The sequence below is a fragment of the Shewanella sp. NKUCC06_TVS genome (assembly GCF_019345515.1).
GTDB classification, from domain to species: domain Bacteria; phylum Pseudomonadota; class Gammaproteobacteria; order Enterobacterales; family Shewanellaceae; genus Shewanella; species Shewanella oncorhynchi.
Genome location: NZ_JAHKQX010000022.1, coordinates 1 through 57,671 on the forward strand (window position 1 = coordinate 1; position 57,671 = coordinate 57,671).

Consider the following 57,671-nt stretch of genomic DNA (forward strand, 5'->3'; position numbering starts at 1 on the left):
GCCAACCCGAAGGTTAAGCAGTTTCGATTAACTCAACACCTGTGAGTGTCCACACAGATTTCTTGTTTTATCTTGTTAAAGAGCAACTCAATATTCGTAAGAGAACTTGAGCACCACACTGAGCGCCGAACGCTTCCAGTTGGCTAGGGCTGCGTATTCTACGCATTTCCCGTTTCGCGTCAAGGAGTTTTTACAACTTCTTGCTACGATTGAATTAAGTGCTTAAAAGCGACTCAATTCAACTTAACTCGTCAGCTGGCTTTCGCTGTCTGCCGTGTCAGTGGATGCGCATTATAGGGAGATTGAGAAAGTCCGCAACCCCTATTTTTAAGATAATTGTCATTTTCTCACTGTTCGTTGGATATTTGACCTGACCCGCTAGTTTTTAACCTTTATAATGCTAAAAACCACTCAATTAGGGACTTTTCTATGTCAGGGCCACTCAGAACTTACCAAGGTATTCATCCTCAATTAGGCAATAACGTATATGTAGATGAAGCTTCGGTGCTTGTTGGCGATATTGTGTTAGATACTGATGCCAGTATTTGGCCTATGGTGGCAGCGCGTGGTGATGTTAACCATATTCGTATTGGTAAGCGCTCGAACGTACAAGACGGTAGCATATTGCATGTAACGCGTAAGTCAGCTGCTCGTCCCGATGGTCATCCACTGATTATTGGTGATGATGTGACTATTGGTCACAAGGCTATGCTTCACGGTTGCAAAGTCGGTAACCGAGTATTAGTAGGCATGGGTGCAATTATTCTCGACGGTGCGATTTTAGAAGATGATGTGATCTTAGGTGCGGGCTCTTTAGTGCCACCGGGCAAGGTATTACAGAGTGGCTATTTATATGTAGGCAGCCCAGTTAAGCAGGCTCGCCCATTAACGCCTGCCGAAATTGCCTTTTTGCCAGAATCTGCCGACAACTATGTCAGACTGAAAAACGAATACTTAGTTGAGTTACAAAACATCTAATCACTTATAGCTAATCTCTTATAGTTAGTCGCTTAGTGTCACTATAGCTATATAAGAAAGGCGGTAGAGACTCATTGAGTCTCTACCGCCTTTTGCTATTCGCTGATTCAGAAAACTATCTGAGTTCGATAAGTTTAGCCTAAGTGTACTGCCCCAAACTCATCAAACTCTTCGGCTTCAATTAAGTCTTCCGCCATTTCTTCGGCATCAAATCTCACCGCATCAAACAATGCCAGCATAGCAGCGGCTTCATTGGCACTCGGCTGTTCGAAATCATTCAGCTCGGCTAACTTATTCACACTGATATAGCACTTAATGTTCATCCCCTGTGACTGCGCGATAAAGCAGACTCGCTTGTGGGCGTCGTCCCAATATTGCAGTTCGGGAAAAAGAATACTTTGATTCATGCTTCCTACTTAGGTTCGGCCATTAGTTTATCCCTCAAAAGATTTAATACCACTTGAGTATCGGGCTCGATACCTCGCCATAGGGTAAAACTCTTAGCCGCTTGTCCGACTAACATGCCGAGCCCATCAATAACCTTAGCTGCACCTTGAGATAGCGCCCATTGGTTAAAAGCGGTGACCGAGGCGCCATACATCATGTCATAACAAACAGTTTGGGTGGTGATAATATGCGCAGGCAAAATTGGCAACTCGCCCGCAAGACTCGCCGAGGTTGAATTGATGATGACATCGAACTCGCCCACAAGCTCATTCATTTCTACGGCGGTGACTCTATTTGCGAAAGCACCGTTATCCACCGAAGTAAAGATATCGACCAGAAGCTGTGCCTTAGTGTGAGTGCGATTACTGATGATCAGCTGCGCAATTCCCGCATTTAATAACGGCAGAATACAACCGCGCGCCGCACCACCAGCACCAATAAGTAACACGCGCTTATCTTGCAGGCTGCCTAAGTTAGCGATGAGATCGGCCACCAGCCCTAAACCATCGGTGTTATCACCGCGAATAGTGCCATCGGCCAATAAACTTAAGGTGTTTACCGCGCCAGCAAGCTTGGCCTCTGGGCTGAGACTGTCACACAGCGCAAAAGCTTGCTCCTTAAAAGGCACTGTCACATTCGCGCCCTTGCCGCCCGCATTGAAAAACGCCGTCAGAGAGGCTTCAAAACCATCGACCGGAGCAAGAATGGCTTCATAGGTTAATAACTCTTGGGTGGGCGCGGCAAATTGTCCATGGATGAACGGCGATTTACTGTGGCTAATTGGATTGCCAAACACTGCGTATCTGTCTGTCATAGCGATATTAAATTTTAGGTTCAATGGCTTTGCAGTCTACCGCGCTTTTGAGCCTAGGCAAGACGAATTATGTTCAACTAAATTTCACGTTGGGTTTCACGCTATAATGCGCCATCGGCTCAATACTCTCTATTTTAGTGAACGACTATTCCAATGAACTGGCTTAAAAAGATTTTTAGCAAACACACTCCACCGCAGGATGATCGCGATCCGAGCCAATCTAACGCCTATGACTTAATCGGCGGCGAAAAGGTGATCCGCGCTATCACTAAATGTTTTTATCAGAAGATGGCAAGTTCGGCAGAAACGACAACACTGCTTGCCATTCATAGGGCGCCCATTGCGGAGTCTGAGCAGAAGCTATTCGAATTTTTAAGTGGCTGGCTCGGCGGACCACAGCTCTACCAGCAAAAATATGGTCATCCCGCATTGCGAGCACGACACATGCATGTCGATATTGATGAGGCGATGCGCGATCAATGGCTGTTTTGTATGAAGTTTGCGATTGAAGAGAACATTAAAAAGCCAGAGCATCGAGCCGCCATTTTTGAGGCGATTTCAACTCTGGCCGATCATATGCGTAATCAATAAAGTGGATGCTCTATCCACTTTATAAGATTACTGGCTAAACCCAGTCGCGGGGTTTGAGGTAATTATCGTACAAATCTGCCTCTGGGCTTCCCGCCTCTGGTGTATAAGCATATTGCCAACGCACTAATGGCGGCATCGACATTAAGATAGACTCGGTACGTCCACCTGTCTGTAGGCCAAACAAAGTGCCTCTGTCGTAGACTAAGTTGAACTCAACATAACGACCACGACGATAGAGTTGGAACTCGCGCTCACGCTCACCAAATTTAGTCTCTTTACGACGCTCGACAATCGGCGCATAGGCCGTTAAGAAGCCATTACCTACAGCTTGCATAAAGCTAAAGCTTTGCTCGAATCCTTCTTGATTCAAGTCATCGAAAAACAATCCACCCACGCCGCGGGTTTCATTACGATGCGGTAGGAAGAAATACTCATCGCACCATTTTTTATACTTGGGATAAACCTCATCCCCGAAAGGCGCGCAAATATCCTTAGAAGTCTGGTGCCACTCGCGCACATCTTCCTCGAACGGATAATAAGGCGTTAAATCAAAGCCACCGCCAAACCACCACACGGGATCGGCGCCCTCTTTTTGCGCGATAAAGAAACGCACATTGGCATGAGTCGTTGGGATATAAGGATTATTAGGATGAATAACTAAAGAAACGCCCATAGCTTCAAAACTACGACCCGCTAACTCAGGGCGATGCGCCGTAGCCGACGCAGGCATAGCAGCGCCAGTCACATGGGAAAAGTTAACCCCTGCTTGCTCGAACACAGCACCTTGGGTTAATACTCGGCTAGTACCACCACCACCTTCAGCGCGAGTCCATGAATCGGCGGCGAACGTGGCTTGGCCATCCAGCGCCTGTAAACCAGCACAAATTCGGTTTTGTAGATCGATTAAAAACGCTTTTACCACTGCAACATCAGGCACACTCATCTTGTTATCCTTATTATTAGTTTGCTCATTGTCCATTTCGTAAAATCTTACCGCTTCGCGCATCGATAATGGTCGAGGGCTGACGTTGCTCACCGAGTTCACCTAATACGAGTGCATCAATTTTACCTGTAAAATCTGCGAGAATTTCATCGGCAGTTAATGCTGGATCTTCACCCGCAAGGTTAGCGCTAGTCGACACTAAAGGTTTATTGAGCGCGCGGCACAGGGCTTGCACTCCAGCATGGGCAGATACTCGCACTGCGATAGAGTCAAATTCACCACAGAGGTATTTTGAAACCTGCGCTTTGATTGGCATTACAAAGGTAAAAGGCCCCGGCCACTTGGAAAATGCAAACTCGAGCTGCTCAGCCGTTAATTGCGATTCATCAACATAAGCTAAAAGCTGCTGAAAATCACTGGCGACTAAGATCAGTCCTTTTTGCCATGGGCGCTGTTTTACCGCCAATAACTTTTGGATAGCGGTGTCATTATCTGGGTCGCAACCTAGGCCATAAACCGCCTCGGTTGGATAAGCGATAACACCACCGTTAAGCACAATATCTTTTATGTCAGATGGGTGCAGCTGCAACATCTTAGGATCACCTTTTGAGTATTGTCGATTTCAACAATCAAATTATTGGATAAATTCGAATACTGACCGCCCCATCAGCGGTCAGCCGAGGATTATACGCAAGCCACTTTCATCGGCCAAATATTAAGATGCAGGTCACACAATAAACTAAAGTGGTCTTTTGTATTTACAGCTTTTTTGCGGGCATTCTAAACGCATCCCAGCCGCACCTTTACGCTCGACTAAGATCCCAAAACCACAACTCGGGCAAGCTTCAGCAACCGGAGGATAATTCACAATAAACTTACACTTAGGGTAAGCACTGCAGGCATAAAAACTCTTTCCGAAGCGACTCGTTCTGTGCTCAAGCTTACCCGCTTTGCATTCAGGGCAAGGAATGTCAGGCTTATCACTCGCTTGATCCTGTTTTTCAATATGCGTGCAGCTAGGATATTGAGTACACCCAATAAAGATCCCAAAGCGCCCTGACTTTACTGCCAGTTCGTGACCGCATTCAGGGCATACAGAACCTTCAATCACTTGAGTTTCAATAGATTCGTGCTGCACTAAGGGTCGAGTGTAATTACAGCTAGGGTAATTATTACAGCCAATAAAACCGCCGTGCTTACTGTGTTTAACCGATAACTCGCTGCCACATTCGGGACAAAGTTCGTATTCTTTTTCCAGTGCGTGTTCGTGGGCACTAAATAATTGTTCATCAATCTTAGACATAATCATTCACCACCTGTCGTAGCGCATTAGGATATCAAGCGCAGTGCCATCAAGGAATTTATGGCATCAAAAAAGGAGGTCTTAGCCTCCTTTCTCTCATAATTCATCTTTCACAACAATTAAGAATGCAGTCGGCCTTCGGGCTGTTCGAAGATTAAATCTTCCATTTGCTCATAAGCGGACTCATGGCCAGGAGCATTAAACAGCACCATTAAGATAACCCATTTGAGATCTTCTAAAATCAGGGTTGGTTCATCCAACTCCATAACTCTATCGATCACCATTTCACGGGTTTCGACATTCAGCACTTTAACTTGCTCTAAAAACAGCAAGAAACCGCGGGATTCCACATCCAGCTTGTCCATTTCGTCCTTTGTATAGATACGAAACGAATGCTGATCGTGATTACAAAGATAAGGTTTATCCCCTTCTTGTAATTCAGCTAAGCGCTCTAACCAAGTTAACGCTTTTAAAATCTCGGATTGATGAAATCCGGCACGAGTGAGTTCCTTGGTTAACTCGTCTTCATCAACTAGTAGTTCAACTTCACTGTGAACATAGTTTTCAAATAGATACATGAGGATATCAAACATGGCTAGCTCCTCTTTACTCTGACGTAACCACCGGGTACTGCTATTACCCAACCTTGCAACTCAAGTTCAAGCATTTGTTCTAACACCAGATCTATCGTTTTTCCACTATGTTCAACGACTGCATCAATTGATGTAGTTTCATAACCTACACTAGCTAACAGAGACGAAAATGGCAAATTACAAATCTCGCCTTGCTGTATATGGTGGCATAACTTCAATTCTTCAAGGTGGAAAGCGGTTAAACTTGCCAACTCTTCCACTATATCGGCAGCAGTTTCCACAAGCTTTGCTCCATCACGTAATAAATCATGACAGCCTTGATGGTAACCACCTAAGATTGAGCCCGGAACGGCAAACACCTCACGCCCTTGTTCCATCGCCAACCTAGCAGTGATTAAAGAGCCGCTTTTGCGACAGGCTTCAACCACAAGTGTCCCTAAAGATAGACCGCTAATAATGCGATTTCGTTTCGGAAAATTACCCGCAAAGGGACCAGTATCGGGCCAAAACTCGCTAAGTATACAGCCTTGCCGCTGAATATCATGATAAAGCTGTCGATGTTTTCGTGGATAAATGATCTCTATGCCCGTTCCTAGTACGGCAATAGTGCGCCCTTGATGGTCAACACAGGCTTTATGGGCCGCCCCATCAATCCCCATCGCCATGCCACTACAGATACCAAATCCCATTGAGGACATCTCAGCAGCCAGCTGATAAGCGACCTGCAATCCGCCAGGAGAAGCATTACGACTGCCAACAATAGCAAGATAAGGAAGGGCTAACACCTCTAAGCAACCTTTAACGAACAGGACGGCGGGCGGATCTGAGAGTTGTTTTAATAATGGGGGATAAAGCGGATCAGAGAAACAAAGCAGATGATGATCGGCGGCTTGCTGTTGCCATTCGAGGGCGACATCCACTTTTTGATAATCAATAACAAGGCTATGGAGCAGATGATCTGATAAAGGTAGCGCTTGTCTCTCATGCTCTAACCTTTGTCTGAGGTCGTCCACTTCCATGTGCGTTAATAATTGTTGGATCCGAGCGGGTCCTAGCCCAGATACAGCACAAACAACTAACCAATCGACCAAATTTTCAGAGATTATAGACCTCTTAAGGCTAAAGATTCTGGGGCGATTAACTTATCGTCGACACGAACAGGCCGCTCGGTGGAGACAATCAAACCTAAGCTCGCCTTATCAAACACTTTAAACACTAACAACTTACCATGATAAACATCCGGCATCTTAACTGCACGATCCGAAGAGACTGACGCCATTAGGTTATCATAGGCAGTACGTTCAATTGCAGGAACCGGCATACCATCATTGTTGATAACAATAACCTCACCATCACGGTAAATAGAAAATACCACCCCAGGCTCGACGCCATCCTGAGTACCTTTATCTAAGTACACGACATTCAACTTACCCGCTTCACGCAAATTTGATTCTGTCGCTAACACTAAAGCCGGTATCTTTAATTCCGCAGGTTTAGGAGTAAAGTAAGCTGACATCAAGGAATCACTTTCCATCGGCAATACTCTGAAGCCCGCTTTGGTTTCGCGAAAGCTCGTTAGCAACTTAATTTTTGAAACCTTACCAGACTCAATCACTTGCCCAGTAGACGACAAAATGGCTTCTTGTCCTAACGCTTCGCCTGACTCTTTATTGAAAAACTCGCGACCGCGTTCGTAAATACCATATTTTTGGTTTATTGGCAGTTCAGCATCAATATAAATCACATCACCCACAATATGGTGACGCGATGGACTTTCACCTGCCAGCACCATAGGTTGCTCAGTAAGCCAGTGAGTCTCGACGACCCGATTCTGCACTAAATATTGTTCAATCAAGGCTAAATCAACGGCTGGAATAGCATTACTCTTAGCAATGACACGTCCCTCGGGACTCTTTCTTACATGGGGTTTAACACTATCAACAGTAGCACCATTACGCACAAGGCGGGGCTGACCATCAATAAATACCAGAGTGAGTTGATCGCCAGGGTAAATAAGGTGGGGATTAGCAATTTGTGGGTTTACATCCCAAAGACTTGGCCATTTCCATGGGTCATTCAGAAACGCGGCGGAGATATCCCAAAGAGTATCGCCCTTTTTCACTACATATGACTCAGGATGCCCCGCCTTAAGCGTCAGGGTATCTGCGGCAACAAACGTGCAATTGAATGTCATTAACGCGAGTAAAATTAACCGTTTCATGGGTATTTCCATGTTGTTTAACTCTTAGTTTGAGCTTTTACTGTTATTGGTAGGCACTAAAGATTAAAATTAACTCATTAGCATCAGTCAGTATAACTAACTGGCAGAGATTTGACAGACTTGTTAAGAGTTTATGTATGACACTATTAAAAGTATTACAATTCCCTGACGAAAGATTACGAACACAAGCCACACCCATCACAGAGTTTAATGCCGAGCTGCAGACTCAAATTGATGATATGTTCGAAACCATGTACCAAGAAAAAGGTATCGGTCTGGCCGCGACCCAAGTTGATTACCATAAACAACTTATTGTCATGGACTTACAGGATGAAGTCGAACGACCAAAAGTGTTTATCAACCCTGAAATTATCGCCAGCAGCGGTGACTTCTGCAATGAAGAAGGTTGCCTGTCGGTTCCGGGGATTTACGCCAAAGTCGATCGCGCCGAATTTGTCACGGTAAAAGCCTTAGACAGGCACGGTAACGAATTTATAGTTGAAGCCGATGAGTTATTTGCCATTTGTATTCAACACGAAATGGATCACCTCAAAGGCAAATTGTTTGTCGATTATTTGTCGCCGCTAAAACGTCAGCGGATCAAACAAAAACTTGAAAAAGCGGCCCGATTGGACGCCAAAGAAGCATAGGATCAGATTTGAAACCACTCAACATCATCTTTGCCGGAACACCGGATTTTGCCGCTCGCCACTTACAAGCACTTTTAAACTCACACCACAATGTGATTGGCGTTTACACTCAGCCCGATAGACCTGCTGGCCGCGGCAAGAAACTGACCGCCAGCCCAGTAAAAGAACTCGCTATCACCAATAGTATTCCAGTGTTTCAACCCGGCTCATTACGTAAAGAACCCGCGCAACAAGAACTTGCCGCACTCAACGCCGATATCATGGTGGTCGTAGCCTACGGTCTGATCTTGCCAAAAGTCGTGTTAGATACACCGCGTTTAGGTTGTATTAACGTTCATGGTTCTATTTTGCCACGCTGGCGCGGTGCCGCACCGATCCAACGCGCACTTTGGGCCGGCGACAAAGAAACTGGCGTAACCGTTATGCAGATGGATGTGGGTTTAGATACAGGTGACATGCTGCTTAAAACCTATCTGCCGATCGAAGATAACGACACGTCAGCCAGCCTTTACGAGAAACTGGCAGAACAAGGTCCCGTTGCCCTATTGCAAGCACTCGAAGGTTTGGCAAATGGCACCTTAGCCGCTGAAAAACAAGATGAAGCCTTAGCGAACTACGCAGAAAAACTCAGCAAAGAAGAAGCTAGACTCGACTGGAATAAATCCGCTAAACAGTTATGGCAAGAAGTCCGTGCCTTTAATCCTTGGCCTGTGAGTTACTTTGAGCACCAAGGTAACACTATAAAAGTGTGGCAAACTCAAGTCAGCGAAACCACCAGCACAGCCGCTCCAGGTACTATTATCAGCGCCAGCAAAAAAGGCATAGACGTTGCCACCGCTGATGGTGTGTTAACCCTGCTGAGTATGCAGCTTCCGGGGAAAAAGCCACTCAATGTTGCCGATATTCTCAATGCTCGAGGTGAATGGTTTAGCCCGAATACTCGCCTCGCAAACGAGGCACAATAATCATGAACTTGCGCGCGCTAGCTGCGAAAGCCATCTTCGAAGTATTAGAAAAAGGCGTGTCACTGTCAGTGGCATTGCCTGATCAACAAAAGCATCTTGCCAGCGGCAAAGATAAAGCCCTACTTGCCGAGATCTGCTATGGAGTGATGCGCACTCTGCCGCAAATAGAAAAACGCATCAGTGAATGCCTAGAGAAACCACTTAAAGGCAAACAAAGGATTATCCACCAGCTCCTGATCGTAGGTTGCTATCAACTGTACTTCACTCGTATTCCAAGCCACGCCGCAATTTCAGAAACTGCCGAAGCCTGTCGCCAATTAAAATTTGAAGGCATGGTCAAAGTGGTTAATGGTGTACTGCGCAATATTCAGCGCCAGCTATCGCCGCTAAGTACTGGATCAGATACCTTAAGCTATAACACACCCGCTTGGTTAATTAAGCGCTTAAAAGAAGCCTATCCCGAGCAGTGGCAAGACATCATTCAACAAAGCCATGAACGCCCGCCCATGTGGCTGCGTAACAATCGCTTATCCCAGAGCCGTGCCGAATACCTCGCAGCCCTAGCCGAAATCGACATTGAAGCGAGCGAAGGCAGCAGTGCCGATGCCATTCTCCTAGCGCATCCAAAGGATGTCGCCATTCTGCCACGCTTTCATGAAGGTGCTGCATCAGTGCAAGATGGCGCGGCACAATGGGCGGCGACATTACTTGCCCCGCAAGCGAATGAATTAATACTCGATGCCTGCGCGGCACCCGGTGGCAAAAGTTGTCACTTACTCGAACTTGAGCCGAGTATCAAATTAGTCGCTGTTGATTTTGATGCTAAACGCCTTGAACGTGTGCAACAGAACCTTGACCGCTTATCATTAAAAGCGGAGCTTATCCATGGTGATGCGGCCAACATAGACTCATGGTGGCAAGGCGGACAATTTGATCGTATCTTACTGGACGCGCCTTGCTCAGCCACAGGAGTGATCCGCCGCCATCCCGATATTAAATGGTTGCGAAAAAACCATGACATCGAAGAGTTGGCTGAACTACAACAGCAAATTCTCGATCATTGCTGGAAGTGGCTAAAACCCGGTGGCACGCTTCTTTATGCCACTTGTTCGATTTTACCGCAGGAAAATCGCGACCAGATCAGTGCGTTTTTAGATAGAACGGTAGATGCTAAGCTAGACACACTTGCCCAGCAAAATTCGCCACAGGATATAGGTTGGCAAATCACGCCAGGACAAGACAATATGGATGGGTTTTATTATGCCCGTTTATTGAAAGCGACTGATTAGGAAGTAAGCAAGGCCATGAAAATTATCATATTAGGTGCGGGTCAAGTCGGGGGAACCTTGGCCGAAAATTTGGTGGGTGAGAACAATGACATCACCATTGTCGATTATGACAAATCCAGATTACGCGCCCTGCAAGATAAATATGACCTTCGCGTCGTAGCGGGCCATGCCGCTCACCCTGATGTGCTCAGAGAAGCGGGCGCAGAAGATGCCGACATGCTTATCGCCGTAACCAATAGTGATGAATGCAATATGGCTGCCTGCCAGATTGCCTATACCCTTTTTGGTACGCCGACTAAAATTGCCCGTATCCGCTCAGAACCGTATTTGGCGATGCGCGATAAACTCTTTATCGACAGTGAAACCAAAAATAGCGACGGTCGCCCCCGCGGCGGCTTCGTAATCGATGAATTAATCGCCCCTGAACAGTTAGTGACCGCTTACATCCAGCGACTCGTAGAATATCCAGGCGCATTACAAGTGCTTGAATTTGCCGAAGGCCGCTTGAGCCTAGTGGCTGTTCGAGCCTATTACGGCGGCCCACTGGTGGGAAATGCATTAGCGGCACTTCGCGAGCATATGCCCAATATTGATACCCGGGTCGCGGCGATCTTCCGCCAAGGCCGCGCTATTATGCCTCGCGGAACGACCATTATCGAAGCCGATGATGAAGTCTTCTTCGTTGCAGACAGTCGCCACATTCGCGCTGTCATGAGCGAAATGCAAAAGCTCGATAACTCCTACCGCAACATTATGATCGCCGGTGGCGGTAACATAGGCCTAGGTTTAGCAAAACGCCTTGAGCGCACCCACTCGGTCAAACTAATTGAGCATAAATTAGAACGTGCAGAAGCATTATCGGAGCAGTTGGAAAATACCACAGTGTTCTGCGGTGATGCCTCAGATCAAGAATTACTGCTCGAAGAACACATAGACCAAACCGACGTATTTATTGCGGTCACCAATGACGACGAAGCCAATATTATGTCCGCCCTGCTAGCAAAACGTATGGGCGCGAAAAAGGTCATGGTGCTTATTCAACGCGAAGCCTATGTGGATATAGTGCAAGAAGCCAACATCGATATTGCAATCTCACCACAACAAGCGACGATTTCAGCACTATTAACTCATATTCGTCAGGGTGATATCTGTAACGTTTACTCTCTACGTCGTGGGGCGGCCGAGGCAATTGAAGCCATCGCCCACGGAGATGCCAGCACTTCTAAAGTCGTTGGCAAAGCCATTGGTGATATTAAGTTGCCACCGGGGACAACGATTGGTGCCATTGTCCGCAATGATGAAGTGCTAATGGCCCACGACAAAACCGTGATAGAGCAAGGGGATCACGTGATCTTGTTCTTAGTGAATAAAAAGTTTGTCGGCGAAGTCGAGAAGCTTTTCCAACCAAGTGCTTTCTTCTTCTAAGAACCTTAGTAAGCCAACTTATGCTGAACTTTAGACCGCTATTGTTTATTTTAGGGCTTTTTTTGTCCATGCTGACAGCTTTCATGCTGATCCCACTGCTCCTCGCCGCATACAAAGGTGAGGAAACGGTGGGCTCTTTTATGGTGTCGGCATTAGTCACAGGCATTAGCTCAAGCCTGTGTTTACACAATGGCCAGAGCAAAAGCATTAACCTCAATATCCGCGATATGTTCCTGCTAACCAGCCTAACGTGGTTGATCGTAAGCCTATTCGCGGCCATGCCATTTACCCTTTATCACGGTATTGGTTATACCGACGCCTTCTTTGAAACCATGTCCGGCATCACGACCACAGGTTCTACTGTACTCTCAGGGTTGGATACTATGGATCACAGTATCTTAATCTGGCGCTCTTTATTGCAATGGCTAGGTGGGATTGGTTTTATCGTAATGGCGGTGGCGATTCTGCCCTTCTTAAACGTTGGCGGGATGCGGCTATTCCGCACTGAATCATCCGATTGGAGCGATAAAGCAGTGCCTCGCACCCAAAGCATGGCTAAGTATTTATTCTTTATATATATTTTACTAACGAGTATCTGCTGTGTTGCCTATCATCTGGCGGGAATGACTTGGTTTCAGGCCATCAATCATGCAATGACCACCCTCTCGACTGGTGGCTACTCGACCTCAGATAGCTCAATGGCGGCGTTCTCCAACTCTGCACACTGGGTTGGGATTTTCTTTATGGCAGCAGGTGGCTTGCCACTACTCATGTTTGTACAAACCATACAGCAAAGGGATCTACGGATTTGGAACGATGCTCAGGTCAAAGGCTTCTTATTTTTCCTCACATTTGTCTCTTGTTCTATTGGCTTCTGGCTGTGGCAAACCCGCGACATTGAGCTTCTAGATGCACTGCGTTTATCCAGCTTTAACGTGGTATCGGTAGTCACCACTACAGGTTATGGCTTAACGGACTACGGTGCTTGGGGCGCCTTTGCCAATATCGCCTTCCTGTTTTTAATGTTTGTCGGTAGTTGCTCTGGTTCAACTTCGGGCGGGATTAAGATCTTCCGTTTTCAAATTGCTGGGGCCATTATGCGCGAGCAATTGAAACAGCAATGTCATCCAAACGGTATCTTTAGGGAACGTTACAACAACCGCATCATCAGTGATGATATCGTGCGCTCTCTGATCACTTTCGTACTGCTGTTTGTGATGGTGATTGTAGGCTTGTCAGTGATTTTAGTGCTCACGGGTCTCGATCCTATGACCAGTTTCACGGGCGCGATTACGGCAGTCACTAACGTTGGCCCTGGTTTAGGCCCGATTATTGGACCTGTAGGTAACTTCTCAACGCTACCCGATGTCGCTAAATGGGCGTTGTCACTCGGCATGCTCCTCGGTCGTTTAGAAATCTTAACCGTGGCGGTGTTGTTCCACCCGAGTTTCTGGAAGTACTAATTCAGTAGAGCTTAAATACTAAAAAGGCGCTTAACTTGTTAAGCGCCTTTTTATTAAGCCTGACCCGTCCTAAATAGCGGTAACGTCGACTAATTCCAATAGATGATCAGCATAAACTTTCACATCTGCCCAGTCGGTATAATCGATAACTGACTTAGGATCAGTTGGACCCTTAGTCATCTTCATAATCAACTGAATCGCCAATCTGTCATACCAAGGCCATGAAGGATAATCCACTTTGCCCGCAATAATTTTAAGATCAGCAGGCGTCCATGGCGATAACGCAATGAACTTTTGCAGATATTTATTATTTGCAGGGATACGTTTTTCAGGATTTCTCGCCACAACATTGACGCAGAAAAAACTGTTTGGCAATGCGCCCAGAGCCTGTGCATGCTGCTCAATAAATTGAAAAACGCTCTTATCATAGGTGCCATAGAGCACGCAGGCACCTAAGGCAACGACATCATAATCTGGCCAATTAATACAAGTCGCTGCAGCACTGTTGATATCGATGAGGTCAACCTTAGCGTCACGAAATCTTAATTGCTCGGCAATTGCACTGGCAATCTTGGCCGTATGGCCACCACGGGTAAAATAAAGTACGAGGACGCGTGTCATAGGCAATTCCCGATCCACTGAGTAATACCACCATTGTGGCAAGGTTACGTTAAATAAACCTCTGATAGGATCACAAATCAGTCGTATCTCATATTCTGAGATGCAAAAATTGAGATCTGCATTGCCGAGCAGTATGATTGCGTAAACACATGTGTTCAATTAGAATTATCTAATCAAAAGCGATAAAGTGAGTGACCTTATGCAAAATGATATAGATGTAGATGCAATGGTAACTAATGCGGAAAGTGCGGCTAAATGGCTCAAGGCCATAGCGAACCCTTATCGCCTAATGATTTTATGTCTATTACTAGACAAAGAGTTGAGCGTAACCGAGCTCAACGCCACAGTGCCATTAAGCCAGTCGGCCCTATCCCAGCATTTAGCCGTATTACGCGCAGAAGATCTCGTGGATACCCGTAAGAGCTCGCAGATTGTTTACTATAAACTCAAGAACGAGCAAGTCACCCAAGTGATTTCGATTCTGCATAGCCGCTACTGCGCAGCCTAACACTGCAAAATTAGCCTAAATTTAAGCCCTAACCTCTTGCAAGTGATTAGGGCTTAATGGTTTTTAATGTTGGCTAAAACGGTTACCGAAGGCATCGACTTTTGCCCAATCGGTAAACTCAAAAGTGCCAGTGATATCCGTTGGCCCTTTAGTCAACCACATGATAAAACGTATCATGGTCCGGTCGAAGAAACCGTATTTAGGGTAATCAATCTTGCCCGCAAACACTTCTAACAGCTGGGGTTGCCACAGTGAAAGCTTGAGAAACTTTTGCATATAAGGATTGGTTTCAGGCGTATTTTTTAAGGGTTTGCGCGCCACTACGTTAACGGTAAAAAAACCATTAATCTTAGTATCTAGCACTGCATGGTGGCGGTTCACATACTGATAAAGCTCTGGTCTATGTTTACCATAGCGAATACTGGCACCAATCAGCACTTTATCAAAATCCACTAAGCTCAACGCTTCCGCCTGCTCTAATGTGGCGAGCGAAACCTGCTCTCCCGCCTGTTCAGCAATCGTCTTCATTTTTTGGCAAATTGCCAATGTTTGGCCATCTATCGTCGAATAGATTATTAACGTCTGCATGATTAATTCTTCCAAAAAGTTGGCGTAAACAAAATCAGTAAGGTAAATACTTCGAGGCGACCAAACAGCATAGCCACGACCAATACCCACTTGGCTCCATCACCAATACTGGCATAATTGCTCGCTACCTCACCTAAACCTGGGCCTAAGTTGTTTAAGCATGCCGCCGTGGCACTAAAAGCCGTAATATCATCTAATCCCATCGCCATGAGTGCAAGCATACAAATCACAAACACCAGCGCATAGGCAGAAAAGAATCCCCAAACAGCATCAACCACGCGGTCGGGTAAGGCTTTAGAGCCAATCCTAATCGAAAACATTGCCTTAGGGTGAACGAGTCGTTTCAATTCACGGGAACCCTGTAACAGCAGTAAAATTACTCGAATGACCTTAATCCCACCCGCAGTTGAGCCACCACAGCCACCGATAAAACTCGAAAACATTAATAGTATGGGTAAAAATAATGGCCACAGATGGAAGCTATCAGTGCCAAATCCAGCCGTAGTGGCAACTGAAACTGCCTGAAATAAAGCATGATCTAAGGTTTCTTCTGGCGAATCATAAATACCAGAACGATAAAGCGTGAAGAAGCAAATCGCTGTGAGAATAAGTTGAATCGCCACCAGCATCTTAAATTCAGCATCTTTAAAATAGACTCTAACGTTAATCCCACGTCGTGAGAATGCCGCAAAATGCACGCTAAAGTTAACCGCAGAAACAATTAAAAAGAACACACAAATAAGATTAATAGTAGGACTATCGAAATAGCCCATACTGGCATCGTGGGTCGAAAAACCTCCGATGGCTATGGTCGAAAATGAATGACAAATGGCGTCAAAAATACTCATGCCCGCCCACCAATAAGCCGTCGCGCAGGAAATCGTTAGCAGTAAATAGATATACCACAGTGCTTTAGCGGTTTCGGCTATCCGCGGGGTCATCTTACTGTCTTTCACTGGCCCCGGAATTTCTGCGCGATAAAGCTGCATTCCTCCCACACCGAGCACAGGTAAAATAGCCACAGCGAGCACAATAATCCCCATGCCGCCAAGCCATTGCAGCATATGGCGGTAAAACAAAATGGCCTTAGGTAAAAAATCGAGCCCGACAATGACAGTGGCTCCGGTGGTGGTTAACGCAGAAAAAGATTCAAAGAAGCTGTCTGTCCAGCTTAAGTCTGGCTGACTCGAAAAGATAAACGGCAAGGCACCAATAGAACCCAGTACAGTCCAGAACAGCACGACAATCAGGAAGCCCTCTCGCGTACGCAATTCTTCTTTGCAGTGGCGGTTCGGATACCAGAGCCAAAAACCAATAAATAGGCTAACAAAAAATGCCTGCATAAACGCCGTGCCGCCGCCATCGTTATACCAAACAGCGATCAGTGCTGGTGGCAGCATAGTGATTGAAAATAAACCAATCAGCAGGCCTATGATTCTAATTATGGTTTTATATTGCATTACGCGAGTTCAATTATTCCATTGGCTGTAAAGGTATTTTCAGCATTTGGGCTATTTTGGCATAATTTACGCAGGCATCACAGCTCAAACTCGGGCCTCAAACTTCCTTGACTCAGTGTCGCCAGCGACTCACAAAGCCATGCCTGTTGCTCTCGCCCTATCTCAAACACAATATCGACCGCTGCGGCAAATTGCTTATCAATGATCACGGCATCCACTTGCTGTAATAGATGCTCGACATCGCGCAGCTGCGCATAATCACAATGCAACTTGGCGGGATACCGTAACTGTTTGAGTTGCTTCGGTAATTGAATCAAGCCTTGCCTTAAGCCCGACGTATAAGCCCGAACGAGTCCACCTACGCCTAGCTTAGTACCGCCATAGTAACGCACGACAACAGCGCCAACTTCGCCAATATGTGCCCCTTGCAATACAGCTAACATAGGGCGGCCTGCACTGCCAGCGGGCTCACCGTCATCACTCGAACCAATCAAGACGCTATCATCCGGTGCGCCAGCAACAAAAGCTGAGCAATAGTGGCTTGCGCCGGGATAGTCACGCTTTATGTCAGTAAGTACTAACTTTAATTTATCGACACTATCGCAATGAAAGAGAAAAGAGATAAAGCGACTATGCTTTATCTCTTCTTCAATGACGATTTCATCACAGGGAACGTTATAACTTTCGAGCACGAATTCGCCCTAATCTATTTTCAAACATCAATCGGCTAAGCCGAGCTCACGGGTCATATTCTCGTTTCTATCTTGATGCACTATGACGTTATCTTCGATACGAATACCGCCAAAAGGCCTTAACTCATCAACGGTTTGCCAGTTGATCTGCAGGCCACGACTATCTTGTTTAAGCTCATTAAGCAAAGTATCTATGATGTATAACCCAGGTTCCATAGTCAGTACTTGGTTTGGCGCTAAAATGCGGGTGCAGCGCAAGAATGGGTGGGCCTCGGGCGCCGCGATATGGGTACCGCGCTCATCGTGGGAGAAGCCACCCACATCATGCACTTGTAAACCTAACATGTGGCCTAAACCATGGGGGAAGAAAGCACTGGTAATGCCTTGATCAACCAAACCTTGGGCATCCCCCGTGGCTAAATCAAAATCCAATAGCATTTGCGCGACTTTAGCGTGAGTAGCTAAGTGTAAATCAGGATAACGCACGCCGGGGCGCATCATGTCGATAAGCTCAAGCTGCGCCTTATTCATCGCAGCGATCAACTCATCGAAACGATTCTTCTCGAATGCATAGGTTCTAGTGATATCAGACGCATAGCCAAAGTAACTCGCGCCCGCATCGATAAGAAAAGACAAACGTTTCGCGGGGCTTTGATGCTCAAGCGCGGTGTAATGCAAAATCGCCGCATTTTGATTAAGAGCGATAATATTGCCGTAGGGCACTTCATTTTCGCTCTGGCCCACGGCAGATAAATAATGCTGTTGGATCTCGAACTCACTCGCACCGTTATAAAACGCATTTTTAGCCGCCAAATGTCCCTGCACCGCAATTTGGTTGGCGCGGCGCATACACTCCAATTCATATTCAGTTTTAGTGGTTCTGTGGTAATGCAAATAGCTCATCACAGCATCGGGATTGCGACTGGTAAAACCCAGCACTTCGGCTACATCTAAATGCTCACCCAAATAAGCCCAATTAACTGTGTCTTTAGGTAACAGCTCAGCGACCTTATCGGCCTTAGTTAACAGCTTAATATCAAAATGCTCGGTCCAGAACATATCCGGCACATCGGATACTTTGTGCCAAAAATCCACAGGACGATAAAAAATCAGCTGCGGCTTATCGCGACCATTGACGACTAACCAGCAATTCGGATTATCCAACACTGGCAACCATGCCTTGAAGTGCGGGTTTGCTTTAAAGGGATAATTGATATCATCCAAAAACATCCGATGCGGCTGACCCGAATGGATCACTAAACCAGACAAGGCTTCTCGAGACAAAATCTCTGCGACTCGGCGGTTTAACTCGGCAATATGGGCACAATAGTGATGAGCCAACTGATCCATTTGTCATCTCCTGCAATGAATAAAAGTTAATATTATGAGCCAAATTTGCCCACATAATCTTAATCTGATCATGAACAACAGATTCAATCAAAACGTTAAACTGTCACTCAATCTAAAATACATGGCTGCTCAATAAAGAACATTAAAGCGATAACATCATGATTATTTTTAATAATTCTATTCAACCCTAGCATTGCTACAGCGTTTAAACGTCTAAGGAAAACAGCCACAAAGACCTATTTATCCACAAAGTGATTTAACGCATTCTAGGTGTTCTACACTCTGTGCAGTGTATCACAAAGGTGAAAAATCACTCTAGCCGACAAGAAATTAAACAGTCGTTTAAATTGGGTGTTGTAATTTATCGAATTTCGAAGCACACTGGCACACAACTGGTCAAATGATGGCCGAAGCTGCTGTGAGATAGAGAGTCGTACTAGCACCAACACATAATGGTGGGTATCACTTTTAAGCCAAAAGGAAGCAAGCAATGATCTACCAAAGTCCTACAATTCAAGTTGAGTTACTCGAGGATAATATTGCCAAGCTGTGCTTTAACGCACCCGGTTCGGTGAACAAATTCGACAGAGAAACCCTCGCTTCGCTCGATGCCGCATTAGACAGCATCAAGCAAAATTCCAATATCAAAGCGTTAGTGCTGACCTCAAGTAAAGATACCTTTATTGTGGGTGCCGACATTACCGAATTTTTAGGCCTATTCGCACAAGATGACGCCGTACTGCTCTCTTGGGTTGAACAAGCCAACGCTGTCTTCAACAAACTCGAAGACTTACCTTTCCCAACAGCATCTGCAATCAAAGGCTTTGCCTTAGGTGGCGGCTGTGAAACCATTCTGGCAACGGATTTTCGTATCGCAGATACCACAGCCAAAATCGGTTTACCTGAAACTAAACTCGGCATCATCCCAGGCTTTGGCGGCACAGTTCGTCTGCCACGTGTGATTGGTGCAGATAACGCACTTGAATGGATCACCACAGGTAACGACCAACGCGCTGAAGATGCACTGAAAGTCGGTGCTGTGGATGCTGTGGTTGCGCCAGAAGCATTAGAAGCGGCTGCGATTCAAATGCTCAAAGATGCTGTTGCTGAAAAGTTGGATTGGCAAGCGCGTCGTAACCGCAAGCTGTCTGCACTAACACTGCCAAAACTTGAAGCTATGATGTCATTCACCACAGCTAAAGGCATGGTGTTTGCTGTTGCGGGTAAACACTACCCTGCACCAATGGCCGCAGTAAGCGTGATTGAGCAAGCATCGACTAAAGGCCGCACCGAAGCACTCCAAATCGAGCATCAAGCCTTTATCAAACTGGCTAAAACTGACGTTGCTAAAGCGCTTATCGGTATCTTCCTTAATGATCAATTCGTTAAAGGCAAAGCGAAAAAAGCGGGTAAATTAGCCAAAGAAGTGAAAAACGCTGCCGTATTAGGTGCTGGTATTATGGGCGGTGGCATAGCCTACCAAAGTGCCAGCAAAGGCACACCGATTGTCATGAAAGACATTGCCCAGCCAGCATTAGATTTAGGTCTCAATGAAGCCGCCAAACTGCTGTCTGCCCAAGTTGCTCGTGGTCGTTCAACGCCAGAAAAAATGGCCAAAGTGCTGAACAACATCACGCCTTCATTAGATTATGCTGCGCTCAAACACAGTGATGTCGTCGTTGAAGCCGTTGTTGAACATCCAAAAATTAAAGCACAGGTTTTAGCCGAAGTTGAAGGCTATGTGAGTGAAGATGCAATTATCGCGTCAAACACCTCAACGATTTCAATCAACTTGCTCGCTAAGAGCATGAAGAAACCTGAGCGTTTCTGCGGTATGCATTTCTTCAACCCAGTGCACAAAATGCCGTTGGTCGAAGTTATCCGTGGTGAGCACAGCTCTGAAGAAACCATCGCCTCTGTTGTGGCTTACGCCAGCAAAATGGGCAAAACCCCAATCGTGGTAAACGATTGCCCAGGCTTCTTCGTTAACCGCGTACTCTTCCCTTACTTTGCAGGCTTTAACGGCTTACTTGCCGAAGGTGGCGACTTTGCTGCAATCGACAAGGTAATGGAAAAACAATTCGGTTGGCCAATGGGCCCTGCTTACCTGCTCGACGTAGTGGGTTTAGACACAGGTCATCACGCCCAAGCCGTTATGGCTGAAGGTTTCCCTGATCGCATGGGTAAATCAGGCACTGATGCGATTGATGTGATGTTTGAGAACAAACGTCTTGGCCAGAAAAATGGCAAAGGTTTCTATGTCTATTCAGTCGATAGCCGTGGTAAACCGAAGAAAGATGTCGATCCAACGAGCTACGGCCTATTGAAAGCTGCCTTTGGCGAGTTAAAAGCCTTTGAAGCCGATGACATTATTGCCCGTACTATGATCCCTATGATCATCGAAACCGTGCGCTGTTTAGAAGAAGGTATTGTCGCATCACCAGCCGAAGCGGATATGGGCCTAGTTTATGGCTTAGGTTTCCCGCCATTCAGAGGCGGCGTGTTCCGTTATTTGGATACCATGGGTGTCGCAAACTTTGTGGCCTTAGCAGACAAATATGCTCACTTGGGCGGTCTGTATCAAGTCACTGATGCGATGCGTACATTAGCAGCCAATAACGGTAGCTACTACCAAGCCTAATTAGCGGGAAAGGAATTTAATCATGAAACAAGCTGTTATCGTAGACTGCATCCGTACTCCGATGGGCCGCTCAAAGGCTGGCGTATTTCGTAATGTACGTGCAGAAACTCTGTCTGCCGAATTGATGAAAGGTCTGTTGCTGCGTAATCCGCAACTCGACCCAAACCTAATTGAAGACGTGATTTGGGGTTGTGTGCAACAAACCCTAGAGCAAGGCTTCAACATTGCCCGTAATGCTTCACTATTAGCCGGCATTCCAAAGACCGCTGGCGCTGTGACGGTTAACCGCCTATGTGGTTCGTCAATGGATGCTATCCATCAAGCTGCGCGGGCGATTATGACTGGCATGGGCGACACCTTTATTATTGGTGGCGTAGAACACATGGGCCACGTGCCGATGAGCCATGGTGTCGACTTCCACCCTGGTCTTGCTAACAACGTGGCAAAAGCCTCTGGCATGATGGGGTTAACTGCTGAAATGCTGGGTAAACTGCACGGTATTACCCGTGAACAGCAAGATGCTTTTGCAGTACGTTCTCATCAACGTGCTTATGCTGCGACGATTGAAGGCCGTTTTGCCAAGGAAATCTATGGCATTGAAGGTCACGATGCTAACGGTGCCTTAATTAAAGTACTGCAAGACGAAGTGATCCGCCCTGAAACCACAATGGAATCTCTAGCAGCACTGCGTCCGGTATTTGATCCAGTTAACGGTACTGTCACTGCGGGTACTTCTTCTGCACTGTCTGATGGCGCTTCAGCCATGTTAATCATGGAAGAATCTAAAGCGCGCGCACTTGGCTTACCAATTCGTGCACGTATTCGCTCTATGGCGGTTGCTGGTTGTGATGCTGCTATCATGGGTTACGGCCCAGTGCCAGCCACGCAAAAAGCGCTGGCTCGTGCCGGTATCACAGTTGCCGATTTAGATGTGATTGAACTGAACGAAGCGTTTGCAGCTCAGTCTTTACCTTGTGTAAAAGATTTAGGCTTAGCGGATGTGGTTGACGACAAAATCAACCTCAACGGCGGTGCGATTGCATTAGGTCACCCACTGGGTTGTTCAGGTGCGCGTATCTCTACGACGCTGATCAACTTGATGGAAGACAAAGACGCGACCTTAGGTTTAGCGACCATGTGTATTGGTTTAGGCCAAGGTATCGCCACTGTGTTCGAACGTGTTTAATTCGTTAATCGAATAATTATCAAAGCCGGAACTTGTTCCGGTTTTTTTTATGCCAAATATTCTGCCATCGTAAATATTAATATTTCTCATTTCTTCTGCTGTTCATTTGAAAATCAGTCCGTTATCGACTTAACTACAAGGGCATTACTGGCTATTGTGGACGACAACAGGCAAGCAATCATCAGCCAAATCTAGGCAGTGTAGTGCAAGGATGCAATTCGTTGTTTTACCAGAGGAATGCCTGATGCTACAAACGGAACAGACCCTTTTCGAACAAATGCGGATCACTGAGCTGGAGATCGAGTCTCGTAAAGCGCTCTTCTCTTTTACTGGGGGAGATGTAAAGGCCCTGCAATCCTTTAAGCCTATCATCGAAGAAAACATCGATAAAATCGTCGATGACTTTTACGGCTTACAAACCAGTGTGTCAGAAATTGCGCTCTTGATTGGAGACTCAGACACCCTTGCCCGCCTGCGTACCGCACAGAGAAGATATGTGCTTGATTTATTTAATGGTGTTTATGATCTTGAGTACGTAAACAATCGCCTACGGATTGGTTTAGTCCATAAACGCATTGGTGTTGAGCCCAAACTTTACCTGTCTGCGGTACACACACTCAAGGAGTTGATCTATGCAGTGATCAACGGCTCAGTACAAGATGTACGTCAAGCCGAACGTATTCGAGCCGCAATTGATAAACTCGTGCTGTTTGATGTCACACTAGTATTCGATACTTATATTCGCAGCTTAGTCTCCGAGATTGAGAACGCTAAAGATAAGGCTGAGAAATATGCCCAAAGCATGGAAAGCAAAGTCAAAGAGCGGACCCAGCAGTTAGAAGAACTCTCGCAAACCGATCCCTTAACAGGTTTGCTCAATGTAAGGCACTTGCAAGAAACCGCAACTCGCATACTCAGAGCAGCCCAAAGACGCGCCGAGCCCGTATGTGTCATCTACTTAGATGTAGATGATTTTAAATTATTTAATGACACTCAAGGCCATAGATCAGGTGATGAAGTACTTTGTGCTGTCGCAAAAGCAATTAAAGAAACCACTCGTGCGGAAGATCATTGTTTTCGATATGGTGGAGATGAGTTCTGTATCATCATGCCTAACTGTCGTGAGGAACAAGCTCGAGAGAATTTCATCACTCGGTTTAATCAAAAAATAAAACTCAGTCTAAACAATATTTCCTTAAGCTTTGGCATTACAGATACTGGCCCCTATGAATATGAAGAAGCCAATAGCTTAATTCATAAAGCCGATCAAAAAATGTATAGCTACAAACGGGCGTCCAAATTGCAGCAACAAACTATGGCTGCAGCAAATGATTTAGCACCAGAGAATAGTACAGCTGTTATCCATCCAATCTCTCAATCTCAAAGCGCTGCTGATAAAGCCGTTGAGTAATGTTAATTACCATAAGCCATAAGTTTGTTCCACGTGGAACATTTTATCTCTAGCTTTGGTAACGACAAAAAGCACACCAATCAAACCACATCACAAATTGAAACCACCAACTTGGTTTATCATGGGGGCTAGAGTAACATTAGCTAATTCTGCTTAACCGTTCAGTAGAGGTAATATGAACGACGCTTTCTCAACCGCACAGCATAGGCTCGATGCACTAGGCTTACGTTGCCCAGAACCTGTAATGATGGTGCGTAAAACGGTAAGACAAATGGCTGCCGGCGAGACACTGCTGATCATTGCCGATGACCCTGCAACGACACGCGATATTCCAAGCTTCTGTGAGTTTATGGATCACACCCTTATCGCCAGCGAAACGGCTCAGACGCCATACCAATATTTGATCAAAAAAGGACTTTAAGTCGTATCGTTTTAGCGACTTAATCATTAAAAAAGGATGTGAGGAACTATGCCAAAACTGCTGGCAATTGCCTATAAAACTGTAAAGCGCGGCCCAATGAATGAGGTTCTCTGTGCCAATGTCACCCAATTAAATGGTGTAGAGAAAGATGTATTTGGTCGCCCAGGCAAACGCCAAGTTACTGTGCTTTCCAAACTACAATGGCAACAAGCCTGTCGTGCTATCGAGGCAGAATTACCTTGGACGACTCGCAGAGCAAATCTGCTCGTTGATGGTCTGGTATTTAGCAGTGCAGATGTTGGTAAACATTTACAGATTGGTGAGTTACTACTTGAAATTACAGGTGAGACCGATCCCTGTAAAAAAATGGAAATTGCACATGTCGGTTTAGAAGCCGCACTCACCCCAGATTGGCGAGGAGGTGTAACATGCAGGGTATTAAATGATGCCATGATCCACCTAGGTGATGAAATAGCAATTTTCTTTCCTCGCTAATCCAATCACCTATCTCAGCTAGTTATCCATATTCCTCTATAAATAGAACCAAATAACTTGGTTCTATTTCTGTTGTCCCAATCCTAATATAAATATCAGCTTTCTAGCTCGAACATCAATTGAAACAGTATTTACGTTTTCCTTCCTATCTATTTATGCGATAACTACACCAAGTATTAACAAAATTTTATCTTGTATTAATACCGCTCATGTAGGTAGCCCATAAGAACGATAACAGGAAGTGACATGTTGAACTCTAAACTTACCCCGCTTTATATTGCCCTCACTCTTGGGATGAATACCCTCGCAGTTAACGCCACAGAAACGAAAGAATCGACTTGGAATGTTAACGCTCCAGCGAATGCTCCCTTAGTGCAAGTCAAAGTTGATGTTAATGAAGGCACTTGGATGAACTTAAGTGTCAGCCCAGATGGTAAGCATATCGTCTTCGACTTACTCGGTGACATCTACCAAATTCCAGTAACAGGCGGTGAAGCTAAGCCATTAGTCCAAGGCATAGCTTGGCAGATGCAGCCCGTCTATAGCCCTGATGGCAAGCACATTGCTTTTACGTCCGATGGTGATGGTGGTGATAACATTTGGATTATGGATGCTGATGGTAAAAACCCAAGAACAGTTACCCAAGAAACCTTCAGGCTGCTAAACAGTCCAGCTTGGAGCCCAGACTCCCAGTATCTGGTTGCCCGTAAGCACTTTACCGCCAGTCGTAGTTTGGGTGCGGGCGAAGTGTGGCTATACCACGTTGCGGGTGGTGAAGGCGTTAAATTGACCGAGCGTCCTAATGATGAGAAAGATTTAGGTGAACCCGCGTATTCACCCGATGGTCACTATATCTACTTTAGCCAAGATGACACGCCGGGTAAAACCTTCCATTACTCAAAGGATTCGGTCAACGGTATCTACAAAATAAAACGCTACGATACTCAAACTGGCGAGATTGAAGTATTAATCGAAGGCACGGGTGGTGCAATTCGGCCAACGCCGAGCCCAGACGGCACTAAGCTCGCCTATATTAAGCGCGATGATTTTCAGTCATCACTCTACCTACTCGACCTTAAGTCGGGAGAGACGACTAAACTGTTTGGCGAACTTGACCGTGATATGCAAGAGACTTGGGCCATTCATGGCGTCTATCCAACAATGGCATGGACACAAGATAACAAGGATATTTTCTTCTGGGCTAAGGGAAAAATTAATCGTCTGAATGTTGCCAATAAAACACTCACAGATATCCCCTTTAGTGTAAAAACTGAGTTAGCCATACAACCCTCGGTGCGCTTTAAGCAAGATATCGATAAAGACGTTTTCGATGTAAAAATGCTACGTATGGCGCAAGTCTCACCGGATGGTAGCAAGGTCGCCTTCGAAGCACTGGGGAAAATTTGGTTAAAATCCTTACCCGATGGCAGAATGTCGCGCTTAACTGATCTAGACAAAAATATTGCAGAACTTTATCCCCAATGGTCGCGCGATGGTAAAAATATTGTTTTCACCACTTGGAATGACCAAGACCAAGGCACAGTACAAGTGATTAGCGCCAAAGGTGGCAAACCTAAGCAGCTAACATCTGAGCCAGGAAAGTATGTCGAACCCACCTTTTCACCCAATGGTGAACTCGTAGTGTATCGTAAAACTCAAGGCGGTAACCTCACACCAAGAACTTGGTCGCAGGAGCTCGGGCTATATAAAGTCGATATTAAAGGTAAACAAAATAGCAAGATCAGTACCGATGGCTATCAAGCTCAATTCGGTGCCAATGCCGATCGCGTCTTTTTTATGAATAGCAGCGAAGATGAAACGCCGCAATTATCATCGATCAACTTAGACGGCTTCGATAAGCGGGTTCATTACAGCAGCAAACATGCAACTGAATTTAGGGTTTCACCCGATGGTGAGCAACTCGCCTTTGCTGAACGCTTTAAAGTTTGGGTAACACCTTTTGCTAAACACGGCGAGACAGTTGAGATTGGCCCCAATGCCAACAATCTACCTGTAAGCCAATTGAGTACCCGTGCGGGCGAAAGTATCAGTTGGAACAGTAAAAGCGACCAACTATATTGGACTCTTGGCCCCGAGCTGTACCAAGCCAAAGTTGATACTCAATATCTCAATAAAGATGAAAAGGCACAACCCAGCATTATCGATTTAGGCTTTACCGAAAAGGCCGATGTTCCACGTGGAACAATCGCCTTCGTCGGTGGCAAAGTGATTACGATGGAAAATGACCAAGTGATTGATAATGGTGTGGTCATAGTCAAAGACAATCATATTGTCGCCGTAGGCGATGCCGATGTTGCGATTCCTAAGGATGCGCAGATCATCGACATCAAAGGCAAATCCATCATGCCAGGACTATTCGATGCCCACGCCCATGGACCGCAAGCAGATGATGAAATTGTGCCACAACAGAACTGGGCGCTGTATTCAGGCTTATCCTTGGGTGTCACCACTATTCACGATCCATCGAATGACACTACAGAAATCTTTGCCGCATCTGAGCAACAAAAAGCAGGCAATATTGTTGGCCCACGAATATTCTCCACCGGCACCATACTCTATGGCGCAAATGCACCGGGTTACACATCGCACATAGACTCACTGGATGATGCCAAGTTTCATCTTGAACGTCTGAAAAAAGTCGGGGCGTTTAGCGTAAAAAGCTACAACCAGCCGCGCCGAAATCAGAGGCAGCAAGTTATCGCTGCCGCACGTGAACTTGAAATGATGGTTGTCCCTGAAGGTGGTAGCTTGCTGCAACATAATTTAAGCATGGTCGCCGATGGACATACTACGATTGAGCACTCACTCCCCGTTGGTTCAATCTATAACGATATCAAACAGTTTTGGAGCCAGACTAAAGTTGGTTACACGCCAACCTTAGTGGTTGCCTATGGTGGTATTTCTGGTGAAAACTACTGGTATGATAAAACCGATGTGTGGGCACATCCACGCCTATCCATGTATGTGCCAGCCGATATTTTACAAGCAAGATCAATGCGACGCCCCCATGCACCAGAGAGCCACTACAATCATTTCAATGTTGCTAAGGTTGCTAACGAGCTCAATAAGTTAGGGGTTCACCCAAATATTGGCGCCCACGGTCAACGTGAAGGTTTAGCGGCACATTGGGAAATGTGGATGTTTGCCCAAGGCGGCATGAGCAATATGGAAGTGTTGAAAACGGCCACCATTAATCCAGCGACGACCTTTGGCATGGAGCAGCAACTCGGTTCTATCAAAGAAGGTAAGCTCGCAGACTTGATCGTTATTGATGGTGATCCATTAGCCGACATTCGCGTCACCGACAAAGTCACTCATACTATGGTTAATGGTAAGTTGTTCGATGCCGAAAAGATGAATCAACTTAATGGCAGCAAACAACAACGTAAGCCGTTTATCTTTGAAAAAATCTAATCTCAGCAAATAGAAATAACCAAAGGCATGTTCCACGTGGAACATGCTTTTTTATCTCTAGGCTTCTAATACCACGACAAGTTCCAAACCCTACTTCAACATAGGCAAGCTCTGCGATTAATGCTACTCGTGGTTATGCAGTCCGGCACAAGAATCGACACAGGCCTGATAGGAAATACACTCTACAAGGTGATCGTTCACCATACCCACCGCCTGCATAAAGGCATAACAAATGGTTGGGCCAACGAAGTTAAATCCAAGCTTCTTTAACGCCTTTGACATGGCTTCAGATTCTGGTGTTTGTGCAGGAACCTGCGACATTGCCGTAATATGATTAACTATGGGTTTTCCGCCCACAAAGCTCCATAAAAATGCAGAGAAATCCTTCCCATCGGCAGTATAGGCTAAATAACCTTTAGCATTCTTGATGATAGAGTTTACCTTCAAGCGATTGCGCACTATACCGGGATTCAACATGAGCTCCTCTACTTTCGCCTCATCGAAAGTCGCAATAATCTCAGGTTCAAAATTAGCAAAGGCCTGTTCATAGTTTTGTTGCTTCTTCAGGATAGTTATCCAAGATAATCCGGCCTGTTGACCATCTAAACACAACTTAGCAAACAGCTCCTTTGGATCATAAACAGGTCGCCCCCACACTTTGTCGTGATACTCACGATACAAGGGATCATCACTTACCCAGCCACAGCGGATCTCTTCCATGGTATATAACCTTATTGTTTTAATTAAGAAGGTAAAAAATAACCTACATAAGCAGATATCTACAAGGTATAATCGAACCCATTTTCTATTCAGGCTGACGGCAGTAGACAAGTAGACATGACGACAAAACACGACGTAAAAACATTTCAGGGTTTCATTCTCACCCTGCAGGAATATTGGGCACAGCAAGGCTGTGCAATTGTTCAACCTCTAGATATGGAAGTCGGCGCTGGTACATTCCACCCACAAACTTTCCTACGTTCTTTAGGGCCTGAACCTATGAGCAGTGCCTATGTGCAGCCATCGCGCCGCCCTACGGATGGTCGTTACGGTGAAAACCCTAACCGCCTGCAGCACTACTACCAGTTCCAAGTCGTGTTAAAACCTTCGCCTGACAATATTCAGGAGCTGTATTTAGGCTCACTGCAAGCACTGGGTATTGATACTCAAATCCACGATATCCGCTTTGTGGAAGATAACTGGGAATCACCAACACTAGGTGCTTGGGGTTTAGGCTGGGAAGTTTGGCTTAATGGTATGGAAGTGACTCAGTTTACTTACTTCCAACAGGTCGGCGGCATCGAATGCAGCCCTGTCACAGGTGAAATCACCTATGGCCTAGAGCGTCTGGCCATGTATATCCAAGGCGTTGATAGCGTTTATGATCTCGTATGGACCGATGGTCCACTGGGCCTAATCACCTATGGCGATGTGTTCCATCAAAACGAAGTCGAGCAATCTACCTATAACTTCGAACACGCCGATGTGGATTTTATGTTCACCCTGTTCGATCAGTGCGAAAAAATGTGTCAGCATTTATTGTCGCTTGAAAAACCCTTACCTCTGCCCGCCTACGAGCAAGTGATGAAAGCCTCACACGCCTTCAACCTGCTCGATGCCCGCCATGCCATTTCAGTTACCGAGCGCCAACGCTACATCTTACGCGTTCGTACTATGGCGAAAGCGGTCGCTGAATCTTATTATCAGGCACGCGAAGCGCTTGGCTTCCCAATGTGTAAGTAGAGGTAAAAACATGAATTTTGAAAACTTACTCATAGAGTTAGGCACGGAAGAATTACCACCTAAGTCACTGCGTAAACTGGCTGAATCCTTTTTAGCTAACTTTACTGAAGAACTCACCAAAGCCGATTTAGCGTTCAGCTCAGCCGTTTGGTACGCAGCGCCACGTCGTCTGGCAATTGACGTCACTGAACTTGCCCTTGCACAAGCCGACAAAGTCGTTGAAAAACGCGGCCCAGCAGTGAGTTCAGCATTCGATGCTGAAGGCAAACCGACTAAAGCCGCCGAAGGTTGGGCACGTGGTAATGGTATTACTGTTGAACAAGCCGAACGTTTAGTTACAAATAAAGGCGAATGGTTAGTCCATAACGCCAAAGTTGAAGGCGTCGAAACCAAAAGTTTGATCGCTGCTATGGCTCAACGTGCACTCGATAAATTGCCCATTCCTAAGCCAATGCGTTGGGGCAATAATAAAACCCAATTTATTCGCCCTGTGCACACAGCCACTATCTTGTTAGGCAGTGAGTTGATTGAAGGTGAATTGCTGGGTATCAAATCGGCACGCACTGTTCGCGGTCACCGCTTTATGGGGCTCAAGCAGTTTGAATTAGCACACGCTGATCACTACCTTGCCGACCTAAAAGAAAAAGGCAAAGTCATCGCCGATTACGAAAGCCGTAAAGCATTAATCAAAGCCGATGCCGAAAAAGCCGCCGCTAAGATTGGTGGCACAGCCGATATCGAAGATAGCCTGCTTGAAGAGGTCACCTCTTTGGTTGAATGGCCTGTGGTATTGACCGCTAGCTTCGAAGAAAAATTCTTAAGTGTACCGTCTGAAGCTTTGGTCTATACCATGAAAGGCGACCAAAAATACTTCCCAGTCTTTGATGATGCAGGCAAGTTACTGCCAAACTTTATCTTTGTGGCCAATATCGAATCTAAAGATCCCGCGCAAATTATCTCAGGTAACGAGAAAGTCGTTCGCCCACGTCTTGCCGACGCCGAGTTCTTTTTTAATACCGATAAAAAACACACGCTGGAATCGCGTTTACCTAGCCTAGAAACCGTCCTGTTCCAACAACAGCTCGGCACCTTAAAAGACAAAGTGAATCGTATTTCTGCCCTAGCCGCCTTTATTGCCGAGCAAACTGGCGCGAATACGGTTGATGCAGCCCGTGCAGGTTTGTTATCTAAAACCGATTTGATGACCAATATGGTGATGGAGTTTACCGACACTCAAGGCACTATGGGCATGCACTACGCCCGCCTTGATGGTGAAACCGAAGCTGTTGCGATTGCGATGGAAGAGCAATACAAGCCTAAGTTCTCTGGCGATACAGTGCCTAGTGCTGGCGTATCTTGCGCAGTCGCATTAGCAGACAAGCTCGATACTTTAGTCGGTATCTTTGGTATTGGCCAAGCACCCAAAGGCGCTGCCGATCCCTTTGCCCTACGCCGTGCCGCCATCGGTGTGCTGCGTATTATCGTTGAGAATAAACTGCCACTGGACTTAGTAATGCTGATAGCCAAAGCTCAGGAGCTCCACGGTACTCACTTAAGCAACGCCAATGCAAGCGACGAAGTGTTAGAGTTCTTAATGGCTCGCTTCCGCGCTTGGTATCAAGATAAAGGCATTGGTGTTGATGTGATCTTAGCCGTGCTAGCACGTCGCCCAACACGCCCAGCTGATTTTGATAGTCGTATTAATGCGGTATCACACTTTAGAAGCCTAGAAGCTTCTGGCGCACTTGCAGCAGCGAACAAACGTGTATCCAACATTCTGGCTAAGGTTGAAGGCGCTTTACCGACAACGATCAATGCAAGTTTGTTGACCGAAGCCGCAGAGCAAGCATTGGCGGCCAAGTTGAACGAGCTACAACCACAGTTGGCACCTTTGTTTGCCAATGCAGATTACCAACAAGCCTTAACTTTGTTAGCTGGCCTACGTGAAAGCGTGGATCAGTTCTTCGAAGATGTAATGGTTATGGCGGATGATGAAGCTTTGAAAAACAATCGTTTAGCATTGTTGAATAATCTACGCGAGCAGTTCCTGCACGTAGCAGATATATCACTACTGCAATAATGATACTAAGGTTTATAAAATTATCGCTTTATAAAAAACGCGCTACATAGCGCGTTTTTTATTGTCCTGATTTCTTATACCAAACATATTAAATTGCCCAATCAGAACTGCAGCAGTTTTTGATGTAAGCCATCAAATTGAGTTTGATCTAAGTTAACTTGCTGCAGTAAATTCGCCAGTATTTCAGGAGACAATTGCCCTGCTTGATGCAGCATAGAAATCTCGCTGATCACATTCGCCCGCCATACCACAGCTGCGAGCCCCGCTTGCGGACGCGAGTTCACACTGGCGAGCTTGTCTAATTCTGTTTCAAAGGTATTGGGTAGCTGCCAATACTTAGCGAGCAATGAACTTAAGGTTAACGATTTCGTCGTCATCACTTGTCTAAATAACCCAGAATTAGGCTGTTCTCCGGGCTCCGCCTGCACAAACGCATCGAGTAGCATTTTGAAAATGGCCAGCTTGCCGACATCATGCAATAAGCCCAATAAAAAAGCCGTATCTTGATCTTCATCGCTTAACTCACTGGCGAGAAAGGCGACCTGCATCGAGTGGCGCCAAATTTCAGCGCCGAAACGACGAAAATAAATTGGCTTGATATCCAACATTTCACGCACTAGACAAGTGGTGACAAACTTTCTCAACTGTTCACGACCAAGCTGTACCAAAGCCTGTTGCAAACTGGTGATATCCCTATCACTACGTTTAAACGCAGGGGAATTACATAGCTTAAGTACCTCAATACTCAGTAAAGGATCTCGCTCAATAAGCGCTAATAGATCCTTAATATCAAACTGAGGATCGGCCAGCTTACGATCTAATTCCAATACCTTTGACGGCAGCTTTAGCACTTTTTCGGCGATGACTTGTGGCGATGCCAAGGCCTGCTCTATCTCCGCCATGACTCGACGTTCAAGATTATTCGCTACACCGCCAGTGTCCTTAACCCGTGTCGGAAATAACAAACTATAAAAGAGTGCAGATAAATCCACAGATACCACACTAATGTCTCCGAGAGGTTTAGCTGGCTTTCGCGCAGGTTCAAGCGACTTACCTAAGTCCGTCGTTGAAAAACTTTTGGGTCTCTCAACGGTCGCCGTATCGCGAATATTAAAGAGTTTATTAAAAAGTGATTTAATCAAGAAGCATCAACCTGTCATTATAAATAATTGTTAAAAAGTCAGTTAAATATTGCCCATCATAAATCCATTTTGATCAGCTCAAGCCGTGTATTAAGACATTGTAGACAGGCTAATACTTAGCTTAAGTGTAACATATTCAATTCATTTCGGACTTCTTCTATACCACCATTACTGCTTTTACAAAGACAATCTTGGTTACAAGTTGAAACCTCAAAAAACTTACATTTCAGCATCATTTAACTGACAATATGCCTACCATTCCTAAAGGGATACATATTTTGTCTCCCTTTAATTGATTAACAATCTACTCGCGAGCTAACAACGGAAAATTTGATGATCGAGGTAATAAAAGCGGGTGCACTAACCACAGTTCAAGATATCGGACGCATGGGATATCGACATTTAGGCGTAACCCAAGCTGGTGCCTTAGATAGACCTGCACTGTGTTTAGCAAACCGCCTACTCTCAAACCCAGACAATACACCCGTACTGGAATTGACCTTCGGCCAATCGATTTTTTTGTTTAAACGTGATGCTTGGATTGCCTTAACGGGTGCCGATTTCGATGCCCGCATAGACAATAAACCCATAGTTTGCGGCTGGCGTTACTCAATTAAGGCAGGACAAAAACTCAGTCTTAGAGGGGGAAATAAAGGCATGCGTGCCTATGTTGCGATTGATGGCGGTGTTAGAGTGCCGTTAGTGATGGATTCTGCTGCAACTGATTTAACCTCAGGTATCGGTGGATTTCATGGTCGCGCATTAGAAGCTGGCGATAACCTGACCTTAGGTTCCGCACATCCACTAAGAAGGCAAGTTGGCGCAATTCAAAAAAGTTGGAATGGGCATATTCGCACACTCGCAACAAAGCATACCCAAGCCTTCTCGTTAAAATCGCAGCAAACATTCTGGCAAACACAGTGGCAACTTTCGGCAGAAAGCAATCGTGCAAGTGCAATACTCAACGGGGAAATATTGACCTTAGCAAAACCATTTCCCGTTCAATCCCATACAGTCAAGCCCGGAGTCATTCAAGTGTCAGCTTCGGGGCAACCTTTAGTGTTACTTGCCGATGCTAAGACCACCAGCAATCATCCTCAAATCGCAGTGATTATTGAAGCCGATCTGTGGAAACTCGCGCAAACTCGCCCAGGGCAAACAGTTAAATTCGAATTAGTCGACGATGAACAAGCCGCAACGGCGCAAGCAGAATGGCATGACTACTTCTATCGCTTACAACGCAGTCTAGGTTAACAGGCCGCTTAATCATCGCGGCCAAGAAACATCATCCCGCATTCCTAGCAAGCCACATTCGACTTCATTCAAATAGTCCCCACAATAATGCTAATTCGCACTTAGGTTCGGTGTAACTTGCTGGCTATAAAATAGCGCCACATCTTGTAATTGCTCAGAACTTAACGCGCTGACTTGTGATTGCATCAAAGCATCGAGTCGTAAACCGGTTTTAAAATCGACGAGCTGTTTATTAAGATAAGCTAATTTTTGTCCCTTTAAGTTTGGGAATTGCTTGGCCATAGCGATCACCGCATTGCCATGGCATGACTCACACTGTGCTGTAGCCAATGCCTGACCTCGCTCTATATCTGCTTGATAAACCTCTCCATTAACCTCTGTGGATAAGCCACATAGTGCAATCAAACTTATGATAATCGCTTTCATTTTGGCTCCTTAGGGAAAGGTTTAACTAGCACAGGCTGCAGGCTCGGTTCTAAAGGTAGACGTCTGAAGATCGTCATATCCATTTCAGCCTGCCCATAATGAGTGCTTAGATAACTCAAAGTGGGCTCCCAAGTATCCGACAAGTCCCATAAACCCTGAGTGTCTATCATCCACTGCAAAGTCTCTTTCCAAAAGGCTTTATCGCCGTGGTTTTGCACGACTATCATACTGGTATGGCAGGCATTACATTGATAGTTCACTAACTCCCAGCCAGGAGCCATGATCAAACCCGATTTAGGGTCCACTGGATACTCAGCAGCTAGCGAAATACTGGATGCCACTAACCCAAGCAATATCAGTTTATTGATATGTGACTTCATCACACCACCCTAACGGCAATACGGTGGCAGCCGTTAAACATATATCCCTTAGGATTCCATTGCGGTTGTACGACAGGCTGACTATCACCTTCACTATCGGTCGCTTTTGCCCAGATTTCATAATAGCCCTGCGACGGTAATTGCAATTCAATCTTCCATTGCTGCCATGCTGTTATGTTTTTAGGTTTTTCTAATTCAGCGGCAAACCAACGGGTGCCATAATCGTAACTGACTTCCACCTTAACCACTTCCCGCAATCCCGCCCAAGCATGGCCTGCGATAGTCATCTTTTGACCCACAGCTAATTCGGTTCCAGATTGGGGTTGAGTGATCAATGACTTCACTATCATTTCTTCAATGATTTTATAGTCTTTATCATCAACAGACTCACCTGGCGCTATGGGATATTTAGGGAGTTGATACGCTGGTGCTTCCATTTTATGTCCATCATGGACTTTATTACGCACACTGATCCCCGTCGCCGCTTTTTGCGAAACGGATCCTGGCCGTCCACCAAACACAATACGTAAGGGATATCCATGTAGATAAGGAATGTCCTCACCGTTCATCGACCATGCAATAAGCCCAAGCTCTTCGAGCGCCGCCTTTATTGGTACGCCGCGTGAAATAGCCTCACCTTTGCCGCTCAAATGCCGATCAACACCGTGATGGCCTGTGTAAACAGCATCAGCTTTAATACCGCAATCCTTAAGCACATCACTCACTAAGACACCTGTCCACTCGGAGCAAAATACGCCGGCATTATTCCACTGATTGCCTTTAGTACTAGGAAAAAAGCCAGAGCGACTATTACCGCCACATTCAATCAGCAACTGCAATGTGTAATGCTTAAAGCGACGCTTAAGTTCATTAATTGTGTAGGTTTTTGGGGTGATAACAGACTCACCATCCACTTGAAAAGTCCAAGTTTTAGCATCTAACGCCTTAAAGTCAGGCACTATGCCATTCCAACGGATAAACGAGGCATCGGCAGGCGTCACAGCAGGAGCGAGCTTATGCTCCGGCGGAAACGCATTCAGTGGATGAGTGTTTAACACTTTGAAATAATTCGGCAAGTCCTCAGCCTTAGCCCAAGTTAATGCTGATATATCCAGAGGAATAACCTCTGCGGGAAGCTGATTGGCAAATACCCACTTAACGGGTAAGGCAGATAAAACAGAAGTCGCTACCGCACCTTTAATAAAAACCCGACGATTAAGATCCATGTTATTTATCCTTTCCGAGGTAAAAGTAATCCGCCATCAGCTGCATATCAGCCTCAGTCAAGAGTTGGGCGACTTTAGTCATAGTGGGATCTTGGCGATTCCCCGCCTTAAAGGCTCGCAGTTGCTTCAATAGGTATTCTGAGTTTTGCCATCCAATGTTAGGAATATGCTCAAAACGACTCACACCGGACTCGCCATGACAGGCCTTACACATATTCAATAACTTATTTGCCTCATCGGCGTTTGCCACCGCCGATAGCATAAAAATCAGTGCACTTACGGGGTAAATCACTCGCTGCCACATCCATTTATCTCGCCAATTAGCCTTTATCTCGACAGAATCCATCGAACAAAGTAATTAAGATATGGTTAAATTATCTCAATGCTGTGGGTCGTTTAAATTCAATAAAAGTGACTCGTAAGCTCAAGAGAAATGACGCGTATTAGCGGATGTAGAAAGGGTAAAATATTCATTAGTCATAGGTGAAATGAGTCCATATAGTAGCTTTGCAGAAACACTGCATTTCACTCAAGGACAAACAATGGATCTTTATATCGGCAATAAAAATTACGCTAGCTGGTCACTGCGAGCTTGGTTAATGGCCGCAAAATCTGGCGTGCAGTTCAACGAAGTATTACTGCAACTCGATACCGACAGCTTCTATCAGCAACTCAAAGCCATTTCGCCGACGTTAAAAGTACCGACATTAGTCGATGGTGACATTAGGGTATGGGATTCACTATCAATTTGTGAATACCTCAATGACACCTATCTTGCCGGTAGCGCATGGCCGCAAGAACCTAAACAAAAAGCCAAGGCCAGATCGATTGCCAGTGAAATGCATTCTGGCTTTAATGCCGTGCGTAACGCCCTACCAATGAACATACGTGCGAGGCGCTATGTTGAACTCACAGATGCCGTCCGCAAAGACATTGAGCGCATCGATGCGATTTGGTCAGCACAAATGGCCGAGTTTGCCCCATCAAATTCCGAAGGTACTTGGTTATTTGGCCAATGGTCGATTGCCGACATGATGTTTGCCCCTGTGGTTATGCGTTTTCTTACCTACGATATTGAAGTCTCGCAGGCAAGCCGTGCCTATATGCAGCATGTGATCAGCTGTCCGGAAATGCAGGCGTGGATTAATGCGGCTAAAGCAGAGACTGAAATTGTTGCAGCGGATGAAGCGGGTATTGATCGATAAAGAGATAAATCATAGAGATAAAAAAGGGAAAGCCTTGGCTTTCCCTTAATCATTCAAATACTAACGCGTGTCACTTAACACGCATTACACGTCTAATATTATACATCTAGCATTAAACGTCTAAGTTAGCCACGTTCAATGCGTTCGCTTCGATGAACTCACGACGAGGTTCAACTTGATCACCCATCAAACAAGTGAACAACTGATCGGCACCCACAGCATCATCAATCGTGACTTGCAACATACGGCGTGATTCAGGATCCATTGTAGTTTCCCACAATTGCTCAGGGTTCATCTCACCCAATCCTTTATAACGTTGAATGTATAAGCCGCGTTTGGCTTCAGAAATTGTCCAATCTAGCGCTTCGAGGAAGCTGCCGACTTCTTTAACACGATCGCCGCGTTGTACATAGCCGCCTTCTTCAATCATGCCATCTAACGCCGCACCTAACTTACCGATACGTTGATAATCGCTTGATTGGAAGAAGTCATAAGTAAACAGATAGTTAGTATCGATACCGTGCTTACGAATGGTGATCTTAGGCAGATACACTTTACGCTCAGGATCGAGAATCGGCTCAGCAGAATACAGTACACCGCTGTTTTCCATTTCCACCAGCTCATGGATAAAGGCATCGATCCACTCTTTCATCTTGCCTTCATCGGCCAACATCTCGTTGGTGATCATTGGGTGGTAAAGCATACGGTTAGTAATGTGCGTTGGATAGCGCTGCTCTAAACGAGCCACAATGGCTTCCACTTCACGATACTGAGTCACTAAACGCTCTAACGGCTCACCTGACATACCAATCGCACCTTGCGTTGGATACACAACAGTGCCATCCAATGCTTGAGTCGTGAGGTATTGAGTCAATGCTGGCTCATCTTTCAAATACTGTTCTTGCTTGCCCTTTTTCACTTTAAATAAAGGCGGTTGAGCAATATACACATAACCACGTTCAATCAATTCAGGCATTTGACGGAAGAAGAAGGTCAACAGCAAAGTACGAATGTGCGAGCCGTCGACGTCAGCATCCGTCATGATGATGATGTTGTGATAACGGGTTTTATCTGGGTTATATTCGTCGCGACCAATACCACAGCCAAGTGCCGTGATCAGTGTGGCCACTTCTTGAGAAGACAACATCTTATCGAAGCGGGCCTTCTCAACGTTTAGAATTTTACCTTTCAGTGGCAAAATCGCTTGGTTCTTACGGTTACGTCCCTGCTTAGCACTACCGCCAGCAGAGTCACCTTCCACTATGTAAATTTCTGAAAGACCAGGATCTTTTTCTTGGCAATCGGCCAGCTTACCTGGCAAACCACCTAAATCGAGTGCGCCTTTACGACGGGTCATTTCACGAGCTTTACGCGCCGCTTCACGGGCACGGGCAGCATCGACAATCTTACCGACGATCAACTTCGCATCAGCTGGGTTTTCCAGCAGATAATCGTTCAGCTTCTCACCCATGGTTTGTTCAACCGCGGTTTTCACTTCACTAGAAACCAGTTTGTCTTTGGTTTGCGAGCTGAACTTTGGATCTGGCACTTTAACAGAGATAACGGCAGTCAAGCCTTCGCGGGCATCGTCGCCAGTCGCGCTGGTTTTGCCTTTCTTGTTATAGCCTTCGTTTTCCATGTAGCTGTTGAGGTTACGTGTCAACGCACTACGGAAACCGACTAAGTGAGTACCACCATCACGCTGTGGGATGTTGTTGGTAAAACAGAAAATATTTTCCTGATAACCGTCATTCCACTGCATAGCCACTTCAACGGTAATGCCATCTTCACGCTCTTGCATAAAGTGGAATACATCTTTGTTGACTGGCGTTTTATTACGGTTCAGGTAATCGACGAATGCGCTAATACCGCCTTCGTATTTGAAAAATTCATTTTTATTGTCGCGTTCATCAACCAGACGAATACCCACGCCTGAGTTAAGGAAAGACAGTTCACGCACACGCTTTGCCAGAATTTCAAAGTGAAACTCAACATCGCTGAAGGTATCTTCACTTGGCCAAAAACGGATTTCAGTACCGGTTTTGGTTGCATCACCAATCTCTTTGATCGGCGCATCAGGCACACCGTGAGTATAAAACTGCTCGTATACTTTGCCAGCACGACGAATGGTCATTTGCAGCTTTTTAGATAAAGCGTTTACAACCGATACACCCACGCCGTGGAGACCGCCAGACACTTTATAGGAGTTATCGTCGAACTTACCGCCGGCATGCAATACCGTCATAATAACTTCTGCCGCCGATACGCCTTCTTCCTCATGGATAGAGACCGGAATACCACGGCCGTCATCCTTAACAGAAACCGAACCATCTACATGGATAGTAATAGTAATATCGCTACAGTGGCCGGCTAAGGCTTCATCGATAGAGTTATCGACTACTTCGAACACCATATGATGTAGACCCGTACCGTCGTCGGTGTCACCAATATACATCCCAGGTCTCTTACGTACTGCATCAAGGCCCTTAAGGACCTTAATACTCGAAGAATCGTAACTATTCTCTGACATATTATTCTCTCAATGGTTATTCAATTACCGTTACACGTCCCTGTTCCACATGAAACATCCTACTGGGAGGCGTGTGTAACGAATCGACTATTGCAGCAGGATCAATGGCGGTCACAAAAACTTGTGCTCCGGTATCCGTTAACTGCTTAAGCAATAGCTGCCTATGCTGTGCATCCAACTCGGACGGAAGATCGTCCACAAGATAAATACTGTTTTTATCTATTTGTTGTTTGAGCAACTTTCCCTGTGCAATACGCAGTGCACAGACTAATAATTTCAATTGACCACGGGACAGGGCATCCTGCGCCGGCAAAGTGCCTACACGAAGTCTAAGGTCAGCTTTATGGGGACCGCTGACGGTATGACCTGTGGCCAAATCTCTGGAATATTGGTTTTCGAGTAGTTCTGCAAAATCCGTTTTACTATCCCAGCCGCGCGTAAATGAAACCTTCACATCTACACTCGGTAAAAACTCCCCGATTATACCCTTAAGTAGCTCATTTAACGAGTCTACATAACGGTTTCGTATTTCGGTGACCTGCTCGGCATAGCGCACAAACTCTTGGTCCCAAAATTGAATATGACTGTAAGCCGAACCGTTTCTAAGCAATTGATTTCTTTGTTTAAGAACGCGACGAACATTCGTCCAAGCGCCATAAAACTGTGGGTCAGCATGAAATGCGCCCCAATCAATAAATTGTCGACGGGATTTTGGGCCTTCAAACAGTAAAGAAAAGCTTTCAGGTGTGATCACTTGAATAGGTAAAGCTTCGGCTAAGGTAGACAGACGTTTGACTTTTTCGCCGTCGATTTTCACTTCCGTCTCACCATTGCGAAATCGGCGTAAACCAATTTTACTGTCACCGCGCGCTAAATTTAAAGTCGCAAATAGCGTTAATTTATCGTCATCGTGATTAATCACTCTCTGGGATAAATGGCTGCGAAACGAACGCCCCATACCGAGAAAATATATCGCCTCAAGAATACTGGTTTTGCCACTGCCATTTTGGCCATAAATCAAGTTAATCCCAGGTGCAGGGATTAACTGTGCGGACTGAATGTTGCGAAATGCTTCGATATTGAGACGGGTCAGGCTCATGCATTACTCATTAAGCCGCGTAAACGGCGAAGGCAAGGATTCATAACACTTAACAGGCAACTCAATCGCTGCCACAGGCTAAGGCTATCGGTAAATGAGTGAAGGAATGGCCAATGCTGCGTATTAAACACTGTGCCGCGGTTAAGCGGCATAGCTATCGGAGACTGAGCTACAGACACGGGTAACGTAAAAGTCGATGGTTTATAAGCGCATCGGCATAACCACATACATGGAATCTTCTTCCAAATGATTTTCGATTAGGGCGCTGGAGTTACCATCAATGAGCGTAATACGCACATCATCGGACTTAAGGTTGTTGAGCACGTCCAGTAAATAACTGACGTTAAAACCAATTTCTAAGGCCTGATTGTTGTATTCCACATCAATGATTTCTTCCGCTTCTTCCTGTTCAGGATTATTAGCGGTGATTTTGAGCAGACCATTTTCAAGTTGAATACGCACACCACGGAATTTTTCATTGGATAAAATAGAAGCCCGCGTCAGCGCTTGCTTCAAGTGATTACGACTCGCAATCACAATTTTATCACCGCCCTTTGGCAATACACGGCGATAATCAGGGAAGCGGCCATCGACTAATTTACTGGTAAATACTGTGTTAGCCGTGGTAGCACGAATAGCATTATCACCAATAGCAATGGTGATATCGAGATCGTCAGACTCCAATAAGCGCGCCATTTCAATTACGCCTTTACGGGGCACAATGACTTGTTTTTCCGGTAATTGCGCTTCAATCGTGCGGTGACTTAAGGCTAAACGATGGCCGTCGGTCGCTATCGCACGCAACACATTACCTTCAGTTTCAAACAATAAACCGTTGAGGTAATAGCGTACATCTTGGTTAGCCATAGAAAACTGTGTCGAGTCGATAATCGACTTCAACACGCCTTGCTTCAAGCTAAATTCAATCTCAGCTTGGAAGGCTTCAACGTTGGGGTATTCTTCTGCGGGCAAAGTCGCTAAGGAAAAACGGCTACGGCCTGAACGCAGCAACCATTTATTATCTTGTTGTTCGACTTTCAGTTCGCTTTGTTCTGGCAAAGACTTAACAATATCGAGCAGTTTCTTCGCCGGAACCGTAGTACGACCTTCTTCGATATCACCGTGAACCACAGCTTGGCCCACGAGTTCGACTTCTAAATCTGTACCAGTCAGCTTAAGTGAGTGACCACTTACTTCTACAAGGAGGTTAGACAAAATGGGCAAGTTATGGCGTCTTTCTACCGCACCACACACCAATTGCAACGGCTTTAATAGGGCATCCCTATCAATTGAGAATTTCATCGTGTCCAAATTCCTTGTTTTAAGAAGATAAGGTTCTAATCAAATTAGCATAATCTTCTTTAATGTCGTGGCTCTCTTCCCGTAGCTGAGCAATCTTACGACAGGCATGCAACACTGTGGTGTGATCTCGACCACCAAAAGCATCACCAATTTCCGGCAAGCTTTGGTTAGTTAATTCTTTGGATAACGCCATTGCCACTTGCCTTGGGCGCGCGACACTGCGTGAACGACGCTTAGACAACATATCAGCCATCTTGATCTTGTAGTATTCAGCTACGGTTTTCTGAATATTGTCTATAGTGACTAATTTTTCTTGAAGTGCCAAGAGGTCACGTAAGGCTTCACGAACAAAATCAATAGTAATTGGCCGACCCGTGAAGTTAGCGTTGGCGATAACGCGGTTTAACGCCCCTTCTAGCTCGCGCACGTTTGAACGTAAACGCTTAGCAATAAAGAAAGCCACTTCATCGGGCAAATTAATGCCGCTCTCTTGAGCTTTACGCATCAAAATCGCCACGCGGGTTTCTAACTCTGGTGGCTCAATCGCCACAGTTAAACCCCAACCGAAACGCGATTTCAATCTGTCTTCAACACCGTCGATCTCTTTTGGATAACGATCTGAAGTCAAAATAATTTGGTGATTCCCTTCAAGCAACGCATTGAAGGTATGAAAGAATTCTTCTTGGGATCTGTCTTTATTGGCAAAAAATTGAATATCATCGATAAACAAGGCATCGACGCTACGGTAGTAACGTTTAAATTCTTCGATCGCATTGTTTTGCAGCGCTTTAACCATGTCCTGGACAAAACGCTCGGAATGCATGTAAACCACTTTGGCATTAGGATTATTTTTAATGATCCCGTTACCGACAGCGTGCAACAAGTGAGTCTTACCTAGACCTGTTCCGCCATATAAAAATAGTGGGTTATAAGCACCACCCGGATTTTCAGCCACTTGTAACGCCGCAGCCTTACCTAATTGGTTAGACTTACCTTCTACGAAGTTATCAAACTGGTAGCTAGGATTGATGTTACTGCGGTGATTAGCGTTCGCCATAGGCTCGGCTTGGACATTAAACGTCGTGCCTACCGTCGCTTTCGTTTGAGTATTGGGTGCTCGAGTTGGCGCAATCGGTGCCGGTACACTTGGCTTTTTCGCCGAAGGACGACTACCGATATCGAAACGCAATTTAGGCGCGTCACTACCCATTTGCTCAGTAAAGAACTGATTAATGATATTGATGTACTTATCTCTGACCCAATCAAGCACGAAGCGGTTGGGCGCATAAAGCACCAGAGTATCTCCATCCATTTCGGCTTGTAACGGTCTGATCCACATACTGAACTGCTGAGCAGAAAGCTCATCTTGCAGTCGTCCGATACATTGTTGCCAAAGTGAAACAGCCACTTAGTTATCCCCAAAAGATCATCAAAAAAGAGGTGTATTCTATAGCGAGATCTCAAGGATCGCTATCCTTAAAAAATATTTATCCCCAGCGAGATCATTCTATGTGGATATCCTCGATCATCAAAGATCCAAAACGATCCTTTTATTCAGCACTAACCGCAAATCCTGCTTTATTAAGCGATCCACATTGATCTATAATGGCGCCCCTTCGATCGGCTCGAAGATCCCCTGCACTACTACATGTAGTGTCCGTACACAGAGTTATCCACATCTTATGGTGTATTATGGGGATTGATCTAAGGATACGCTGGCAGAAATAAAGCACTTACTTACTTTCGTTGTTGACGTGACTAAGTATTGTGATTACAATTCGGCCTCTTTTTTGCCCTTACCTCTATCCTAGAGATAAGGATATGTTCACTAATAACAAAGACGGATTGCCATCATGAGTAAACGTACTTTTCAACCTAGCAACCTGAAGCGCAAGCGTTCTCACGGCTTCCGCGCTCGTATGGCTACTGTAGGCGGCCGTAAGGTGCTTGCACGTCGTCGTGCGAAAGGTCGCGCTCGTTTATCTGCTTAATAAGTGGGTAACTAGTTGACTAGCTATACCTTTTCGCGGGAGTTACGTTTGTTAACTCCCGCGCAATTTAAATCTGTATTTTCCAATCCCATCAAAGCATCTTCTGCTGAAATTACCTTGCTCGCTATTCCTAACACGGAACAACATCCGCGTATGGGCCTTACTGTTGCTAAACGCTATGTAAAACGCGCCAATCAACGTAACCGTATTAAGCGCGTGATCAGAGATAGTTTTCGCTTAAATCAACACGACATTCCTCATCTTGATATTGTTGTGCTTGTCAGAAATGGCGTGATGGAAATGGAAAACGCTGAAATCAACAAATTGATAGAAAAGCTATGGCGCAAACTCAGTCGCCGCTACAATGGCTAGCGACCACGTTAATTCGTGGCTATCAAGTATTCATAAGCCCTATACTGGGCCCTCGATGCCGTTTCAATCCCACCTGCTCTCACTACGCTATTGAAGCAATAAAAGTGCATGGAACCGCGAAAGGTTGTTGGTTTGCATTGAAACGCATATTAAAATGTCACCCTTTACATCCCGGCGGTAGTGATCCCGTCCCCCCTAAAAATGATAGGTGTAATAAATAGGCTATGGAATCTCAACGCAATATATTGCTCATAGGACTACTGTTTGTCAGCTTTTTGCTGTGGCAACAGTGGCAAGCAGACAAAGCTCCTAAACCCGTTGCAACCGAATCGTCCTTAGTGGCGAACGCGGCAAGCTCGCACAGTGCCGATGTTCCAGAAGCTGATACAGGTGTTCCTGCTGCTGCAGTTACTGCAAACAGCAAACTGATTACGGTAAAAACAGATCAGTTAGACATTCAGATCAATCCAGTGGGTGGTGACATCGTTTTTGCTGCGTTAGTTTCGCACAAAAAAGAACTAGAGAAAGATCAACCATTCGTATTGCTTGAGCAAACGAATGATTTCACTTATATCGCTCAAAGTGGCCTAATTGGTCGCGATGGTATCGATAGCAGCGCAAAAGGCCGTGCCGCATTTAGCACAACGGCAACTGAATATACCTTAGCCGAAGGCCAAGATACCTTAGAAGTACCGTTAACTTATATAGCTGACAATGGTGTGACTTACACTAAAGTGTTCGTATTCCATCGCGGTAAGTTCAACATAGATGTTGACTATAAAATCAACAACACTTCAGCAGCACCGCTGCAAGTTCAGATGTACGGTCAGATTAAACAAACGATCAAGCCATCTGAAAGCAGCATGATGATGCCTACCTATCGTGGTGGTGCGTTCTCAACGAATGATGTGCGCTATGAAAAATACAACTTTGACGACATGGCCAAAAGTAACCTGAACCAAGCCACTTTAGGCGGTTGGGCAGCCATGTTACAACACTATTTCGTTTCAGCTTGGGTGCCACCCGCAACTGACAGCAACACCATTTTTTCTAGTGTCAGTGCTGGCGGTTTAGCTAATATTGGTTTCCGCGGCGCGGTATACGATATTGCACCTGGTGCCAGCCAAGAAATTAGCTCACAGTTCTATGTTGGTCCTAAGGATCAAGCGGCACTGTCAGCGATTTCTGAAACCTTAAATCTCGTGGTTGATTACGGTTTCTTATGGTGGTTAGCGGTTCCTATTCACTGGCTATTGATGTTCTATCAATCATTCGTCGGTAACTGGGGTGTGGCAATTATTCTGATCACATTAACCGTTCGTGGTTTACTGTTCCCGCTAACAAAAGCGCAGTACACCTCAATGGCGAAGATGCGTAATCTGCAACCTAAGCTGACAGATTTGAAAGAACGCTTTGGTGATGACCGTCAAAAGATGGGTCAAGCCATGATGGAACTGTATAAGAAAGAAAAAGTTAACCCTATGGGTGGCTGTTTACCTATTATTTTACAGATGCCAATCTTCATTGCCTTATACTGGGTATTGCTAGAAAGCTTCGAATTACGTCATGCACCATTTATGCTGTGGATCCACGATTTATCGGTACAAGATCCTTACTACATACTGCCGCTGCTGATGGGCGTCTCTATGTTTGTAATGCAGAAGATGCAGCCAATTGCGCCGACAATGGATCCAATGCAAGTGAAAATGATGCAATGGATGCCAGTAATCTTTACCGTATTCTTCCTGTGGTTCCCATCAGGCCTAGTACTGTACTGGTTAGTAGGTAACATAGTTGCCATCACGCAGCAGAAGATTATTTATGCAGGTCTTGAGAAAAAAGGCTTAAAATAAGCCATACCTTTAGCAAAGCATAAAGTGAAAATAATACTAAAGGCGGCTTAATTAGCCGCCTTTTCCTTTACATGATTTGGTAGATATTAGTTTGGTGGGTATTTCCGTGACAACTGACACTATCGTGGCTCAAGCCACCGCGCCCGGACGTGGCGGCGTTGGCATCATCCGAATTTCAGGCAACAAGGCCAGTGATGTCGCTATGGCCGTATTAGGTCATCTTCCTAAAACAAGATATGCCGATTATTGCGACTTTAAAAGTGCAACAGGCCAAGTAATCGACCAAGGCATAGCGCTGTTTTTTAAAGGCCCCAATTCCTTTACTGGCGAAGATGTATTGGAACTTCAAGGCCACGGCGGCCAAATCGTTCTAGACATGCTGATCAAACGTGTAATGGAAGTCGGTGGTATTCGAATAGCCAAACCCGGTGAGTTCAGTGAACAAGCCTTTATGAACGACAAGCTAGACTTAACCCAAGCCGAAGCGATTGCCGATCTTATCGATGCCACCAGTGAGCAAGCGGCTAAAAGCGCGCTGCAATCACTCCAGGGTGAATTTTCTAAGGAAGTCCATGAGCTGGTGGATCAAGTCACTAACCTACGTTTATATGTAGAAGCTGCGATTGATTTCCCCGATGAAGAAGTCGACTTTTTAAGTGATGGCAAAATTGCCAATGCACTCTATAAAATCATCGACAAACTCGACCTAGTGCAAGCCAGTGCTAAACAAGGTTCTATCATCCGCGAAGGCATGAAAGTCGTGATCGCGGGTCGTCCTAACGCCGGAAAATCCAGCTTATTAAACGCCTTAGCCGGTAAAGAATCGGCTATTGTTACCGAAATTGCTGGTACAACACGGGATGTATTACGCGAGCACATCCACTTAGATGGCATGCCACTGCACATTATCGATACCGCAGGCCTACGTGATACGACAGATACCGTTGAACAAATTGGTATAGAACGCGCTTGGAATGAAATAAACAGTGCCGATCGGGTGTTATTTATGGTTGATGGCACCACCACAGCCGCCGTTAATCCCCATGATATTTGGCCTGACTTTGTCGATCGCCTGCCCTCAAATTTAGGTGTAACAGTGATCCGCAATAAAGCCGATCTCACTGGCGAAGACTTAATGATGACCGAAGAACAAGGTTATAGTGTTTACCGGATCTCGGCTAAAACGGGCTTAGGTGTTGAACAGTTAAAGCAGCATTTAAAATCACTCATGGGCTACCAGAGTAACCTCGAAGGTGGCTTTATCGCCCGGCGTCGTCACTTAGAAGCCCTTGAACTCGCCGCAAACCATCTGCAATTGGGTAAAGAACAATTAGAAGTGTATCTAGCAGGAGAACTGCTAGCAGAAGAGTTACGCATGTGCCAATTAGCACTATCAGAAATCACTGGCCGCTTCACTTCTGACGATTTACTCGGCAAGATTTTCAGCTCTTTCTGTATCGGAAAATAACTAACCTTAATATTATTTCCATAAAATCAGCCCATACAATATGGGCTGATTTTTTATCTACAACCGAATATTTCCACCCATCCTCATGATTCGACGTGGCGGTAATGATCTTGCATTTGATAGGATCTTGCATAAAGCGCAAACATCAATGCCGCCAAGATGGCAAAACCAGCAAAGAAAAACATCTGAAATGCGGTAATACTGATCCCCGTCTGGGCAATTTGTTCAGTCACAGCCGGACTTTTCACACTGACGTTCGCCAGTAACACCCATAAGTTACCGACGGTTACCGATAAGGTCCAAAAACTCATGATAGTGCCTTTCATGGCTTTAGGCGCTTGGCTGTAGGCAAACTCTAGCCCAGTGGCAGAGACTAATACTTCACCAAAGGTAAGCAAAGCATAGGGCACAATCTGCCAAAATATTGATAATACCGAGCCGCCATCCATCACCAATTGAATGCTACCAACGACTATCCAACTCACGCCCGTGATGGCAATACCAGCCCCCATTTTACGCAAAGCAGTTAACTTTATACCCATGCGCTCAATCGCCGGATATAACACAAAGTTATTAAATGGGATCAGTAACATAACTAATAATGGGTTTAAAGCTTGCATCATGGCGGGTTCAAACCATTCCGGTTTAGACATGTCATTGGCTTGCAGTATCCAAGTGGACGCTTTCTGATCGAACAAAGACCAAAAGGGAGTCACTAACGCAAATAAGATTAAGATCCGTAGCACTGAACGCACCCCATCAACGGCGATATCCGGATGGATCCCCCTAGCCCGTTCGAGTTGCAATGAAGCTCCAGCGCCAACAAATCCCATCACAAGCACTAACGCACAACACAAACCAGCAACGATACCTAAGGTTGGAATATTCACTAAGGCATACGCGGCAGAAATTATCCCAACTAAAGCTAACACTAAACCTATGTTGGCTTGACCTGCGATTTTAGTGAGTAATGCGGTACGAATAACAGGTAAAAAACCATGGGGATTTTTCGGTTCGGGTGGCATATGCACATAACGTTTGCGGCCTAACCAGAAGAACACAGTTGCAATAAACATTAAGACACCAGGGATCCCAAATGCGACCGCAGCACCATAATATTTCAATAGTAATGGCATAGATAACGAGGCAAAGAAGGAGCCAAAGTTAATCGTAAAATAAAACAGATCAAACGCTTTCTGCGCCAATGTTTTATTGGTTTGATCAAATTGATCTCCCATAAAGGAAGAAACCAAGGGCTTAATCCCACCCGATCCGAGCGCAATTAAAAATAATCCCGTATAAAACCCTTGAATACTGTGTTCAAAAATAGCGAGAAACGCATGACCAACACAGTAAATCAAGCTTAACCATAAGATAGTATTGTATTTACCGAAAAAACGATCGGCAATCCAACCACCGAGTAACGGGAAAAAATACACTCCAATGACAAAGGAATGGAACACATCCTTAGCCATAGTTCCGCGCAGTTCTTCTGGAATAGACAACAAAAGTGCTGTCATCAAGAATGGGGTAAGAATATTCCGCATACCGTAAAAGCTAAAACGTTCACAAGCTTCACTGGCTATGATGTAAGGAATTTGCCGTGGCCACTGGGGCGCATTTACGGGTGTTGTCATGGATCATCCTATTATAATTATTTGATTTTAAATGAAATTAACTTTTTAAATATATTAATTATGTATCAAGAAGCTAAAGGTAACATGTAAGCGAAACCAACCTTATATAAAGGATGCAAAAACTGCAAAAATCACGTATTGCTTCTGTGGTCCTATCCACATTTCCTTTATGATGAACATAATAATAGCCATTCAGCTATCTATTTAATTGAAATTAGTTTTAAAAACAACAACACACTGAGAAATCATAATGGCAAAGATTGAAGTAATCGTTGGTACAACATTGGGCAGTGCAGAGTATGTTGCCGACGAAATGATGGCCCAATTAACGGAGCAAAGACACCAAGTTCAAGTTCATTTAACCCCAACATTGTGCGAAATAGACACCCATGCACTGTGGATTATCGTGTCATCAACTCATGGAGCTGGTGATCTTCCAGATAATATTCAGCCTTTTTTCAACGAAATTACCGAGCAAAAACCGGATCTCAGCCAAGTAAACTTTGCCTTATGTGCAATTGGTGACTCAAGTTACGATACCTTTTGCCAAGGCCCAGAAAAATTAATTTCGGCCATTCAAGACTGCGATGCAAAAGCCTTTGTGGATAAGATCCAGATCGATGTACAGCTTGATCCTGTGCCGGAAGACCCAGCCCTTGCATGGTTAGCACAATGGCAACAGGACATTTAAGATCGCTTATTGGATAAGGTCCCGATCTATGTACAGTTTAGATCCTATTTATCCACAATTTACTTATTTAAAGTATAAACATGTGGATAAGCTATTATTTAGATCTGATCAACCTCTGTACTATTCACAGTCCGATCTGCTTAATGATCCGCCTTGTGGATAAGTAGGCGATCTATCCCCATGTTTAATGACATTAGATCGCGATCAGATCACAGGATCAAGATCGCGCTAATTAATGATTTATATAATGAATTTGGGTTATGCACAGAAAAACGCGATCCTAATAGTAAACATAATAAGAAGATCTATATAAAGATCTTAAGATCTATTAGTCCGGATCATCTCGATCGAACAGCGTAAAATGATCATTCACCTAAGACGAAGCAAATGCTAAAATGCTCGGCTCGTACTGAGTCTCTTAGCAATTGAAGGTAGTGGCATGCATTTTCATGAACGGTTTGATGTTATTGTTGTTGGTGGTGGTCATGCCGGAACTGAAGCCGCGTTGGCAGCAGCAAGAATGGGATCAAAAACATTATTACTAACGCACAATATCGATACGTTAGGACAAATGTCTTGTAATCCAGCGATCGGTGGCATAGGCAAAGGCCATTTAGTGAAAGAAATTGACGCCTTAGGTGGTGCAATGGCAATCGCAACCGATTATGCAGGGATCCAATTTAGAACATTAAATTCAAGTAAAGGCCCAGCAGTACGAGCAACACGAGCACAGGCTGACCGTGCACTGTATCGTCAAAAAATCCAAAATATATTACAAAACCAACCTAACTTACGTATTTTCCAACAAGCCGTAGATGACTTAATTGTTGAAAATCATCAAGTAGTTGGCGTGGTTACCCAAATGGGTTTAGCTTTTGAATCTCCAGCTGTTGTATTAACAACAGGTACATTCTTAAGCGGCAAAATTCATATAGGCTTAGAAAACTACAGCGGTGGCCGTGCAGGCGATCCACCAGCGATTGCTTTAGCAAATCGATTACGTGAATTACCGATCCGAGTCGGCCGTTTAAAAACAGGTACACCGCCACGTATCGATGCAAACACGATCGATTTTTCTCAAATGGCTGAACAGAAAGGCGATTCTCCGTTACCTGTCATGTCATTTATGGGGGATGTCAGTCATCATCCAAAACAAATATCTTGCTGGATCACTCACACCAATGAAAAAACCCATGAAATTATTCGTGGTGGTTTAGACAGAAGCCCTATGTATTCAGGCGTCATCGAAGGTATTGGTCCACGTTATTGCCCATCGATTGAAGACAAGATCCACCGCTTTGCGGATAAATCTTCGCATCAGATCTTCATCGAACCAGAAGGTTTAAATACAAATGAGATCTATCCTAACGGGATCTCTACTAGTTTACCTTTCGATGTACAGTTGAATTTAGTACGTTCGATCAAAGGCATGGAAAACGCAGAAATCATGCGTCCAGGTTATGCGATCGAATACGATTACTTCGATCCAAGAGATCTGAAAAACTCATTAGAAACCAAAGCGATCAACGGTTTATTCTTCGCAGGCCAAATAAACGGCACTACAGGTTATGAAGAAGCTGGTGCTCAAGGTTTATTAGCAGGCATGAATGCCTCACTGCAAGTACAAGGCAAAGAAGCCTGGTGTCCACGCCGTGACGAAGCATATCTTGGAGTACTAGTTGACGATTTATCAACTCTGGGTACCAAAGAACCGTACCGCATGTTTACTAGCCGTGCCGAATACCGTTTGCTACTTCGTGAAGATAACGCTGATATTCGCTTAACGGCAAAAGGTCGCGAATTAGGTTTAGTTGACGACACTCGCTGGGCGGCATTTAGTGAGAAGTTAGAATCGATCGAACTTGAGTTACAACGTTTGCGCGCTCAATGGGTGCATCCAAATTCACCTTTGATCCATGCGTTAAACCCACACTTGAATACGCCGATCTCTCGCGAAGCATCATTTGAAGAATTACTGCGTCGTCCAGAAATGGATTACAGCAAGTTGATGCAGATCGAAGGTTTTGGTCCAGGGCTTGAAGATCCACAGGCGGCTGAGCAAGTTCAGATCCAAGTTAAGTATTCTGGATATATTCAACGTCAACAGGAAGAGATCAACAAAGCTGTGCGTAATGAGAACACAGGTTTACCTTTGACGCTCGATTACAAAGAAGTACCAGGCTTATCGAACGAGGTGATTGCTAAGTTAAATAACCATAAACCAGAAACCATAGGCCAAGCCTCACGGATCTCTGGTATTACGCCTGCGGCTATTTCAATTTTGTTGGTTCACCTCAAAAAGCGTGGCTTATTACGTAAGAGTGCGTAAAAGCTAGCTTAATCGCTGCTTAGGTCATAGAAGGGAAGCATTCAGGCTTCCCTTCATCGTTTTCGGGCTTCATAATAGCCTTCGCGTTCATAATCGTATCTTTGTTGAGGTTGCTCAGTGTTATCTGCCCAGTTAGAGGCTTATTTAGCCGAAATTAATTTGCCCGCAACCGTCGAGCAGAAAAAACAACTAATTGATTTTGTTGGTATGCTCAACAAATGGAATAAAGCCTATAACCTGACATCGGTGAGAGATCCCGAAGCTATGCTGATCCGTCATATCATGGACAGTTTAGTGGTTTCAAAACACCTGCAAGGTGAACGTTTTATCGATGTAGGCACTGGACCGGGTTTACCTGGGATCCCGTTAGCCATTATGAATCCCGATAAACAATTTGTATTATTGGACAGCTTAGGTAAACGTATTCGTTTTCAAAAACAAGTGTCTTTTGAATTAGGCATACATAACATCAGCTCAGTTGAAAGCCGTGTAGAAGCTTATCAACCGGAGGATAAATTCGACGGTGTATTAAGTCGTGCATTTGCCTCAATCCAAGATATGCTGACTTGGTGCCATCATCTCCCTGCTGAACATGGACAGTTTTATGCACTTAAAGGCCAGTTGAATGATGAAGAGATACAACATATTCCAAGTGGATTTGTGGTGAAAGAAGTTATTGAGCTTAAGGTGCCTAAACTCGATGAAAAAAGACATTTATTGAAGATAATCAAAGAATAACAGGCTTAAAAGTGATAAATAAATCATTTATAAGCAAGGGCAATAAACCAGCATTTACATACAGGGTGATATTGTGGGTAAAGTGATTGCCGTGGCTAACCAGAAAGGTGGCGTAGGAAAAACAACTACTTGCGTTAACCTCGCCGCTTCGTTAGCAGCAACAAAACGTAAAGTATTATTGATCGATCTCGATCCTCAAGGTAATGCCACCATGGGGAGCGGTGTCGATAAGTATGACGTAGCTAATACAGCCTATGAATTATTGGTTGAAGAAAAATCCTTCGACGAGATCGTCATTAAAAACACTGCAGGTAAGTATGATCTGATCGCCAGTAATGGCGATGTCACTGCGGCAGAAATCAAATTGATGGAGTTTTTTGCCCGTGAGGTTCGTTTGCGTAACGCGCTCGCACCGATCAAAGATCAATATGATTATATCTTCATCGACTGCCCTCCTTCATTGAACATGTTGACCGTAAATGCTATGTCTGCGGCCGACTCTGTACTCGTGCCTATGCAGTGTGAATATTATGCCCTCGAAGGCTTAACTGCGCTGATTGATACCATCACTAAGCTTGCTGCTATGGTTAATCCTGGACTTGGCATCGAAGGCATTTTACGTACTATGTATGATCCGCGTAATCGTTTATCTAATGATGTGTCCGATCAGCTAAAACAGCATTTTGGTGACAAAGTCTACCGTACTGTTATCCCACGTAATGTGAGGCTAGCAGAAGCACCAAGTTTTGGAGCGCCTGCTATGTATTACGATAAATCGAGTGCTGGCGCTAAGGCGTATCTAGCGCTTGCGGGTGAAATGATCCGTCGTTCAGAACAACAAACTCAGGCTAAGCAAGCGTAAAGGATCACCATGACGTTAAAGAAAAGAGGATTAGGCAAAGGGTTAGATGCCCTACTGAGTAACAGCCATGCCGCCAGTAAAAAGCACACTGACGAAGCTGATGTTGTCGATAAAAAAGAAGAGCTTATCCATCTCGATTTAGACTTATTACAGCCAGGTAAGTATCAACCTCGTAAAGACATGTCCCCTGAAGCGTTGGAAGAACTGGCACACTCTATCCGCAACCAAGGCATTATTCAGCCTATCGTTGTGAGACAAGTAACGAATAACATGTATGAGATCATTGCGGGTGAACGTCGTTGGCGTGCTGCGCAACTTGCTGGCTTGAATAAAATCCCCTGCATTGTAAAGCAAGTAGCTGATGAAGCCGCTGTTGCTATTGCTTTGATTGAAAACATCCAGCGTGAAGACTTAAATGCCATGGAAGAAGCCATTGCATTGCAACGTTTAATGCAAGAGTTTGAACTGACTCACCAACAGGTTGCCGATGTTGTGGGAAAATCCAGAGCGAGTGTATCTAACTTGTTACGTTTAAACGGCTTAAATGAGCCTGTTAAGCGTCTACTCGAGTATGGCGACATTGATATGGGTCATGCTCGCGCTTTGTTGGCAATTGAGGGAGAAGAACAAACAAATCTTGCGAGATTAGTGGCCGCTAAGGAATTAACCGTTCGCGAAACTGAACGATTAATTAATCAAACCTTAAATCCGCCTAAACAAGCCGAAACTACGACTAAAGATCAAGATGTTTGTCGTTTAGAGCAGCAGTTAATTGAAAGATTAGGTGCCAAGGTTTCGATCGCTCATAGCAGTAAGGGCACGGGTAAAATTGTAATTAACTATCAGAATCTGGCTGAATTAGACGGAATTCTTAGTAAAATTCATTAATGTCTGTAGATTAACAGTTTTTAATGTAAATTTGTGACAGATGCTAATCTTACATTTTAACTCGTTTGGCGCGAGATCACGTTAAAAGTGTTGTTTTTCCTTATCTCAAAGTTGCAATGAAGGCGTGAAAAGGTATACTTTCGCAAGCTTTTTGTGCATCGACATAAATACGGGTATTTGTCATCCGGTCATCGAAACAAAAAGTATGAATGCGGAGAGGATGAATTGAGTAAGGTTTTAGCGCGTCGTGGCCGGTGGTCAGCCTATAAATTGGTGATGATGCAGGCGGCGGTCGCTGGGGGTGCTTCAATTCTCTTTTTCGCCGTGTGGGGAGTTCAGTTTGGCTATTCTGCATTAGCAGGTGGTTCAATCGCTGTGCTCCCTAATTTTGTATTCGCAACCCTCGCTTTCTCCCACACGGGAGCAAGTTCAGCTGCAAAAGTCATAAAGACTTTTTACTGGGGGGAAGCGGTAAAGTTGCTGTTAACCATCGCAATGTTTTCGTTTGTATTTATCAATCTTAAGGTCGCTTTTATGCCGCTTTTTGTTTGTTATGTGCTGACGCTAATCGTGCATTGGACAGCTCCTTTATACTTCAAGCAAAGTTAAGTGGGATGAATCATGGCTGCAACTGGTGAAGCGTTAACACCGCAGGGCTATATCCAACATCACCTTACCAACTTAAGTGTTGGTGAAGGCTTTTGGACATGGCACATTGATTCGTTGTTCTTTTCGGTTGGTCTTGGTGTTCTGTTCCTGTGGATTTTCCGCAGCGTTGGTAAAAAAGCGACTTCCGGTGTTCCTGGCAAACTGCAATGTTTTGTTGAGATTATCGTCGAGTTCGTAAATAACAGCGTGAAAGAAAGTTTTCATGGTCGCAATGCTCTGATCGCGCCTTTAGCTCTGACCATTTTTGTATGGGTATTCATGATGAACTTCATGGATATGATCCCTGTAGATTGGCTGCCTCACGCAGCAAGTTTAATGGGTATTCCCTATCTAAAAGCGGTTCCGACGACTGACGTTAACATTACTTTTAGCTTAGCTATTGGTGTGTTCGTGCTGATTATTTTTTACAGCATTAAGGTCAAAGGTGTGTCTGGGTTTGTTAAAGAATTGACACTACAGCCCTTTAACCATAAGGCAATGATACCCGTCAACCTCCTATTAGAGACTGTTACTTTGATTGCTAAGCCAATTTCATTGGCATTGCGACTCTTTGGTAACTTGTACGCAGGTGAGTTGATCTTCATCCTTATTGCGCTGATGTATGGTACCAACTTGTTATTATCTACCCTAGGTGTGACTCTGCAACTGGGCTGGTTAATATTCCACATTTTGGTTATCACGCTGCAGGCGTTTATCTTCATGATGTTGACCATTGTTTATTTAAGCATGGCGCATGAAGATCATTAAGGATTGCTGAAGAAATTTTAAACTAAATCATCAACTAATATAGATTTAGATACTGGAGATACAGATGGAAACGATTTTAGGCATGACAGCTATCGCTGTTGCTCTGCTGATTGGTATGGGTGCTCTTGGTACTGCAATCGGTTTCGGCTTATTAGGCGGTAAGTTCTTGGAAGGCGCTGCGCGTCAACCAGAAATGGCTCCTATGCTACAAGTTAAAATGTTCATCGTAGCGGGTCTTCTTGACGCCGTAACTATGATCGGTGTTGGTATCGCATTATTTATGCTATTTACCAACCCACTGGGTGCAATGCTGTAAAAAACGCTTCTGTCTTAACTCTAAATAGGAGGCTGTTGTGAATTTCAACGCTACCCTAATCGGTCAGACGGTCGCCTTTATCATCTTCGTGTGGTTTTGCATGAAGTTTGTATGGCCCCCTTTGATGAATGCCATCGAAGAGCGCCAAAAAAGGATTGCTGACGGTCTAGCTGATGCTGATCGTGCGGTAAAAGACCTGGAGTTGGCACAAGCGAAAGCGACTGACCAACTAA

General features: G+C 45.1%; 56 protein-coding genes (1 of these 56 running past the window's edge). 32 read left to right on the forward strand and 24 right to left on the reverse strand.

All coding sequences use genetic code 11. The annotated features are described in order from the left end of the window. The first annotated feature begins 429 nt into the window (after positions 1-429). Positions 430-978 carry a gamma carbonic anhydrase family protein gene (locus tag KO531_RS19985; protein WP_219252085.1) on the forward strand — a complete coding sequence of 183 codons (549 nt, stop codon included), beginning with the start codon at positions 430-432 and terminating at the stop codon, positions 976-978. A gap of 134 nt (positions 979-1,112) precedes the next feature. Here the strand turns inward: KO531_RS19985 and KO531_RS19990 are convergent, their stop codons facing one another. Next, a complete protein-coding gene (locus KO531_RS19990; RefSeq protein ID WP_219252086.1) occupies positions 1,113-1,385 on the reverse strand; it encodes a DUF1488 domain-containing protein in 273 nt (90 codons plus the stop codon). A gap of 5 nt (positions 1,386-1,390) precedes the next feature. Beyond that, positions 1,391-2,239: a shikimate dehydrogenase gene (aroE, locus tag KO531_RS19995; protein ID WP_219252106.1), complete on the reverse strand. Its 849-nt coding sequence runs from the start codon at positions 2,237-2,239 to the stop codon at positions 1,391-1,393. Positions 2,240-2,392: 153 nt separating this feature from the next. Between aroE and KO531_RS20000 the strand changes: the two genes are divergently transcribed. Next, positions 2,393-2,830 (forward strand): group II truncated hemoglobin, encoded by a 438-nt coding sequence (locus tag KO531_RS20000; protein ID WP_006083789.1) that lies wholly within the window; start codon positions 2,393-2,395, stop codon positions 2,828-2,830. Between the two features lie 34 nt (positions 2,831-2,864). Here KO531_RS20000 and hemF read toward each other — a convergent pair whose 3' ends face one another. From hemF to KO531_RS20030, 6 genes are all read right to left on the reverse strand, one after another. Further along, positions 2,865-3,773, reverse strand: a complete 909-nt coding sequence (hemF, locus tag KO531_RS20005; protein WP_219252087.1) for an oxygen-dependent coproporphyrinogen oxidase — start codon at positions 3,771-3,773, stop codon at positions 2,865-2,867. Positions 3,774-3,798: 25 nt separating this feature from the next. Then, positions 3,799-4,365, reverse strand: a complete 567-nt coding sequence (locus tag KO531_RS20010) for an L-threonylcarbamoyladenylate synthase (protein WP_219252088.1) — start codon at positions 4,363-4,365, stop codon at positions 3,799-3,801. A gap of 147 nt (positions 4,366-4,512) precedes the next feature. After that, positions 4,513-5,076, reverse strand: coding sequence for a type I DNA topoisomerase (locus KO531_RS20015; protein ID WP_105253028.1), 564 nt, complete (start codon positions 5,074-5,076; stop codon positions 4,513-4,515). Between the two features lie 119 nt (positions 5,077-5,195). Further along, on the reverse strand, positions 5,196-5,669 hold the full coding sequence (locus KO531_RS20020) for a DUF494 family protein (protein ID WP_006083793.1): 474 nt from the start codon (positions 5,667-5,669) through the stop codon (positions 5,196-5,198). Positions 5,670-5,671: 2 nt separating this feature from the next. After that, on the reverse strand, positions 5,672-6,688 hold the full coding sequence (gene dprA, locus KO531_RS20025; RefSeq protein WP_219252089.1) for a DNA-processing protein DprA: 1,017 nt from the start codon (positions 6,686-6,688) through the stop codon (positions 5,672-5,674). An 83-nt stretch (positions 6,689-6,771) separates the two neighbouring features. Continuing rightward, on the reverse strand, positions 6,772-7,902 hold the full coding sequence (locus tag KO531_RS20030; RefSeq protein WP_219252090.1) for a LysM domain-containing protein: 1,131 nt from the start codon (positions 7,900-7,902) through the stop codon (positions 6,772-6,774). 125 nt (positions 7,903-8,027) lie between these two features. Between KO531_RS20030 and def the strand changes: the two genes are divergently transcribed. From def to KO531_RS20055, 5 genes are read left to right on the forward strand one after another with little or no spacing between them, the layout of a single operon-like run. Beyond that, the gene (def, locus tag KO531_RS20035; RefSeq protein ID WP_206766142.1) at positions 8,028-8,540 is read left to right on the forward strand and encodes a peptide deformylase; all 513 of its coding nucleotides are present in this window, start codon (positions 8,028-8,030) and stop codon (positions 8,538-8,540) included. 8 nt (positions 8,541-8,548) lie between these two features. Next, a complete protein-coding gene (gene fmt, locus KO531_RS20040; protein WP_219252091.1) occupies positions 8,549-9,505 on the forward strand; it encodes a methionyl-tRNA formyltransferase in 957 nt (318 codons plus the stop codon). Positions 9,506-9,507: 2 nt separating this feature from the next. Further along, entirely contained in the window at positions 9,508-10,794 is a 1,287-nt protein-coding gene (gene rsmB / locus KO531_RS20045; protein ID WP_219252092.1) for a 16S rRNA (cytosine(967)-C(5))-methyltransferase RsmB, read from the forward strand. Positions 10,795-10,809: 15 nt separating this feature from the next. After that, a complete protein-coding gene (gene trkA, locus KO531_RS20050; RefSeq protein ID WP_105250826.1) occupies positions 10,810-12,219 on the forward strand; it encodes a Trk system potassium transporter TrkA in 1,410 nt (469 codons plus the stop codon). A gap of 20 nt (positions 12,220-12,239) precedes the next feature. Beyond that, positions 12,240-13,682 carry a TrkH family potassium uptake protein gene (locus KO531_RS20055; protein ID WP_113941395.1) on the forward strand — a complete coding sequence of 481 codons (1,443 nt, stop codon included), beginning with the start codon at positions 12,240-12,242 and terminating at the stop codon, positions 13,680-13,682. Positions 13,683-13,751: 69 nt separating this feature from the next. Here KO531_RS20055 and hemG (KO531_RS20060) read toward each other — a convergent pair whose 3' ends face one another. Beyond that, complete coding sequence (gene hemG / locus KO531_RS20060) at positions 13,752-14,303, reverse strand: menaquinone-dependent protoporphyrinogen IX dehydrogenase (RefSeq protein ID WP_113941396.1); 552 nt, start codon at positions 14,301-14,303, stop codon at positions 13,752-13,754. A 199-nt stretch (positions 14,304-14,502) separates the two neighbouring features. Between hemG (KO531_RS20060) and KO531_RS20065 the strand changes: the two genes are divergently transcribed. Then, entirely contained in the window at positions 14,503-14,811 is a 309-nt protein-coding gene (locus KO531_RS20065; protein WP_105250823.1) for a metalloregulator ArsR/SmtB family transcription factor, read from the forward strand. 63 nt (positions 14,812-14,874) lie between these two features. Here the strand turns inward: KO531_RS20065 and hemG (KO531_RS20070) are convergent, their stop codons facing one another. The 4 genes from hemG (KO531_RS20070) to pepQ all read right to left on the reverse strand — a co-directional run bounded on the left by hemG (KO531_RS20070) (position 14,875) and on the right by pepQ (position 18,901). Further along, positions 14,875-15,399: a menaquinone-dependent protoporphyrinogen IX dehydrogenase gene (gene hemG / locus KO531_RS20070; protein ID WP_219252093.1), complete on the reverse strand. Its 525-nt coding sequence runs from the start codon at positions 15,397-15,399 to the stop codon at positions 14,875-14,877. A gap of 2 nt (positions 15,400-15,401) precedes the next feature. Then, positions 15,402-16,859 carry a TrkH family potassium uptake protein gene (locus KO531_RS20075; protein ID WP_105250821.1) on the reverse strand — a complete coding sequence of 486 codons (1,458 nt, stop codon included), beginning with the start codon at positions 16,857-16,859 and terminating at the stop codon, positions 15,402-15,404. A gap of 77 nt (positions 16,860-16,936) precedes the next feature. Further along, on the reverse strand, positions 16,937-17,551 hold the full coding sequence (locus tag KO531_RS20080; protein ID WP_219252094.1) for a YigZ family protein: 615 nt from the start codon (positions 17,549-17,551) through the stop codon (positions 16,937-16,939). A 27-nt stretch (positions 17,552-17,578) separates the two neighbouring features. After that, positions 17,579-18,901, reverse strand: coding sequence for a Xaa-Pro dipeptidase (pepQ, locus tag KO531_RS20085; protein WP_219252095.1), 1,323 nt, complete (start codon positions 18,899-18,901; stop codon positions 17,579-17,581). Between the two features lie 490 nt (positions 18,902-19,391). Here pepQ and fadB point away from each other — a divergent pair, with 490 nt between their 5' ends. The 6 genes from fadB (at position 19,392) to KO531_RS20115 (ending at position 28,490) form a co-directional block, all read left to right on the forward strand. Then, positions 19,392-21,542, forward strand: coding sequence for a fatty acid oxidation complex subunit alpha FadB (gene fadB, locus KO531_RS20090; protein ID WP_219235738.1), 2,151 nt, complete (start codon positions 19,392-19,394; stop codon positions 21,540-21,542). Between the two features lie 22 nt (positions 21,543-21,564). After that, on the forward strand, positions 21,565-22,728 hold the full coding sequence (fadA, locus tag KO531_RS20095) for an acetyl-CoA C-acyltransferase FadA (RefSeq protein WP_014609502.1): 1,164 nt from the start codon (positions 21,565-21,567) through the stop codon (positions 22,726-22,728). A 244-nt stretch (positions 22,729-22,972) separates the two neighbouring features. Next, entirely contained in the window at positions 22,973-24,139 is a 1,167-nt protein-coding gene (locus tag KO531_RS20100) for a diguanylate cyclase (protein WP_105250818.1), read from the forward strand. 175 nt (positions 24,140-24,314) lie between these two features. Beyond that, on the forward strand, positions 24,315-24,560 hold the full coding sequence (tusA, locus tag KO531_RS20105) for a sulfurtransferase TusA (protein WP_105250817.1): 246 nt from the start codon (positions 24,315-24,317) through the stop codon (positions 24,558-24,560). Between the two features lie 48 nt (positions 24,561-24,608). Beyond that, positions 24,609-25,055 carry an MOSC domain-containing protein gene (locus KO531_RS20110; RefSeq protein WP_113941403.1) on the forward strand — a complete coding sequence of 149 codons (447 nt, stop codon included), beginning with the start codon at positions 24,609-24,611 and terminating at the stop codon, positions 25,053-25,055. A gap of 246 nt (positions 25,056-25,301) precedes the next feature. After that, positions 25,302-28,490, forward strand: a complete 3,189-nt coding sequence (locus KO531_RS20115) for an amidohydrolase family protein (RefSeq protein WP_219252096.1) — start codon at positions 25,302-25,304, stop codon at positions 28,488-28,490. A gap of 123 nt (positions 28,491-28,613) precedes the next feature. Here KO531_RS20115 and KO531_RS20120 read toward each other — a convergent pair whose 3' ends face one another. Further along, positions 28,614-29,210, reverse strand: a complete 597-nt coding sequence (locus KO531_RS20120; protein ID WP_219252097.1) for a DNA-3-methyladenine glycosylase I — start codon at positions 29,208-29,210, stop codon at positions 28,614-28,616. A gap of 117 nt (positions 29,211-29,327) precedes the next feature. Between KO531_RS20120 and glyQ the strand changes: the two genes are divergently transcribed. Then, positions 29,328-30,233 (forward strand): glycine--tRNA ligase subunit alpha, encoded by a 906-nt coding sequence (glyQ, locus tag KO531_RS20125; protein WP_006084781.1) that lies wholly within the window; start codon positions 29,328-29,330, stop codon positions 30,231-30,233. Between the two features lie 10 nt (positions 30,234-30,243). Beyond that, positions 30,244-32,313 carry a glycine--tRNA ligase subunit beta gene (glyS, locus tag KO531_RS20130; protein ID WP_219252098.1) on the forward strand — a complete coding sequence of 690 codons (2,070 nt, stop codon included), beginning with the start codon at positions 30,244-30,246 and terminating at the stop codon, positions 32,311-32,313. A 101-nt stretch (positions 32,314-32,414) separates the two neighbouring features. Here the strand turns inward: glyS and KO531_RS20135 are convergent, their stop codons facing one another. After that, entirely contained in the window at positions 32,415-33,455 is a 1,041-nt protein-coding gene (locus tag KO531_RS20135) for an HDOD domain-containing protein (protein ID WP_219252099.1), read from the reverse strand. A 333-nt stretch (positions 33,456-33,788) separates the two neighbouring features. Between KO531_RS20135 and KO531_RS20140 the strand changes: the two genes are divergently transcribed. After that, positions 33,789-34,709: a biotin-dependent carboxyltransferase family protein gene (locus KO531_RS20140; protein ID WP_219252100.1), complete on the forward strand. Its 921-nt coding sequence runs from the start codon at positions 33,789-33,791 to the stop codon at positions 34,707-34,709. Positions 34,710-34,799: 90 nt separating this feature from the next. Here KO531_RS20140 and KO531_RS20145 read toward each other — a convergent pair whose 3' ends face one another. Genes KO531_RS20145 through KO531_RS20160 form a run of 4 tightly spaced genes read right to left on the reverse strand, consistent with a single transcriptional unit; the run spans position 34,800 to position 37,045 of the window. Next, positions 34,800-35,135, reverse strand: coding sequence for a c-type cytochrome (locus tag KO531_RS20145; protein ID WP_131524514.1), 336 nt, complete (start codon positions 35,133-35,135; stop codon positions 34,800-34,802). Next, positions 35,132-35,515, reverse strand: coding sequence for a cytochrome C (locus tag KO531_RS20150; RefSeq protein ID WP_105250809.1), 384 nt, complete (start codon positions 35,513-35,515; stop codon positions 35,132-35,134). Before KO531_RS20150 ends, KO531_RS20145 begins: the two co-directional genes overlap by 4 nt. Then, positions 35,515-36,741, reverse strand: a complete 1,227-nt coding sequence (locus KO531_RS20155) for a sulfite oxidase (protein ID WP_131524515.1) — start codon at positions 36,739-36,741, stop codon at positions 35,515-35,517. The genes KO531_RS20150 and KO531_RS20155 overlap by 1 nt, the downstream gene beginning before the upstream one ends. A 1-nt stretch (position 36,742) precedes the next feature. Beyond that, positions 36,743-37,045, reverse strand: coding sequence for a hypothetical protein (locus tag KO531_RS20160; protein ID WP_006083821.1), 303 nt, complete (start codon positions 37,043-37,045; stop codon positions 36,743-36,745). Positions 37,046-37,283: 238 nt separating this feature from the next. Here KO531_RS20160 and KO531_RS20165 point away from each other — a divergent pair, with 238 nt between their 5' ends. After that, on the forward strand, positions 37,284-37,946 hold the full coding sequence (locus tag KO531_RS20165; protein ID WP_219252107.1) for a glutathione S-transferase family protein: 663 nt from the start codon (positions 37,284-37,286) through the stop codon (positions 37,944-37,946). A 112-nt stretch (positions 37,947-38,058) separates the two neighbouring features. Here the strand turns inward: KO531_RS20165 and gyrB are convergent, their stop codons facing one another. The 4 genes from gyrB to dnaA form a co-directional block, all read right to left on the reverse strand. Further along, positions 38,059-40,476: a DNA topoisomerase (ATP-hydrolyzing) subunit B gene (gene gyrB / locus KO531_RS20170; protein ID WP_113941413.1), complete on the reverse strand. Its 2,418-nt coding sequence runs from the start codon at positions 40,474-40,476 to the stop codon at positions 38,059-38,061. A gap of 16 nt (positions 40,477-40,492) precedes the next feature. Continuing rightward, complete coding sequence (gene recF / locus KO531_RS20175; RefSeq protein WP_219252101.1) at positions 40,493-41,575, reverse strand: DNA replication/repair protein RecF; 1,083 nt, start codon at positions 41,573-41,575, stop codon at positions 40,493-40,495. Positions 41,576-41,776: 201 nt separating this feature from the next. Then, positions 41,777-42,877, reverse strand: a complete 1,101-nt coding sequence (gene dnaN / locus KO531_RS20180; protein ID WP_105250803.1) for a DNA polymerase III subunit beta — start codon at positions 42,875-42,877, stop codon at positions 41,777-41,779. Between the two features lie 19 nt (positions 42,878-42,896). Further along, complete coding sequence (dnaA, locus tag KO531_RS20185) at positions 42,897-44,285, reverse strand: chromosomal replication initiator protein DnaA (RefSeq protein ID WP_113941415.1); 1,389 nt, start codon at positions 44,283-44,285, stop codon at positions 42,897-42,899. Between the two features lie 445 nt (positions 44,286-44,730). Between dnaA and rpmH the strand changes: the two genes are divergently transcribed. From rpmH to mnmE, 5 genes are all read left to right on the forward strand, one after another. Next, positions 44,731-44,868 (forward strand): 50S ribosomal protein L34, encoded by a 138-nt coding sequence (rpmH, locus tag KO531_RS20190; protein WP_006083827.1) that lies wholly within the window; start codon positions 44,731-44,733, stop codon positions 44,866-44,868. 15 nt (positions 44,869-44,883) lie between these two features. Beyond that, positions 44,884-45,240, forward strand: a complete 357-nt coding sequence (gene rnpA / locus KO531_RS20195; protein WP_105250802.1) for a ribonuclease P protein component — start codon at positions 44,884-44,886, stop codon at positions 45,238-45,240. Continuing rightward, positions 45,207-45,461, forward strand: coding sequence for a membrane protein insertion efficiency factor YidD (gene yidD / locus KO531_RS20200; protein ID WP_006083829.1), 255 nt, complete (start codon positions 45,207-45,209; stop codon positions 45,459-45,461). Before rnpA ends, yidD begins: the two co-directional genes overlap by 34 nt. 3 nt (positions 45,462-45,464) lie before the next feature. Further along, a complete protein-coding gene (gene yidC, locus KO531_RS20205) occupies positions 45,465-47,093 on the forward strand; it encodes a membrane protein insertase YidC (protein WP_105250801.1) in 1,629 nt (542 codons plus the stop codon). Between the two features lie 106 nt (positions 47,094-47,199). After that, the gene (mnmE, locus tag KO531_RS20210) at positions 47,200-48,561 is read left to right on the forward strand and encodes a tRNA uridine-5-carboxymethylaminomethyl(34) synthesis GTPase MnmE (RefSeq protein ID WP_198573711.1); all 1,362 of its coding nucleotides are present in this window, start codon (positions 47,200-47,202) and stop codon (positions 48,559-48,561) included. 83 nt (positions 48,562-48,644) lie between these two features. Here mnmE and KO531_RS20215 read toward each other — a convergent pair whose 3' ends face one another. Next, on the reverse strand, positions 48,645-50,198 hold the full coding sequence (locus KO531_RS20215) for an oligopeptide:H+ symporter (protein WP_131524519.1): 1,554 nt from the start codon (positions 50,196-50,198) through the stop codon (positions 48,645-48,647). Positions 50,199-50,448: 250 nt separating this feature from the next. Between KO531_RS20215 and mioC the strand changes: the two genes are divergently transcribed. The 9 genes from mioC to atpF all read left to right on the forward strand — a co-directional run. After that, positions 50,449-50,889, forward strand: a complete 441-nt coding sequence (gene mioC / locus KO531_RS20220; RefSeq protein ID WP_131524520.1) for an FMN-binding protein MioC — start codon at positions 50,449-50,451, stop codon at positions 50,887-50,889. Positions 50,890-51,328: 439 nt separating this feature from the next. Then, the gene (gene mnmG / locus KO531_RS20225; RefSeq protein ID WP_113941417.1) at positions 51,329-53,218 is read left to right on the forward strand and encodes a tRNA uridine-5-carboxymethylaminomethyl(34) synthesis enzyme MnmG; all 1,890 of its coding nucleotides are present in this window, start codon (positions 51,329-51,331) and stop codon (positions 53,216-53,218) included. A gap of 117 nt (positions 53,219-53,335) precedes the next feature. Beyond that, positions 53,336-53,956 (forward strand): 16S rRNA (guanine(527)-N(7))-methyltransferase RsmG, encoded by a 621-nt coding sequence (gene rsmG / locus KO531_RS20230; RefSeq protein ID WP_219252102.1) that lies wholly within the window; start codon positions 53,336-53,338, stop codon positions 53,954-53,956. Between the two features lie 73 nt (positions 53,957-54,029). Beyond that, a complete protein-coding gene (locus KO531_RS20235) occupies positions 54,030-54,818 on the forward strand; it encodes a ParA family protein (protein WP_131524522.1) in 789 nt (262 codons plus the stop codon). Positions 54,819-54,827: 9 nt separating this feature from the next. Beyond that, positions 54,828-55,706 (forward strand): ParB/RepB/Spo0J family partition protein, encoded by an 879-nt coding sequence (locus KO531_RS20240; protein ID WP_105250795.1) that lies wholly within the window; start codon positions 54,828-54,830, stop codon positions 55,704-55,706. Positions 55,707-55,931: 225 nt separating this feature from the next. Next, positions 55,932-56,315, forward strand: coding sequence for an ATP synthase subunit I (locus KO531_RS20245; RefSeq protein ID WP_105250794.1), 384 nt, complete (start codon positions 55,932-55,934; stop codon positions 56,313-56,315). Positions 56,316-56,327: 12 nt separating this feature from the next. Beyond that, positions 56,328-57,122 carry a F0F1 ATP synthase subunit A gene (gene atpB, locus KO531_RS20250; protein WP_105250793.1) on the forward strand — a complete coding sequence of 265 codons (795 nt, stop codon included), beginning with the start codon at positions 56,328-56,330 and terminating at the stop codon, positions 57,120-57,122. Between the two features lie 64 nt (positions 57,123-57,186). Next, positions 57,187-57,438 carry a F0F1 ATP synthase subunit C gene (gene atpE, locus KO531_RS20255; protein ID WP_006083840.1) on the forward strand — a complete coding sequence of 84 codons (252 nt, stop codon included), beginning with the start codon at positions 57,187-57,189 and terminating at the stop codon, positions 57,436-57,438. Between the two features lie 37 nt (positions 57,439-57,475). After that, positions 57,476-57,671: the 5' end (the start) of a F0F1 ATP synthase subunit B gene (gene atpF, locus KO531_RS20260; RefSeq protein ID WP_006083841.1), read on the forward strand. 275 nt of this gene lie beyond the right edge of the window; the window shows 196 of its 471 coding nt (coding positions 1-196); the start codon lies at positions 57,476-57,478; the stop codon falls past the right edge of the window.

What these genes read in the sequence shown, in the direction of transcription:
- KO531_RS20075 (WP_105250821.1), bottom strand. Translation starts at nt 16,859, where the DNA reads ATGCAATATAAAACCATAATTAGAATCATAGGCCTGCTGATTGGTTTA.
- hemG (WP_219252093.1), bottom strand. Translation starts at nt 15,399, where the DNA reads ATGCAGACGTTAATAATCTATTCGACGATAGATGGCCAAACATTGGCA.
- aroE (WP_219252106.1), bottom strand. Translation starts at nt 2,239, where the DNA reads ATGACAGACAGATACGCAGTGTTTGGCAATCCAATTAGCCACAGTAAA.
- dprA (WP_219252089.1), bottom strand. Translation starts at nt 6,688, where the DNA reads ATGGAAGTGGACGACCTCAGACAAAGGTTAGAGCATGAGAGACAAGCG.
- KO531_RS20065 (WP_105250823.1), top strand. Translation starts at nt 14,503, where the DNA reads ATGCAAAATGATATAGATGTAGATGCAATGGTAACTAATGCGGAAAGT.
- KO531_RS20240 (WP_105250795.1), top strand. Translation starts at nt 54,828, where the DNA reads ATGACGTTAAAGAAAAGAGGATTAGGCAAAGGGTTAGATGCCCTACTG.
- rsmB (WP_219252092.1), top strand. Translation starts at nt 9,508, where the DNA reads ATGAACTTGCGCGCGCTAGCTGCGAAAGCCATCTTCGAAGTATTAGAA.
- KO531_RS20150 (WP_105250809.1), bottom strand. Translation starts at nt 35,515, where the DNA reads ATGAAGTCACATATCAATAAACTGATATTGCTTGGGTTAGTGGCATCC.
- yidC (WP_105250801.1), top strand. Translation starts at nt 45,465, where the DNA reads ATGGAATCTCAACGCAATATATTGCTCATAGGACTACTGTTTGTCAGC.
- dnaN (WP_105250803.1), bottom strand. Translation starts at nt 42,877, where the DNA reads ATGAAATTCTCAATTGATAGGGATGCCCTATTAAAGCCGTTGCAATTG.
- KO531_RS20120 (WP_219252097.1), bottom strand. Translation starts at nt 29,210, where the DNA reads ATGGAAGAGATCCGCTGTGGCTGGGTAAGTGATGATCCCTTGTATCGT.
- fadB (WP_219235738.1), top strand. Translation starts at nt 19,392, where the DNA reads ATGATCTACCAAAGTCCTACAATTCAAGTTGAGTTACTCGAGGATAAT.
- KO531_RS20020 (WP_006083793.1), bottom strand. Translation starts at nt 5,669, where the DNA reads ATGTTTGATATCCTCATGTATCTATTTGAAAACTATGTTCACAGTGAA.
- trkA (WP_105250826.1), top strand. Translation starts at nt 10,810, where the DNA reads ATGAAAATTATCATATTAGGTGCGGGTCAAGTCGGGGGAACCTTGGCC.
- KO531_RS20145 (WP_131524514.1), bottom strand. Translation starts at nt 35,135, where the DNA reads ATGAAAGCGATTATCATAAGTTTGATTGCACTATGTGGCTTATCCACA.
- yidD (WP_006083829.1), top strand. Translation starts at nt 45,207, where the DNA reads ATGGCGCAAACTCAGTCGCCGCTACAATGGCTAGCGACCACGTTAATT.
- KO531_RS20010 (WP_219252088.1), bottom strand. Translation starts at nt 4,365, where the DNA reads ATGTTGCAGCTGCACCCATCTGACATAAAAGATATTGTGCTTAACGGT.
- recF (WP_219252101.1), bottom strand. Translation starts at nt 41,575, where the DNA reads ATGAGCCTGACCCGTCTCAATATCGAAGCATTTCGCAACATTCAGTCC.
- KO531_RS20115 (WP_219252096.1), top strand. Translation starts at nt 25,302, where the DNA reads ATGTTGAACTCTAAACTTACCCCGCTTTATATTGCCCTCACTCTTGGG.
- KO531_RS20165 (WP_219252107.1), top strand. Translation starts at nt 37,284, where the DNA reads ATGGATCTTTATATCGGCAATAAAAATTACGCTAGCTGGTCACTGCGA.
- rpmH (WP_006083827.1), top strand. Translation starts at nt 44,731, where the DNA reads ATGAGTAAACGTACTTTTCAACCTAGCAACCTGAAGCGCAAGCGTTCT.
- KO531_RS20215 (WP_131524519.1), bottom strand. Translation starts at nt 50,198, where the DNA reads ATGACAACACCCGTAAATGCGCCCCAGTGGCCACGGCAAATTCCTTAC.
- KO531_RS20160 (WP_006083821.1), bottom strand. Translation starts at nt 37,045, where the DNA reads ATGTGGCAGCGAGTGATTTACCCCGTAAGTGCACTGATTTTTATGCTA.
- KO531_RS20100 (WP_105250818.1), top strand. Translation starts at nt 22,973, where the DNA reads ATGCTACAAACGGAACAGACCCTTTTCGAACAAATGCGGATCACTGAG.
- def (WP_206766142.1), top strand. Translation starts at nt 8,028, where the DNA reads ATGACACTATTAAAAGTATTACAATTCCCTGACGAAAGATTACGAACA.
- mnmG (WP_113941417.1), top strand. Translation starts at nt 51,329, where the DNA reads ATGCATTTTCATGAACGGTTTGATGTTATTGTTGTTGGTGGTGGTCAT.
- KO531_RS20000 (WP_006083789.1), top strand. Translation starts at nt 2,393, where the DNA reads ATGAACTGGCTTAAAAAGATTTTTAGCAAACACACTCCACCGCAGGAT.
- KO531_RS19990 (WP_219252086.1), bottom strand. Translation starts at nt 1,385, where the DNA reads ATGAATCAAAGTATTCTTTTTCCCGAACTGCAATATTGGGACGACGCC.
- atpE (WP_006083840.1), top strand. Translation starts at nt 57,187, where the DNA reads ATGGAAACGATTTTAGGCATGACAGCTATCGCTGTTGCTCTGCTGATT.
- fadA (WP_014609502.1), top strand. Translation starts at nt 21,565, where the DNA reads ATGAAACAAGCTGTTATCGTAGACTGCATCCGTACTCCGATGGGCCGC.
- KO531_RS20015 (WP_105253028.1), bottom strand. Translation starts at nt 5,076, where the DNA reads ATGTCTAAGATTGATGAACAATTATTTAGTGCCCACGAACACGCACTG.
- glyQ (WP_006084781.1), top strand. Translation starts at nt 29,328, where the DNA reads ATGACGACAAAACACGACGTAAAAACATTTCAGGGTTTCATTCTCACC.
- KO531_RS20110 (WP_113941403.1), top strand. Translation starts at nt 24,609, where the DNA reads ATGCCAAAACTGCTGGCAATTGCCTATAAAACTGTAAAGCGCGGCCCA.
- glyS (WP_219252098.1), top strand. Translation starts at nt 30,244, where the DNA reads ATGAATTTTGAAAACTTACTCATAGAGTTAGGCACGGAAGAATTACCA.
- hemG (WP_113941396.1), bottom strand. Translation starts at nt 14,303, where the DNA reads ATGACACGCGTCCTCGTACTTTATTTTACCCGTGGTGGCCATACGGCC.
- pepQ (WP_219252095.1), bottom strand. Translation starts at nt 18,901, where the DNA reads ATGGATCAGTTGGCTCATCACTATTGTGCCCATATTGCCGAGTTAAAC.
- hemF (WP_219252087.1), bottom strand. Translation starts at nt 3,773, where the DNA reads ATGAGTGTGCCTGATGTTGCAGTGGTAAAAGCGTTTTTAATCGATCTA.
- KO531_RS20155 (WP_131524515.1), bottom strand. Translation starts at nt 36,741, where the DNA reads ATGGATCTTAATCGTCGGGTTTTTATTAAAGGTGCGGTAGCGACTTCT.
- tusA (WP_105250817.1), top strand. Translation starts at nt 24,315, where the DNA reads ATGAACGACGCTTTCTCAACCGCACAGCATAGGCTCGATGCACTAGGC.
- KO531_RS20140 (WP_219252100.1), top strand. Translation starts at nt 33,789, where the DNA reads ATGATCGAGGTAATAAAAGCGGGTGCACTAACCACAGTTCAAGATATC.
- KO531_RS20030 (WP_219252090.1), bottom strand. Translation starts at nt 7,902, where the DNA reads ATGGAAATACCCATGAAACGGTTAATTTTACTCGCGTTAATGACATTC.
- KO531_RS19985 (WP_219252085.1), top strand. Translation starts at nt 430, where the DNA reads ATGTCAGGGCCACTCAGAACTTACCAAGGTATTCATCCTCAATTAGGC.
- gyrB (WP_113941413.1), bottom strand. Translation starts at nt 40,476, where the DNA reads ATGTCAGAGAATAGTTACGATTCTTCGAGTATTAAGGTCCTTAAGGGC.
- KO531_RS20055 (WP_113941395.1), top strand. Translation starts at nt 12,240, where the DNA reads ATGCTGAACTTTAGACCGCTATTGTTTATTTTAGGGCTTTTTTTGTCC.
- atpB (WP_105250793.1), top strand. Translation starts at nt 56,328, where the DNA reads ATGGCTGCAACTGGTGAAGCGTTAACACCGCAGGGCTATATCCAACAT.
- mioC (WP_131524520.1), top strand. Translation starts at nt 50,449, where the DNA reads ATGGCAAAGATTGAAGTAATCGTTGGTACAACATTGGGCAGTGCAGAG.